General features: G+C 72.6%; 52 protein-coding genes and 1 tRNA gene. 20 read left to right on the forward strand and 33 right to left on the reverse strand.

The window, feature by feature from the left end:
• Positions 1 to 56: 56 nt before the first annotated feature.
• Positions 57 to 1373, reverse strand: a complete 1317-nt coding sequence (locus tag ACWEFJ_RS03420) for an extracellular catalytic domain type 1 short-chain-length polyhydroxyalkanoate depolymerase (RefSeq protein WP_449712801.1) — start codon at positions 1371 to 1373, stop codon at positions 57 to 59.
• On the reverse strand, positions 1370 to 2056 hold the full coding sequence (locus ACWEFJ_RS03425; protein WP_449712802.1) for a polysaccharide deacetylase family protein: 687 nt from the start codon (positions 2054 to 2056) through the stop codon (positions 1370 to 1372). The genes ACWEFJ_RS03420 and ACWEFJ_RS03425 overlap by 4 nt, the downstream gene beginning before the upstream one ends.
• 421 nt (positions 2057 to 2477) lie before the next feature.
• Here ACWEFJ_RS03425 and ACWEFJ_RS03430 point away from each other — a divergent pair, with 421 nt between their 5' ends.
• On the forward strand, positions 2478 to 3248 hold the full coding sequence (locus tag ACWEFJ_RS03430) for an MBL fold metallo-hydrolase (protein ID WP_449712803.1): 771 nt from the start codon (positions 2478 to 2480) through the stop codon (positions 3246 to 3248).
• Here ACWEFJ_RS03430 and ACWEFJ_RS03435 read toward each other — a convergent pair.
• Positions 3245 to 4090: an SMP-30/gluconolactonase/LRE family protein gene (locus tag ACWEFJ_RS03435; RefSeq protein WP_378092718.1), complete on the reverse strand. Its 846-nt coding sequence runs from the start codon at positions 4088 to 4090 to the stop codon at positions 3245 to 3247. The two genes, ACWEFJ_RS03430 and ACWEFJ_RS03435, sit on opposite strands and share 4 nt — an antisense overlap.
• A gap of 88 nt (positions 4091 to 4178) precedes the next feature.
• Here ACWEFJ_RS03435 and ACWEFJ_RS03440 point away from each other — a divergent pair, with 88 nt between their 5' ends.
• Genes ACWEFJ_RS03440 through ACWEFJ_RS03460 form a run of 5 tightly spaced genes read left to right on the forward strand, consistent with a single transcriptional unit; the run spans position 4179 to position 7376 of the window.
• Entirely contained in the window at positions 4179 to 4844 is a 666-nt protein-coding gene (locus ACWEFJ_RS03440) for a rhomboid family intramembrane serine protease (RefSeq protein ID WP_449712804.1), read from the forward strand.
• Positions 4841 to 5638 (forward strand): glutamate racemase, encoded by a 798-nt coding sequence (murI, locus tag ACWEFJ_RS03445; protein WP_378092713.1) that lies wholly within the window; start codon positions 4841 to 4843, stop codon positions 5636 to 5638. Before ACWEFJ_RS03440 ends, murI begins: the two co-directional genes overlap by 4 nt.
• A 17-nt stretch (positions 5639 to 5655) precedes the next feature.
• Positions 5656 to 6468: an MBL fold metallo-hydrolase gene (locus ACWEFJ_RS03450; RefSeq protein ID WP_378092711.1), complete on the forward strand. Its 813-nt coding sequence runs from the start codon at positions 5656 to 5658 to the stop codon at positions 6466 to 6468.
• Positions 6458 to 6961, forward strand: coding sequence for a hemerythrin domain-containing protein (locus ACWEFJ_RS03455; RefSeq protein ID WP_378092709.1), 504 nt, complete (start codon positions 6458 to 6460; stop codon positions 6959 to 6961). Before ACWEFJ_RS03450 ends, ACWEFJ_RS03455 begins: the two co-directional genes overlap by 11 nt.
• A gap of 10 nt (positions 6962 to 6971) precedes the next feature.
• On the forward strand, positions 6972 to 7376 hold the full coding sequence (locus ACWEFJ_RS03460) for an OsmC family protein (protein WP_378092707.1): 405 nt from the start codon (positions 6972 to 6974) through the stop codon (positions 7374 to 7376).
• Between the two features lie 205 nt (positions 7377 to 7581).
• Here the strand turns inward: ACWEFJ_RS03460 and ACWEFJ_RS03465 are convergent, their stop codons facing one another.
• A complete protein-coding gene (locus ACWEFJ_RS03465; protein WP_449712805.1) occupies positions 7582 to 8097 on the reverse strand; it encodes a DUF2231 domain-containing protein in 516 nt (171 codons plus the stop codon).
• A gap of 54 nt (positions 8098 to 8151) precedes the next feature.
• Here ACWEFJ_RS03465 and rph point away from each other — a divergent pair, with 54 nt between their 5' ends.
• Both rph and rdgB read left to right on the forward strand, forming a co-directional pair.
• Positions 8152 to 8916 carry a ribonuclease PH gene (gene rph, locus ACWEFJ_RS03470; RefSeq protein ID WP_378092703.1) on the forward strand — a complete coding sequence of 255 codons (765 nt, stop codon included), beginning with the start codon at positions 8152 to 8154 and terminating at the stop codon, positions 8914 to 8916.
• Complete coding sequence (gene rdgB, locus ACWEFJ_RS03475) at positions 8913 to 9515, forward strand: RdgB/HAM1 family non-canonical purine NTP pyrophosphatase (protein WP_378092701.1); 603 nt, start codon at positions 8913 to 8915, stop codon at positions 9513 to 9515. Before rph ends, rdgB begins: the two co-directional genes overlap by 4 nt.
• Positions 9516 to 9562: 47 nt before the next feature.
• Here rdgB and bcp read toward each other — a convergent pair whose 3' ends face one another.
• The 3 genes from bcp to ACWEFJ_RS03490 all read right to left on the reverse strand — a co-directional run bounded on the left by bcp (position 9563) and on the right by ACWEFJ_RS03490 (position 11916).
• Entirely contained in the window at positions 9563 to 10036 is a 474-nt protein-coding gene (gene bcp / locus ACWEFJ_RS03480) for a thioredoxin-dependent thiol peroxidase (RefSeq protein ID WP_378092699.1), read from the reverse strand.
• Positions 10037 to 10054: 18 nt separating this feature from the next.
• On the reverse strand, positions 10055 to 10588 hold the full coding sequence (locus ACWEFJ_RS03485; protein ID WP_378092697.1) for a hypothetical protein: 534 nt from the start codon (positions 10586 to 10588) through the stop codon (positions 10055 to 10057).
• A 284-nt stretch (positions 10589 to 10872) separates the two neighbouring features.
• On the reverse strand, positions 10873 to 11916 hold the full coding sequence (locus tag ACWEFJ_RS03490; RefSeq protein ID WP_449712806.1) for an LLM class flavin-dependent oxidoreductase: 1044 nt from the start codon (positions 11914 to 11916) through the stop codon (positions 10873 to 10875).
• A 94-nt stretch (positions 11917 to 12010) separates the two neighbouring features.
• On the opposite strand from ACWEFJ_RS03490, the gene ACWEFJ_RS03495 reads away from it, so the two are divergent.
• On the forward strand, positions 12011 to 13051 hold the full coding sequence (locus tag ACWEFJ_RS03495) for an FAD-dependent oxidoreductase (protein ID WP_449712807.1): 1041 nt from the start codon (positions 12011 to 12013) through the stop codon (positions 13049 to 13051).
• Here the strand turns inward: ACWEFJ_RS03495 and ACWEFJ_RS03500 are convergent.
• A complete protein-coding gene (locus ACWEFJ_RS03500) occupies positions 13017 to 14348 on the reverse strand; it encodes a styrene monooxygenase/indole monooxygenase family protein (RefSeq protein ID WP_378092692.1) in 1332 nt (443 codons plus the stop codon). The genes ACWEFJ_RS03495 and ACWEFJ_RS03500 overlap by 35 nt on opposite strands.
• A gap of 68 nt (positions 14349 to 14416) precedes the next feature.
• Between ACWEFJ_RS03500 and ACWEFJ_RS03505 the strand changes: the two genes are divergently transcribed.
• The gene (locus ACWEFJ_RS03505) at positions 14417 to 15490 is read left to right on the forward strand and encodes a sensor histidine kinase (RefSeq protein ID WP_378092689.1); all 1074 of its coding nucleotides are present in this window, start codon (positions 14417 to 14419) and stop codon (positions 15488 to 15490) included.
• A complete protein-coding gene (locus ACWEFJ_RS03510) occupies positions 15481 to 16119 on the forward strand; it encodes a response regulator transcription factor (RefSeq protein ID WP_449712808.1) in 639 nt (212 codons plus the stop codon). The genes ACWEFJ_RS03505 and ACWEFJ_RS03510 overlap by 10 nt, the downstream gene beginning before the upstream one ends.
• On the opposite strand, the gene ACWEFJ_RS03515 is transcribed toward ACWEFJ_RS03510, so the two are convergent.
• Both ACWEFJ_RS03515 and ACWEFJ_RS03520 read right to left on the reverse strand, forming a co-directional pair.
• Positions 16104 to 16739: a DedA family protein gene (locus ACWEFJ_RS03515; protein WP_378092684.1), complete on the reverse strand. Its 636-nt coding sequence runs from the start codon at positions 16737 to 16739 to the stop codon at positions 16104 to 16106. The two genes, ACWEFJ_RS03510 and ACWEFJ_RS03515, sit on opposite strands and share 16 nt — an antisense overlap.
• 82 nt (positions 16740 to 16821) lie before the next feature.
• Positions 16822 to 17250, reverse strand: coding sequence for an SRPBCC family protein (locus ACWEFJ_RS03520; RefSeq protein WP_378092682.1), 429 nt, complete (start codon positions 17248 to 17250; stop codon positions 16822 to 16824).
• A gap of 23 nt (positions 17251 to 17273) precedes the next feature.
• Here ACWEFJ_RS03520 and ACWEFJ_RS03525 point away from each other — a divergent pair, with 23 nt between their 5' ends.
• Positions 17274 to 17825, forward strand: coding sequence for a TetR/AcrR family transcriptional regulator (locus ACWEFJ_RS03525; protein ID WP_378092680.1), 552 nt, complete (start codon positions 17274 to 17276; stop codon positions 17823 to 17825).
• Positions 17826 to 18076: 251 nt separating this feature from the next.
• On the forward strand, positions 18077 to 19021 hold the full coding sequence (locus ACWEFJ_RS03530; protein WP_378092677.1) for a CobW family GTP-binding protein: 945 nt from the start codon (positions 18077 to 18079) through the stop codon (positions 19019 to 19021).
• A 42-nt stretch (positions 19022 to 19063) separates the two neighbouring features.
• Here ACWEFJ_RS03530 and ACWEFJ_RS03535 read toward each other — a convergent pair.
• Positions 19064 to 19137, reverse strand: a tRNA-Leu gene (locus ACWEFJ_RS03535).
• A gap of 206 nt (positions 19138 to 19343) precedes the next feature.
• Here ACWEFJ_RS03535 and ACWEFJ_RS03540 point away from each other — a divergent pair.
• Positions 19344 to 19565 carry a DUF3618 domain-containing protein gene (locus tag ACWEFJ_RS03540; protein ID WP_077008460.1) on the forward strand — a complete coding sequence of 74 codons (222 nt, stop codon included), beginning with the start codon at positions 19344 to 19346 and terminating at the stop codon, positions 19563 to 19565.
• Between the two features lie 6 nt (positions 19566 to 19571).
• Here ACWEFJ_RS03540 and ACWEFJ_RS03545 read toward each other — a convergent pair whose 3' ends face one another.
• Positions 19572 to 20186, reverse strand: coding sequence for a TetR/AcrR family transcriptional regulator (locus tag ACWEFJ_RS03545; protein ID WP_378092675.1), 615 nt, complete (start codon positions 20184 to 20186; stop codon positions 19572 to 19574).
• A gap of 94 nt (positions 20187 to 20280) precedes the next feature.
• Positions 20281 to 20541, reverse strand: a complete 261-nt coding sequence (locus tag ACWEFJ_RS03550) for a hypothetical protein (RefSeq protein ID WP_378092673.1) — start codon at positions 20539 to 20541, stop codon at positions 20281 to 20283.
• Between the two features lie 148 nt (positions 20542 to 20689).
• Between ACWEFJ_RS03550 and ACWEFJ_RS03555 the strand changes: the two genes are divergently transcribed.
• Positions 20690 to 21241: an LPXTG cell wall anchor domain-containing protein gene (locus tag ACWEFJ_RS03555; RefSeq protein ID WP_378092671.1), complete on the forward strand. Its 552-nt coding sequence runs from the start codon at positions 20690 to 20692 to the stop codon at positions 21239 to 21241.
• Positions 21242 to 21250: 9 nt separating this feature from the next.
• On the opposite strand, the gene ACWEFJ_RS03560 is transcribed toward ACWEFJ_RS03555, so the two are convergent.
• Positions 21251 to 21868, reverse strand: coding sequence for a TetR/AcrR family transcriptional regulator (locus ACWEFJ_RS03560; protein WP_378092669.1), 618 nt, complete (start codon positions 21866 to 21868; stop codon positions 21251 to 21253).
• 77 nt (positions 21869 to 21945) lie between these two features.
• Here ACWEFJ_RS03560 and ACWEFJ_RS03565 point away from each other — a divergent pair, with 77 nt between their 5' ends.
• Positions 21946 to 23433: a flavin-containing monooxygenase gene (locus ACWEFJ_RS03565; protein WP_449712809.1), complete on the forward strand. Its 1488-nt coding sequence runs from the start codon at positions 21946 to 21948 to the stop codon at positions 23431 to 23433.
• A 131-nt stretch (positions 23434 to 23564) separates the two neighbouring features.
• Here the strand turns inward: ACWEFJ_RS03565 and ACWEFJ_RS03570 are convergent, their stop codons facing one another.
• The 5 genes from ACWEFJ_RS03570 to ACWEFJ_RS03590 form a co-directional block, all read right to left on the reverse strand.
• A complete protein-coding gene (locus tag ACWEFJ_RS03570; protein ID WP_378092665.1) occupies positions 23565 to 24281 on the reverse strand; it encodes a type 1 glutamine amidotransferase in 717 nt (238 codons plus the stop codon).
• Entirely contained in the window at positions 24278 to 25456 is a 1179-nt protein-coding gene (locus ACWEFJ_RS03575; RefSeq protein ID WP_378092663.1) for a Mur ligase family protein, read from the reverse strand. Before ACWEFJ_RS03575 ends, ACWEFJ_RS03570 begins: the two co-directional genes overlap by 4 nt.
• A gap of 113 nt (positions 25457 to 25569) precedes the next feature.
• Complete coding sequence (locus tag ACWEFJ_RS03580) at positions 25570 to 26052, reverse strand: helix-turn-helix domain-containing protein (protein WP_378092661.1); 483 nt, start codon at positions 26050 to 26052, stop codon at positions 25570 to 25572.
• Between the two features lie 131 nt (positions 26053 to 26183).
• Positions 26184 to 26849 (reverse strand): SanA/YdcF family protein, encoded by a 666-nt coding sequence (locus ACWEFJ_RS03585; protein WP_378092659.1) that lies wholly within the window; start codon positions 26847 to 26849, stop codon positions 26184 to 26186.
• Between the two features lie 19 nt (positions 26850 to 26868).
• Entirely contained in the window at positions 26869 to 28899 is a 2031-nt protein-coding gene (locus ACWEFJ_RS03590) for an LCP family glycopolymer transferase (RefSeq protein WP_449712810.1), read from the reverse strand.
• 185 nt (positions 28900 to 29084) lie between these two features.
• Here ACWEFJ_RS03590 and ACWEFJ_RS03595 point away from each other — a divergent pair, with 185 nt between their 5' ends.
• Entirely contained in the window at positions 29085 to 32057 is a 2973-nt protein-coding gene (locus tag ACWEFJ_RS03595; protein ID WP_449712924.1) for a glycine--tRNA ligase, read from the forward strand.
• Positions 32058 to 32120: 63 nt separating this feature from the next.
• Here ACWEFJ_RS03595 and ACWEFJ_RS03600 read toward each other — a convergent pair whose 3' ends face one another.
• Positions 32121 to 32261, reverse strand: coding sequence for a hypothetical protein (locus ACWEFJ_RS03600; RefSeq protein WP_378092961.1), 141 nt, complete (start codon positions 32259 to 32261; stop codon positions 32121 to 32123).
• 318 nt (positions 32262 to 32579) lie between these two features.
• On the opposite strand from ACWEFJ_RS03600, the gene ACWEFJ_RS03605 reads away from it, so the two are divergent.
• Complete coding sequence (locus tag ACWEFJ_RS03605; protein ID WP_378092963.1) at positions 32580 to 33689, forward strand: sugar ABC transporter substrate-binding protein; 1110 nt, start codon at positions 32580 to 32582, stop codon at positions 33687 to 33689.
• Here ACWEFJ_RS03605 and ACWEFJ_RS03610 read toward each other — a convergent pair.
• A complete protein-coding gene (locus tag ACWEFJ_RS03610) occupies positions 33682 to 34146 on the reverse strand; it encodes a winged helix-turn-helix transcriptional regulator (protein WP_378092965.1) in 465 nt (154 codons plus the stop codon). The two genes, ACWEFJ_RS03605 and ACWEFJ_RS03610, sit on opposite strands and share 8 nt — an antisense overlap.
• A gap of 135 nt (positions 34147 to 34281) precedes the next feature.
• Here ACWEFJ_RS03610 and ACWEFJ_RS03615 point away from each other — a divergent pair, with 135 nt between their 5' ends.
• On the forward strand, positions 34282 to 34731 hold the full coding sequence (locus ACWEFJ_RS03615) for a pyridoxamine 5'-phosphate oxidase family protein (RefSeq protein WP_378092967.1): 450 nt from the start codon (positions 34282 to 34284) through the stop codon (positions 34729 to 34731).
• Here ACWEFJ_RS03615 and ACWEFJ_RS03620 read toward each other — a convergent pair.
• Both ACWEFJ_RS03620 and ACWEFJ_RS03625 read right to left on the reverse strand, forming a co-directional pair.
• Positions 34728 to 35450 carry a hypothetical protein gene (locus ACWEFJ_RS03620; protein ID WP_449712811.1) on the reverse strand — a complete coding sequence of 241 codons (723 nt, stop codon included), beginning with the start codon at positions 35448 to 35450 and terminating at the stop codon, positions 34728 to 34730. The genes ACWEFJ_RS03615 and ACWEFJ_RS03620 overlap by 4 nt on opposite strands.
• 23 nt (positions 35451 to 35473) lie before the next feature.
• Positions 35474 to 35806, reverse strand: coding sequence for a hypothetical protein (locus ACWEFJ_RS03625; RefSeq protein ID WP_378092971.1), 333 nt, complete (start codon positions 35804 to 35806; stop codon positions 35474 to 35476).
• 243 nt (positions 35807 to 36049) lie between these two features.
• On the opposite strand from ACWEFJ_RS03625, the gene cspE reads away from it, so the two are divergent.
• On the forward strand, positions 36050 to 36256 hold the full coding sequence (gene cspE / locus ACWEFJ_RS03630; protein ID WP_053717138.1) for a transcription antiterminator/RNA stability regulator CspE: 207 nt from the start codon (positions 36050 to 36052) through the stop codon (positions 36254 to 36256).
• Positions 36257 to 36337: 81 nt separating this feature from the next.
• Here cspE and ACWEFJ_RS03635 read toward each other — a convergent pair whose 3' ends face one another.
• The 10 genes from ACWEFJ_RS03635 to ACWEFJ_RS03680 all read right to left on the reverse strand — a co-directional run bounded on the left by ACWEFJ_RS03635 (position 36338) and on the right by ACWEFJ_RS03680 (position 46716).
• Positions 36338 to 36757: an ester cyclase gene (locus ACWEFJ_RS03635; protein ID WP_449712812.1), complete on the reverse strand. Its 420-nt coding sequence runs from the start codon at positions 36755 to 36757 to the stop codon at positions 36338 to 36340.
• A gap of 117 nt (positions 36758 to 36874) precedes the next feature.
• On the reverse strand, positions 36875 to 38602 hold the full coding sequence (locus ACWEFJ_RS03640; protein WP_449712813.1) for an acyl-CoA dehydrogenase: 1728 nt from the start codon (positions 38600 to 38602) through the stop codon (positions 36875 to 36877).
• 40 nt (positions 38603 to 38642) lie between these two features.
• Positions 38643 to 39425, reverse strand: a complete 783-nt coding sequence (locus ACWEFJ_RS03645) for an SWIM zinc finger family protein (RefSeq protein WP_449712814.1) — start codon at positions 39423 to 39425, stop codon at positions 38643 to 38645.
• Positions 39418 to 42324, reverse strand: coding sequence for a DEAD/DEAH box helicase (locus ACWEFJ_RS03650; protein ID WP_449712815.1), 2907 nt, complete (start codon positions 42322 to 42324; stop codon positions 39418 to 39420). The genes ACWEFJ_RS03645 and ACWEFJ_RS03650 overlap by 8 nt, the downstream gene beginning before the upstream one ends.
• Positions 42325 to 42436: 112 nt before the next feature.
• Positions 42437 to 43222, reverse strand: coding sequence for a hypothetical protein (locus tag ACWEFJ_RS03655; protein ID WP_449712816.1), 786 nt, complete (start codon positions 43220 to 43222; stop codon positions 42437 to 42439).
• Positions 43219 to 43710 carry a SigE family RNA polymerase sigma factor gene (locus ACWEFJ_RS03660; protein WP_378092983.1) on the reverse strand — a complete coding sequence of 164 codons (492 nt, stop codon included), beginning with the start codon at positions 43708 to 43710 and terminating at the stop codon, positions 43219 to 43221. The genes ACWEFJ_RS03655 and ACWEFJ_RS03660 overlap by 4 nt, the downstream gene beginning before the upstream one ends.
• Positions 43711 to 44270: 560 nt before the next feature.
• Positions 44271 to 44540, reverse strand: coding sequence for a GlsB/YeaQ/YmgE family stress response membrane protein (locus ACWEFJ_RS03665; RefSeq protein ID WP_449712817.1), 270 nt, complete (start codon positions 44538 to 44540; stop codon positions 44271 to 44273).
• Between the two features lie 39 nt (positions 44541 to 44579).
• Positions 44580 to 45110, reverse strand: coding sequence for a hypothetical protein (locus ACWEFJ_RS03670; RefSeq protein ID WP_378092987.1), 531 nt, complete (start codon positions 45108 to 45110; stop codon positions 44580 to 44582).
• 117 nt (positions 45111 to 45227) lie between these two features.
• Positions 45228 to 46316 (reverse strand): DNA cytosine methyltransferase, encoded by a 1089-nt coding sequence (locus ACWEFJ_RS03675; protein WP_378093007.1) that lies wholly within the window; start codon positions 46314 to 46316, stop codon positions 45228 to 45230.
• Positions 46317 to 46329: 13 nt separating this feature from the next.
• On the reverse strand, positions 46330 to 46716 hold the full coding sequence (locus ACWEFJ_RS03680) for a very short patch repair endonuclease (RefSeq protein WP_378093009.1): 387 nt from the start codon (positions 46714 to 46716) through the stop codon (positions 46330 to 46332).
• Between the last annotated feature and the right edge of the window lie 330 nt (positions 46717 to 47046).

The following is a 47046-nucleotide window of genomic DNA, read 5'->3' on the forward strand; positions in this document are numbered from 1 at the left end:
GTGGGCCTGTGGGGGGAGATGGGGCCTCGCGCGCGCGAGGCCCCTTCTTGCTGCGCTCAGCCGATCGTGCAGGCGAGGCCGTTCAGCGTGAACGACGACGGCTTGCCGGTGTCGCCGCTGTGCGTGGCCTGGAACCCGATCCCGGCCGACCCGCCGGGGTTGAGGGTGCCGTTGTAGGACACGTTGCGCGCCGTGACCGCGCCGCTGGTGGGCGAGTAGCTCGCGTTCCACCCGCTGGTGATGGTCTGCCCCCCGGGCAGGGTGAACGAGAGCTGCCAGCCGTTGATCGGGCTGGTCCCGGTGTTGGTGATGGTGACGCTCGCGGTCAGGCCGGTGTTCCAGCTGTTGACCGTGTAGTTGATCCGGCACGCGCCGACCGGCGGGTTGCTGGTCGTGGTCGTCGTGGTGGTGGTCGTAGTTGTCGTTGTCGTGGTGGTGGTCGTTGTGGTGCTGGTCGTCGTGTCGGGGTTGCGGTCGAGCCCGAAGAACTGGATGACGCGCAACGCCATGCCCGGGGCCAGCACGTTGTGACCGGTGCCCTGGAGCGAGTACGCCTCGACCTGGGTGCCGTACCGGGTGCGGGTCCAGCCGGACTGCGGGCTGTCGGTGGACGTCGGCGTGGTGGACAGGCCGTGCACGTTGGTCCACTGGTCGATCGTCTCGCCGAAGTTCGGGTACCGCAGCGTGTCGTCCGCGGTGCCGTGCCAGATCTGCACGCGCGGCCGGGGACCGCTGTAGCCCGGGTACATGCCGCGCGCGATGTTGCCCCACTCCTGCGGCGTCCGCAGCACCTGGCCGTTGGCGCACGCGCTGTTCCAGCTCGACCCGTCGGTGGTGGCGAAGCAGCCGGCGGGCACGCCCGCGAACGGCGCGCCCGCGGCGAACACGTCCGGGTAGTTGGCCAGCATGACGTTCGTGGTCATCGCGCCGGACGAGACGCCGGTGACGAACACCCGGCCGGTGTCGCCGTTGTAGCGCTGGAGCACGTACCGGACCATGGACATCAGGCCGACCGGGTCGCTGCCGCCGTCGCGGCGCAGCGCCTGCGGGCTCGACACGTCGAAGCACTGGCCGCTGCGGGTCGCCGACGGGTAGATCACGATGAAGCCATACTGGTCGGCGAGCCGGGCGTACTCCGTGCCGGAGTAGAACGCCGGGCCCGAGCCGGTGCAGTAGTGCACGGCCAGCAGCACACCGGGCCGGGGCTGGACGCGGTCCGGCACGTACAGGTGCATGCGCAGGTTGGTGGGGTTCGTGCCGAAGTTGGTGACCTCGGTGAGCGTCGCGGCCGACGCCGGCGGCGCGACCACGAAGGCCAGCGCGAAGGCCGCCGCCGCGGCCAGGGAGGTCACGATCGCGCCGAGGGCCTTCACGGCGCCACCACCCGTCCGCTGCTGTCGATGCGGCCGGGGCACAGGTTCTTGGCCGCCAGGCCCTGCACGATCCGCGGCACCGCGTTGACCGTGTTCTGGTAGCTCGCGTGCATGAGCACGATGCCGCCGGCGTTCGCGCCGGTCGCCGCGCGCACGATGGCGTCGGTCGACGCGCCGTTCCAGTCCTGCGTGTCGACCGACCAGATGACCTGGGTCAGGCCGAGCTTGCGGGCCTCGTTCTGCACCGTGGCGTTCGTGGCGCCGTAGGGCGGGCGGAACAGCGTGGGCGTCTGCCCGGTGGCGTTGCGGATCGCGTTCTGGGTGTCGGCCAGCTCCTTGGCCACGGCCGCCGCGCCCAGGTTCGTCAGGTAGGGGTGCGACCACGAGTGGTTGCCGACCCACATGCCCGCCTGCACGACCTCGCGGGTGAGCCCCGGCTGCTGCTGGACGCGCGAGCCGAGGTCGAAGAACGTGGCCCGCGCGCCCGCCGAGCGCAACGCGCTCAGCAACGGGCGGGTGAACTGCGCGTTGGGGCCGTCGTCGTAGGTCAACGCGACGTACCCGGTGCAGGCGAGCGCGACCGGGCCGGCTTTCGCGGCGGGCGCGGCGGCGTTCGCCGCGTGGGCGGACAGCAGCGGCGCGCACAGCAGCAGCGCCACCGCCAGCAGGGATCTCAAGACCATTTCCTCCTCCTTGAGGATCACGGCGAGAGTTGTCGTCACTATGTGTCGCCGGCCGGTCGCGGACAATGAGTTTCGCAAAAGTTGCGAGTCTCAAATGGCCGGATGAGCTGCGGCAACGCGCGATGCGCCCGTTTGGCGGCGTCCGCTTTGTCCGAAAACTTTCGATCCGCTGCGGCGGGGTGTCGCCGAAATCGTCGGGTCGGTTGTCCCAAGCAATTGTCCGCCGGGCTCGGGGAACTGTTTTCGGTCGCGCGCGGGAATTGTCGCGTTACCGAATTCGCTTCGGAGGTCCGCAGGAACGGGACAGGCTTGTCACCTCGGTTGACGCGTTCGAGTGAACCTGTGCGGCGGCCGAATTAAAGGGCCGGCGAGCGCGGTGTTCCGCATTTTTGCCGGCTCGGGTGCTGCTATCGTTCGGGCCATGCAATTGACGGTTCTGGGGTGTTCGGGCAGCGCGCCGGGGCCTGATCTGCCGACCTCCGGGTACCTGGTGGAGGCGGGCGGCGCCCGGATCCTGGTGGAGCTGGGCAGCGGCGTGTTCGGCCCGCTCACGCGGCACTGCGACCCGTTCGACCTCGACGCCGTGCTGCTGTCGCACCTGCACCTCGACCACTGCGCCGACTTCAGCTCGCTCACCGTCCACCGGCGCGAGCACCCCGAGCCGCCCTACGACGTCACCGAACGCCGGCTGCCGGTGTTCGCGCCGGCGCACGCGCCGTCCCGCCTCGCCGCCGCGCACGCCGCCGACCGGGCCGAGCTGGCCACGACCGACCTGACCGACACCTACGACTTCGTGCCGCTCGCGCCCGGCCGGTACGCGGTCGGGCCGGTGGAGGTGGAGGTCGCCGCCATGCGCCACATCTGCGAGGCGTACGGGTTCCGCCTCACCCACGACGGCGTGTCCCTGGTGTTCTCCGGCGACACGGTGCCGTGCCCGGAGCTGGTCCGCCTGGCCGACGGGGCGGACCTGCTGCTGGCCGACGCCGCGTGGCGGGAGCAGGCGGGCCGCGCCAACTACCTGCACATGAGCGGGCGGGAGGCGGGCGAGGTGGCCGCGTCCGCGGGCGTCGGCCGGCTGGTGCTGACCCACGTCCTGCCGTGGTCGGACCACGACGGCGTGCTCCGGGACGCGACCGAGTCGTTCTCGGGCCCCGTCACGCTGGCCGTGCCCGGCGCGGTCTACGCCCTCTAACCCGCGAACGCGGTGGCCGGCAGCCCTTCGCCCACGCCCGGCAGCACCAGCACCGACCCGGCCAGCTCGCTCACCGCGTCACCGCTGAGCCCGACGCGCGCGGTCGTCACGTACAGGTCGGTGAAGTCCGGGCCGCCGAAGCAGCACGACGTCGGCTGGCCCACCGGCAGCTCGACCTCGCGGTCCAGCACGCCGTCCGGCGTGTACCGGTGCAACGCCGCACCGCCCCACAGCGCGACCCAGACCGCGCCGGAGCTGTCCACGGTCAGGCCGTCGGGCAGCCCGCGCGTCACCTCCACCAGCGGACGCCGGTTCGTCGCCGCGCCGGTCTCGCGGTCGTAGTCCAGGACGTCGACGCGCCGGTCCGCCGAGTCGATGTAGTACATGAGCTTCGCGTCGGGGCTCCAGCCGACGCCGTTGCTCACGCTCACCTTGTCCAGCACGACCTTCGCGTCGCCGTTGGGCTCCACGCGCGCGAGCCAGCCGCCGGGCTCCTCGTCGTAGCGCATCGTGCCCGCCCACAGCCGCCCGGCCGGGTCGACCGCGGCGTCGTTGCCGCGCACGCCGTCCCGCGCCCAGTAGACGAGCCAGGTCTTGGTCCCGTCCCGGTCGATCAGCGCCACGCCGTCGCGCAGGTTGACCACGATGCCGCCGCCGGACCGGGGCTTGGCCGCGCCCACGTGCTGCGGCACCTCCAGGACGGCGTCGTCGTCGCGCGAGGGGTTGTACCGGTGCACCTCGCTGCCGAGGATGTCCACCCAGAGCAGCGTCCCGCTGGCGTGGTCCCACGTGGGGCCTTCGCCCAGCTGCGCCTCGGCCCGCACGGCCACTTCGATCGACACCGGCACAGCCTACGGTCACGCCCGCAACGCCGACCCGAGGACGGCGAAGTCGCCGCCCGCGCCCGTCGTGCGCGCGTAGCCTGGTGGCGTGGACCCCACCGGCCCCTTCACGCCGCCGACGCCCCGGTCGGTGGTCGCCGCGCCCAAACCGGCCAAGCCGCTGTCGAAGCGCGTCGTGCCGCCCCGGCCCGTGCTGTCGGCCGTCGTCGTGCTCGGCTTCGTCGGCCTGCTCTACGTCGTCGAGGCGGTCGACACCGCCCTCGGCGGGCGGCTGGACGACGACGGCGTGATCCCGCGCGACTTCGGCGAGTGGGACAACATCCTGTGGTTCCCGCTGCTGCACGGCGACTGGACCCACCTGACCGGCAACGCGGTGCCGCTGCTCGTGCTCGGCTACCTGGCCACCTCCGGCGGCATCAAGCAGTTCCTCCAGATCACCGCGGTCATCTGGCTCACCAGCGGCCTCGGAGTCTGGGTCTTCGGCTCGCCCGGCAGCCACATCGGCGCGTCCGGGCTCGTCTTCGGGTTCCTGGTGTTCCTGCTCGTGCGCGGCGTCTTCGCCCGCAGCGTGCTCCAGATCGCGCTGGCCGTGGTGGTCTTCGCGATCTACGGCGCGGCGCTGTGGGGCGTGCTGCCGGGCCAGCCGGGAATCTCCTGGGAAGGTCACCTGTTCGGCGCGCTGGGCGGCGTGCTGGCCGCGTGGGGCGTCGCCCGGGACGCCCGCCGGAACGCCCCGGCTACGCTCGGCGCGTGACCGTCACCGCCGATTCGCCCATCGCGATCTTCGACTCCGGCGTCGGCGGGCTGACCGTCGCGCGGGCGATCATGGACCAGCTGCCCGGCGAGCGGATCAGGTACGTCGGCGACACCGCGCACTGCCCGTACGGCCCGCTGCCCATCGCGCGGGCGCGCGAGTACGCGCTCGAGGTGATGGACCGGCTCGTCGCCGACGGGGCGAAGCTGCTGGTCATCGCGTGCAACACGGCGTCCGCGGCGTGCCTGCGGGACGCGCGCGAGCGCTACGACATCCCGGTGGTCGAGGTGGTGCTCCCGGCCGTGCGCCGCGCGGTCGCCACCACCCGCACCGGACGGGTGGGGGTGATCGGCACGGTGGGCACCATCGGGTCCGGCGCGTACCAGGACGCGTTCGCCGCCGCGCGCGACGTCCACGTCACGGCGGTCGCGTGCCCGAGGTTCGTGGACTTCGTGGAGCGCGGCACCACGTCCGGCCGCCAGGTGCTCGGCCTCGCGCAGGCGTACCTGGAGCCGCTGCAACGCGCCGAGGTGGACACGCTCGTCCTCGGCTGCACGCACTACCCGCTGCTCACCGGCGTGCTCCAGATCGTCATGGGCGACGGGGTGACGCTGGTCTCCAGCGCCGAGGAGACCGTGAAGGACGTCATGCGCGTGCTCACGGAACGTGATCTCTTCCGCGACGGCGACCCCGACCAGCGGTTCAGCTGCACCGGTCCGGTGGAACCGTTCGCCCGGCTCGCCCGCAGGTTTCTGCCCGGGTTGGAAAGGGCGTCCTTCCAAGCCCACGGCTGACCTGGCACGCTCCACGGGTGCTGTTGACCATCCTCGGCTGCTCGGGCAGCCTGCCGGGACCGCACGGACCCGCCTCCGGCTACCTCGTCGAGGCGGACGGCTGCCGCCTCGCGGTCGAACTGGGCAGCGGCGTGCTGGCGTCGCTGCAGGCGCGTCACGACGTGTTCTCGTTGGACGCACTGCTGTTCTCGCACCTGCACCCGGACCACTGCGCGGACTTCACCACGCTCGCCGTCATCCGCCGCTACCACACCCACCCGCCCCACGACACGCGCGCACGGCGGCTGCCCGTGCACGGACCGGCCGAGACGGCGGACCGGTTCGCCCGCGCGTACGCGGAGACGGCCGACGAACTGCTGACCACCGACCTGACCGACGTGTTCGAGTTCCACGCGTTCGTCGACCACGCGGTGACCCGGATCGGGCCGTTCGAGATCACCGCGGTGCGGGTGGACCACCCCGGCGAGGCGTACGGGTTCCGGATCGCCACGAGGACCGCGACGTTGGCCTACACGGGCGACACGGGGCCGTGCGACGCGTTACTCGACTTAGCGCGGGACGCGGACGTGCTGCTGTCCGAGGCGACGTGGACGCACTCCGAGGACCGGCCGGCGGGCAGGCACCTGTCGGGCGTGCAGGCGGGGCGGGTGGCGGCCGAGGCCGGGGTCGGGCGGTTGCTGCTCACGCACATCGCGCCGTGGACCGACCGGGACGCCGTGCTGGCCGAGGCCCGGGGGCAGTTCCGCGGTCCGGTGGACGCGGTCGCCCAGGGCGACGCGTACGTGGTTGACGAGTCGGACGTCCGGGTAATCGGCGGCCATGGCAACTGATGTCGTCGAGCTGATCCTGGCGGACCACCGCAAGTTCGAGGAGCTGTTCCGCGCGTTGCGCGACCGCGAGTCGGACCGGGCGACGTTGTTGAGCGAGCTGGCGGCGCTGCTCGTGGCGCACGCCGAGGCCGAGGAGTCCGAGGTGTACCCGGCGCTCAAGCGGTACAAGGAGGTCGACAACGACGAGGTCGACCACGGGGCCGAGGAGCACGCCGAGGGCCACCAGGCGCTGCTGGCGTTGATGGAGGTGGGCGACACCGCGTCCGAGGAGTGGGAGGACAAGCTGGAGGAGTTGGTCCAGGCGCTCAACCACCACGTGGACGAGGAGGAGCGCACGATCCTCAACGACGCGCGGTCGGAGGTGCCCGACGAGCGGCGGGAGGAGCTGGGTCGGCTGTTCGCCGAGATCCGGCAGAGCCGGTTGGACGACAACTGCGGCGACCTCGACTACGTGCGCAAGATCGCAGCGGCCACGGAGGATCGGATCGACTAACGTCGATCGGGTGTCGAACGTCGAGGTGCGTCGGGTCGGTCAGCACGAGTTCGTGGCCACGAACGACCGGGGCGCGTCGGTGCGCGTCGGCCGCAAGGGGGCCGAGGGGTCGTTCTCGCCGGTGGAGCTGCTGCTCGCGGCGGCGGCGGGGTGCGCGGTCGTGACGGCGGAGACGCTGATCACCCGCCGAGTGGACGGCGACCTGGTGGCGCGTGCGGACGACGTCCGTTCGGTGACGGGGCACGAGCTGACGAGCGTGCCGGTCACCGTGGACTACGACGTCTCGCAGCTGAGCGCCGAGGACCGCGCGGCCCTGGAAGCCGCCGTCCGCCGCGCGATCGACCAGCTGTGCACCGTGACCCGCACCCTGAAGTCCTTCCCCACCACCCCTCTCCACCTCCCCACCCCCTCGTGAGTCCAACCTCCAGGTCGCGTGTGTCCTACGTCCAGGTCGCGTGTGTCCTACGTCCAGAACGCGAGAGTCCAACGCTCAGAACACCCGAATTCAACGCTCAGAACAGTGGATCTTGTTCTGAACGCTCAACTCGGGGTGCCTGAACGTAGGACTCTCGCGTTCCGAACGTAGGACACACGCGTTCTGGAGGTAGGACACGCGGGGGTCAGGTGGCGATGCCGGTCCAGACGGCGGTGGAGCCGCTGTGGCCGATGCGGACGGTCTGGACGGTGGCGGCGGCGCCGGCGGCGATCACCAGGACCGCCACGACGACGGCGATCCGGCGCCACGTCCGCGGCACGGCGGGGTCGTCCGCGGCGGCGGCGCGTTCGCGGTCGGCGAGGCGGCCGGCGACCAGCAGCGCCACGACCACCACCCCGAACCCGAGCGCGAACGGCAGCAGGTCGTTGCCCAGGTCGGCGTGCCGCGCGATCAACGGGTTGTCCAGCGACGCCATCCGGGCGTACAGCTGGTCACCCGCCCACTGCGCCAACGGCACCGAGCCGACGCCCAGCAGCGTCACGCCCAGCAGCGGCCACGCGTACCGCTGCCGCCACCGCGGCACCACGGCGAGCGCCGCCGCGCCGACCGACGCCAGCGGCAGGAGCACCACCACCGCGTGGACCAGCAACGGGTGCGCGGGGAGACCGAAGATCGTCACCAGGTCGTTCGCGAGTGCCATGCCTCTCCCTACGCCGGTGGGTTGCCCCCGGGTTCAGCGACATAGGGTAGTGCCGTGCTGAGGACCGATGGCAGGAACGACGACGTACTGCGCGACATCCGGATCACCCGCGGCTTCCAGCAGTGGCCCGCCGGGTCGGTGCTGATCGAGTTCGGCAACACGCGGGTGCTGTGCGCGGCCAGCGTGACCGAGGGCGTGCCGCGGTGGCGGTCCGGCTCCGGTCTCGGCTGGGTGACCGCCGAATACGCGATGCTCCCCTCCGCCACCCACACCCGCAGTGACCGCGAGTCGGTGAAAGGCCGGATCGGCGGTCGCACGCACGAGATCAGCCGCCTGATCGGGCGATCCCTGCGCGCGTGCATCGACCTCGCCGCCCTCGGCGAGAACACGATCGTGATCGACTGCGACGTCATCCAGGCCGACGGCGGCACCCGCACCGCCGCCATCACCGGCGCGTACGTCGCCCTGGCCGACGCCGTCACCTGGCTGGGCGCGGCGAACCGCCTGGCCGACCCCCAGCCGCTGTCGTGCGCCGTGTCGGCGGTGTCGGTCGGCGTCGTGGACGGCCGCGTGCGCCTCGACCTCCCCTACGAGGAGGACTCGCGCGCCGAGGTCGACATGAACGTCGTCGCCACGGACGCCGGCACGCTCATCGAGGTGCAGGGCACCGGCGAGGGCGCGACCTTCGCCCGGTCGACGCTGGACAAGATGCTCGACCTGGCCCTGGAGGGCTGCGCCCAGCTCAACCGCATCCAGGCCGAGGCGCTGGCCCTGCCCTACCCCGGCGTCCTGCCCGAGCCGAAGGCGAGGAAGAAGTGAAGCTCCTGCTGGCCTCGCGCAACAAGAAGAAGCTCGGCGAACTGCGCCGCATCCTGCTGGCCGAAGGGCTGGAGGGCATCGAGGTCCTGGGCCTGGACGACGTGCCGCCGTTCCCGGAGGCCCCGGAGACCGACCCGACGTTCGAGGGCAACGCCCTGGCCAAGGCCCGTGACGCGTTCAACGCCACCGGCCTGCCCTCGGTCGCGGACGACTCCGGCATCGCCATCGACGCGCTCAACGGCATGCCGGGCGTGCTGTCGGCGCGGTGGTCCGGCCGGCACGGGGACGACCAGGCCAACCTGGACCTGGTGCTGGGCCAGCTCCGCGACGTCCCGGACGAGCGGCGCGGCGCGGCCTTCGTCTGCACGGCCGCGTTCGTGTCGGGCACGGCGGACGACGTCGTGGTGCGCGGCGAGTGGCGCGGCACGATCACCCGCGAGCCGGCCGGCGAGAACGGCTTCGGCTACGACCCGATCTTCCGACCGGAGGGCCACGAGGTCACCTCGGCCGAGCTGTCCCCGGACGAGAAGGACGCCCTCTCCCACCGCGGCCGGGCCCTGCGCCTGCTCCTGCCGCACCTGCGCCGACTGGCCGGCTGACCGACCCGGGCGGTGCCCTCCCGCCGCGGGAGGGCACCGGACCGTGATCAGGCGGGCAGCTCGCGCAGCAGCTTGGCCACGTGGCCGGTCGCGCGGACGTTGTACATGGCCTTCCTGATCCGGCCCTCGGGGTCGACCAGGAACGTCGAGCGGATCACGCCCAGCACCGTCCGGCCGTAGTTCTGCTTCTCCCCGTACGCGCCCCACTCGGCCAGCACCTTGCGGTCCACGTCCGACAGCAGCGGGAAGTTCAGGCCCTCGGCGGCGGCGAACTTCGCGAGCTTCTCCGGCTTGTCCGGCGAGATGCCGACCACGTCGTAGCCCGACGACGCGAGGTCGCCGAGGCTGTCGCGGAAGTCGCACGCCTGCTTGGTGCAGCCCGGCGTGCCCGCGGCCGGGTAGAAGTAGACGACCACGGAGCGGCCGAGGTAGTCGGAGAGCGAGACGGGCTTCCCCTCGCTGTCGGGCAGCGTGAACGCCGGGGCCTGATCGCCCGGTTCCAGGCGCTTCTGCTCGGTCATGGCGCAGACGCTACAAGGTCAGGCGACGCCCTCGAACGTCGCGCTGGGCTCCTGGTTCGCGCCGTTCGGCTCGACCACGAGCTGGAGCCGCACCGGGTCCGCGGGCACCGCGAACGCCATCGTGAGCACGGTCTCCGCGCCGGGCGCGACCTCCTCGACCGCGGCCCCGGCGCCGTTGAGGCCCTGCACGGAGTCGCGCACCTCGGCCACCGGCGCGCCGTCGACCAGCGCGTGCACGGACAGCTGGCTGGTGCGGTAGGCGGCCTTCGTGCCGTTGACCACGGTCAGCGTGAACACGGCGGCGCGGGGCGACTGCGGGAACGACGTGTCGCTCGGCTTGAGCGAGGACGGGGCCGACACGGTGACCGCCATGCCGTTGGCCCACACCCGCTGCGTGCCGAAGGGGGTGAACCCCGAGGACGACGGGGCGTCGTTGCGCTGATCGGCCACCGCGGAGGGCCCGGGAGGCGTGGTGGACATGTCCGGGTGGTCCGCACATCCCGCCATTGCCAGGCCGAGGCACACGCCGACGGCCAGTCTGGCGAACTTCACGAACCTCCCCTTCCCGCCCCGGCGGTGGGCTTGAGTGCGACTGCCACCACCATGACGGTGCGGAGGGGTGCCGGGTGACCGATCCAGGGCCTTGATTCGCACCTGGTGCCTGCCTGTGGCCAAGCCGTGATGACGCACGGCTGCCCGCGTGGGCGGCGCCACACCTGGCGGCGCCCACGCGGGTCGGCGGCGGCCGAGCCGGACGATCGCTCGTCCGGAGTTTGGGGAGCGCGTCGGGGGGCGTGCGCGCTCCACTACGATCATCGCGGGCCGTGGCGGAACCGCTACACCTCTACTTCAGTCTTCACCCGTTCGGATGAATCCCGACCGGTCGAACGCCCGGCGATGTCCGCCAGGAGTTCGTAAGACCTCAGCCGGTCCGCCTGCTCGGCGACCATCGTCGTCACCATCAGCTCATCGGCCAGCGTGTCCTCCAGCAGGCGCTCCAGCTGCGCTTCGACGGTCTTCGGCGAGCCGATGACCTGGGACGCGATCCGGTCCTCGAAGATCAGCCGTTCGAGGTCGTTGTAGTGGTAGTCGGCGGCCTCCTGGGTGGTGGGCACCGGGGCGGGCCGCCCGTTGCGCAGCTGCACCCACGCCAGCGCGCCCGGACCGGCGAGCCGCAGGGCCTCCTCGTCGGTGTCCGCCACGATCACCGACGCGCAGACCACCGCGTACGGCTCGGCCAGCCGCTCGGAGGGGCGGAACCGGTCGCGGTACAGCGCCAGCGCGGGCAGCGTGTTCTCCGCGCTGAAGTGGTGGGCGAACGCGAACGGCAGCCCGAGCAGACCCGCGACCTGCGCGCTGTACCCGCTCGACCCGAGCAGGAACACGTCCGGCTTGTTGCCCGGCGCGGGCATCGCGGTGAGCTGCTCGGTGCCGTCGAAGTAGCCGTTCAGCTCGCTGAGCTGCTGCGGGAAGTCGTCGACCGACAGCGGGCCGGTGGTCCGGCGCAACGCCTGCGCGGTGCGCGGGTCCGTGCCGGGCGCGCGGCCGATGCCGAGGTCGATCCGGCCGGGGTGCAGGGCGGACAGCGTGCCGAACTGCTCGGCCACGACCAGCGGCGGGTGGTTGGGCAGCATCACGCCGCCGGAGCCGACGCGCAGCGTGGTGGTGGCGTCGGCGACGTGGCCGATGAGGATCGCGGGGGAGGAGCTGGCGACACCGGGCATGTTGTGGTGCTCGGCCAGCCAGAACCGGGTGAAGCCGAGCCGTTCGACGTGCTGGGCCAGCTCGCGCGTGTGCTGCAGCGCGGTGCGCGTGTCGGTCGCCGTGGTGACCGTGGCGAGGTCGAGGGCGGACAGCGGCACGTCGTGGAGTCGACTCATGACTCCGACCAACGCCGAACGGCCCGTGCGCCTTCCGGGTGTGACCGTAACGACACCGGGAAGTGACCCGCGGCCCGCCGGCGTTGGTCGAGGTGTGGACGTCGTGGTGATCGGTGCGGGTCAGGCGGGGTTGTCCGCCGCCTACTTCCTCGGCCGCGCGGGCCTGGACCACGTCGTGCTGGACGCCGACGCCGGACCGGGCGGCGCGTGGCGGCACCGCTGGCCGACGCTGCGCATGGCGACCGTGCACGGCATCCACGACCTGCCGGGCATGCCGTTCGCCGAGCCGGACCCGGCCGCGCCCGCCAACGAGGTGCTGCCCGCCTACTTCGCCGACTTCGAGCGCCGCAACGGCATCGAGGTGCGCCGGCCCGTGCGCGTGCACGCCGTCCGCGACCTCGGCGACCTGCTGCGGGTCGAGACCGACCACGGCGCCTGGGAGGCGAACGCCCTGGTCAACGCCACCGGCACGTGGACGCGCCCGTTCTGGCCGCGCTACCCGGGCCAGGAGCTGTTCGCCGGCCGGCAACTGCACTCGTCGCAGTACCGGGGCCCGGAGGAGTTCGCCGGTCTGCGCGTGGTCGTCGTGGGCGGCGGCACGTCCGCCGTGCAGCAGTTGCTGGAGATCGCCCCGCACGCCGCCGCGACCACCTGGGTGACCCGCCGCGAGCCCGAGTTCTCCGACCGGCCGTTCACGCCGGAACTGGGCCGTGCCGCGGTGGCCAAGGTGGACGACCGCGTCCGCCGGGGCCTGCCGCCGCGCAGCGTGGTCAGCGTGACCGGGCTGAGCCTCACCCCGGCCGTGCGCGAAGGGCTCGCGACGGGCGCGCTCGCCCGCCGCCCGATGTTCGAGCGGCTCACCGAGGACGGCGTGACCTGGGCCGACGGCACGCACGAGCCCGCCGACGCCGTGCTGTGGGCGACGGGCTTCCGCGCCGCGCTCGACCACCTCGCCCCGCTGCGCCTGCGCGGACCGGGCGGCGGCATCCGGCTCGACGGCACCCGGGTCGTCGCCGACCCGCGCGTGCACCTGGTCGGCTACGGCCCCTCGGCCAGCACGGTCGGCGCCACCCGGGCCGGTCGGGCGGCGGCCCGGGAGATCAAGGCGTCGCTGTCCCGCCGACGGGCCGCCTGACCAGCCGCGACGCCTTCTGGAGGAGCAGGTTCGCGCCGACGCCCAGCTTGTACCGCAGCACGTCGAACCGGCCCACGTTGCGCCGGGCCAGGAAGTCCCGGGTGGCCTCCGCGTCGAAGAACCACGGGAACAGCGACGACGGGTCGTTGAACCCCTCCCAGAGCTGCTCGCCGATGTCCTCCCGGCGTGACGCGGCCAGCATGACCGTCTTCTGCTCGTCGGTCAGCGGCGCGAGCAGCCCGTTGGAGAACTCGCTGGTGTAGCAGCCGCGCTCCCACCACTCGTCGAACCGCTCGGTCAGCCACGCCGCGGTGAACGGGCCCTCGTGCGCGGCCAGCTCGTCGGCGAAGAACCGGGCCATCCGGGTGGCGTTGTTCGCGCCCTGCCCGGCCAGCGGGTCGTTGAGCACGACCGCGTCGCCCAGGCCCAGCACGTGCCGCCCGGACGGCAGCACGGCCACCGGCTTGCGCACCACGGGCACGATCTCGCCCTTGACCCAGGTCACGGGACTGGTGGCGCGGGCGGGCCGCAGGAACGCCGACTCGTGCGGGAACACGTCGTCCACCACGGCCTTGAGCACCTCCAGGCCCTCGTCGGCCGAGGTCACGTCGCCGAACAGGTCGGCGCGACCACCCCGCGCGGCCTCCACCACGACGCTGCGCGACTCGCCGACGTCCTTGTCGAAGAACGGGACCCAGAACACCTCCAGCGTGCCCGGCAGGTACGAGAACACCCCTTCCGCGTGCTCGGGCCGCGCGGCCAGGTCGTAGCCGTGGATGTTCAGCATGAACAGGCTGCGCTGCGGCTCGGAGTGCACCGACCGCGCCGGGTCCCGCTCGAACAGGCCGGCCAGGGACCTGTGCCCGGCCGTCACGACCACCAGGTCGTGCGTCGCGGCCAGCCGGTCCAGGTCGTCCACGCCGACCGCGCCGAGCACCACCGACGCGCCGCGCCGCTGCACCTCGCGCAGCCCGGCGGAGAACTTCAACCGCTGGTCCACCGCGAGCGCGGGCTTGCGCAGCGGCGCGTCCACGGAGAACGCGACCGCCCGGTCGTCCGTGAACAGGTCGAGGTGGATGCGGCGCATCCGGGGCGCCTCGGGCCAGAAGTCGAGGCCCAGCTCGGCCTCGTATTCGACCTGGTCGCCGAACAGGCACGCGGTCGGCCGGCCGCCGTCATCCAAGTGGTCGTCCGCCGACCGGTCGGAGTAGAGGGTGACCCGCCATCCGGCGCGCAGGAGCGCCGCCGACAACACCAGACCCGCCTGACCTGCGCCGATGACCGCTATTGTCGCCACGCTTCCGATCCTGGGCAGCAGGGTCTGCGATCGCCAATAGCACGATCGGGTCGTCTAGCCTCGATCAGGTGCACAGGGGGTTGCGCGTCGTTGCCGGACTGTTGCTCGGCTTCGGATCGGCGCTGGTTGATCTCTTCGCGGTGGTGTTCACCCGGAAGGCGGCGGTCGCCGTCGCCGGGCTGGAACGCCGCCGGCTGCGGGCGTTCCTCGGCATCGACAGCGCCGAGCCGACCCGCGGGCAGGCCGTGCGCTACCTCGCCGTGCGCGCGCCGGTCGGCCTGTTCGGCGGGTTCGTGCTGGCCTGGCTGTTCTACGGGCTCGCCATGGGCGTGATCGTGGTGTACCGGCTGATCGCGGGCGGCCCGACCAGCGGGCTGGACCGGTCCGACAACTGGACCGACTTCCTGCTGACCGGGCTGCTCGGCCTGGTCCTGCTCTACATCGAGGTCCAGGGCATCATCGGCGTGGTCGCGCTGGAGGGCAGGGTGGCCCGGCGCTGGCTCGGCCCGAGCGAGGCGGAGCTGCTGCGCCTGCGCATCGACGAGCTGGCCGCGAGCCGGGCGGGCATCGTGGCGGCGGTGGACGCCGAACGGCGGCGCATCGAGCGGGACCTGCACGACGGCGTGCAGCAGCGGTTGGTCGCGCTCGGCATGCTGCTCGGCCGGGCCCGCCGCCACCCCGACCACGCCCACGACCTGCTCGCCCAGGCGCACGAGGAGTCCCGGCACGTGCTGGAGGACCTGCGCGAGGTGGCGTGGCGGGTGTACCCGGCGGCGCTGGACTCGCTGGGCCTGGCCGAGGCGTTGGAGGCGGTGGCCGACCGCTCCGCCATCCCGGTGCGGATCCGCTGCGCGCCCCTGGACGCCGCGCCGGCGGTGGAGACCGCGGTGTACTTCGTGGTGTGCGAGGCGGTGACCAACGCGGCCAAGCACTCGGGTGCGAGCATGATCGGCGTGGACATCACCGAGGAGGCGGGCGCGGTGCGCGTGCGGGTCGAGGACGACGGCGTCGGGGGCGCGGACCCGGCGGGCGGCGGGCTGGCCGGCCTGTCCCGGCGGGTGCTCGCGCTGGACGGGACGTTCGACGTGACCAGCCCCGCCGGCGGTCCGACGGTGATCACCGCGGAGGTCCCGTGCGGGTGATCCTGGCCGAGGACTCGACGCTGCTGCGCGAGGGCCTGGTGCGGCTGCTGGTCGAGGAGGGCCACGAGGTGGTGGCCGCCGTAGGTGACGCGGAAGCGCTGGTCAGCTCGGTGGCGGCGCACCGGCCGGACGTCGTGGTGACCGACGTGCGGATGCCGCCGACGCACTCCGACGAGGGCCTCAAGGCGGCGCTGGAGATCCGCCGGAGGTTCCCCGGCGTCGGCGTGCTGGTGCTGTCGCAGTACGTCGAGCAGCGCTACGCCGTCGACCTGCTCACCGAGCACGCCGACGGCGTGGGCTACCTGCTCAAGGACCGCGTGGTCCAGGTGGAGGAGTTCCTGGACGCGCTGCGCCGGGTCGGCGCGGGCGACGTGGCGTTCGACCCGGAGGTGGTGCGGCGGCTGCTGGCGCGCAGCGCCCACCCGCTGGACGTGCTCACCGAACGGGAGCGCCAGGTGCTGGCGCACATGGCCGAGGGCCACACGAACACCGCGATCGCGTCCCGCCTGCACGTCTCGCGCAGCGCGGTGGAGAAGCACATCAACTCGATCTTCGACAAGCTCGGGCTGTCCGACGTGGACGGCTACAGCAGGCGGGTGCTGGCGATCCTGCGCTACCTGCGGGCCTGATCGGGCTCCCGGTCGTCGGACTTCTTCCGCTGCGACACGCGGGACACCACGAACCACACCACGACCAGCGCCACCAGCCCGAGCACGACCTTCGTCACGATGCCCATGTACTGCTCGACCAGGTGGTAGTTCGCGCCCAGCACGTACCCGGCGATGATCAGCGCGGAGTTCCAGATCAGGCTGCCCGCCGCCGTGAGCAGCAGGAACCCGGGCAGCGGCATGCGCTCGACGCCCGCCGGGATGGAGATCAGGCTGCGGAAGATCGGCACCATCCGGCCGAAGAAGACGGTGGCCCGGCCGTGCCGGGCGAACCACTCCTCGGTCTTGTCCACATCGGACACCTTGACCAGCGGCATCCGCTGCGCGATGGCCCGGATCCGGTCACGGCCGAGCAGCGCGCCCAGGTAGTACAGGGCGAGCGCGCCGGCGACCGAACCCGTGGTGGTCCACAGGATCGCGGCGACCAGGCTCATCTTGCCCTGGCTGGCGGTGAAGCCCGCCATCGGCAGGAACAGCTCGCTGGGCAGGGGAGGGAACAGGTTCTCCAGCGCGATCGCGATCCCGGCGCCCGGTGCGCCGAGCGTTTCCATCAGGTCCGTTACCCACGAGACGACATCCATGATCTCCAAGTTACGAACGCGCCGGTGGCGCCACCATGAAGCCGACCTCACAACGGGGTGGGGAAAACCCCAGTGCGGCGGGTCAGCGCGCGGCGTGCGCGGCCAGGCCGCGGGCGTACCGCGTGATCACGGCCTGGAGCACCAGGCGGTAGAGCCACCCCGTGCCCGGGGCCTTCGGCCGGAACGACGAGTGCCAGTGGATCGCCGTCCCGGCGCCGTCCGGCGCGAGGTCGACGAACGCCTGGTAGTCGCGAATGGCGAGGCCCGACAGCAGGACGTAGCCCACCCGCCGGTTCGGCGTCAGTTCGACGACCTCCTCCCTCGTGAGGGCCTTGCGGCCTTTGTTCTCGAATACCCGGATCTCGCCGACGCCATACGCGTCACCCGCGCGCTCCCGTTCGTACCGCACGACCGGCGACCAGTCCGGCCACGTCGAGCTGTCCGCGAGCAGGCGGTAAACGCGATCCGGGGGCGCGGAGCTGCGCACCTTGACGTCCACTCTCTGTACCATGTGGTACATGTACCATTCGGTACATGACGGGACAAGGGGAGGCCCGGGAGCGCCTGCTCGCGGCCGTGGTGGAGCACCTGGCCGCGCACGGGCTGGGTGACGCGAGCCTGCGCCGGCTGGCCGAGGCGGTGGGCACAAGCCACCGGATGCTGATCTACCACTTCGGCTCGATGGAGGGGCTGCTGGTGGAGGTGGTGCGGGCGGTGGAGGCGCGGCAGCGCGCCGTGCTCGCGTCCCTGCCGGCCGACGACCCGGCCGAGGCCGCGCGGGCGTTCTGGCGGACGCTCGTGGACCCGTCCCTGCGCGCGCACGAGCGGCTGTTCTTCGAGCTGTACGGCCAGGCCGTCCAGGGCCGTCCCGGCACCACGCACCTGCTGGACGGCATCGTCACCGACTGGCTGGAGCCGGTGGCCGCCCTGGAACGCGCCCGCGGCCACGCGCCCGAAGTCGCCGCCGCCCGCGCCCGCCTGGGCCTGGCCGTGACCAGGGGCCTGCTGCTGGACCTGGTGGCGACCGGCGACGAAGCCGCCGTGACCGCCGCCATGGACCACTTCATCACCCTGATGACCACCTGACCCTCCCGCGCCCACCCCCCAACCCGCGCGTGTCCTACCTCCAGAACGCGCGTGTCCTACCTTCACGTCGCGTGTGTCCTACGTTCGCGTCGCGTGAGTCCTACGTTCGGAACACCCGAGTTCAACGTTCAGGACACCGCCGCTCGTCCTGAGCGTTCAACTCGGGGTGCCTGAACGTTGGACTCTCGCGTTCTCAACGTTGGACACGCGCGTTCTGGAGGTAGGACACGCGGGAAGTAGGGTGCGGTGGTGTGAAGCGGGTTCCGGTGATCGTGGTGGCGGGGTTCCTCGGGTCCGGCAAGACGACGTTGCTCAACCACCTGCTCGGCGGCAGCCGCGGCACCCGGATCGGTGTGGTCGTCAACGACTTCGGCGCGATCGGCATCGACGCGATGAGCGTGGCCGGGCAGGTCGACTCGACCGTCTCGCTGAGCAACGGCTGCCTGTGCTGCGCGGTCGACGTGAGCGAACTCGACGCGATGCTGGCCAAACTGGACTCCCAGGTCGACGTCATCGTGATCGAGGCGAGCGGCCTGGCCGAGCCGCAGGCCATGGCACGGATGGTGCTCGCGAGCGAGAACCCGCGCCTGACCTACGGCGGCCTGGTGCTGCTGGTCGACGCGGCCGAGTTCCCGGACGACCTGGCCCGGCACCTGCGCGTGGCGGACCTCGTGGTGCTGAACAAGGTGGACCGCGTCGGCGACCCCGAGGCGCCGGCCGCCGAGATCGACCGCCTCAAGCCCGGCGTGCCGGTCGTCCGGTCGTCGTTCGGCCGCGTCGACCCGGCCCTCCTCTTCGACCCGCGGCCACGCGAGCGGCACGGCCAACTGTCCTTCGAGGACCTGCTGGACGAAGAGCACGACCACGTGCGCTACGACAGCGTGGAGTTCACCGGCGGGGCGATGGACCCGGTGCGGCTCATGGCGTTCCTCGACGCACGCCCCAAGGGCCTGTACCGGATCAAGGGCTTCGTGCGGTTCGACGTGCCCGGCCACCGGCAGCGGTTCGGCCTGCACACGGTGGGCGCGTTCCTCCGGTTCGAACGCTCCGCGTGGCCCGGCCCGCGCCGCACCGAGCTGGTGCTCATCGGCACGGGCCTGGACGTCGCGGCGATCCGCGCCGACCTCGCCGCCTGCGAGCAGTCGTCCGCAGTGGACCCACAGTCGATGCTCGAAGTCCTGCGCTACACGGCCTGACCGGAGCGCCCTCGGCGAGGACGCCGAGGGCCACCGGTGACGTGGGCCCGGAGAGACTCGAACTCTCACTGGCACGGACCTAAACCGTGTGCCTCTGCCAATTGGGCTACGAGCCCGTCACCGCCAGCTTATCGGCAGGGCTCGCCGTCCCCGATCCGAGGGACGCCCACGCCCGCCGTGACGGGCGACGGGGCCGGACGGTGGCCCCGGGACTCGCCCAACCGGACCGGAACAGTGTTATAAAAGCGGTCACGGCCGGTCTCGTCAACGCGGCCGCGGCCGCTCATCTACGGTTGTGGCCAAGGTGCAGCAAGGAGGAGATGTGGCTCGCGATCCCGACACCATCCAGCGTGAGATCGAGCAGGCTCGCGACGCGCTGGCCGCGACGCTCGACGAGCTGGGGACGAGGGCGAATCCCCAGCGCTTCGTCGAGTCGGGCAAGGAAAGCGTGCGCGCGAAGCTCGACGAACCCAAGATCCGGTACTCGCTCATCGCGGTGGCCGTGCTCGTCGGGTTCGCCTTGCTGCGCAAGCTGTTCCGCTGAGGTCGCCTACTGCCCCTTGGCGACGAGGGGCAGCAGGACCTGCTCCACCACGCGGTCGACGAACGGCAGGTCGATCGGGTCACCGGTGAGCATCAACCGGTAGATCAGGGCCGCGCCCGCGAGTTCGACGGCCATCCCGCGCGGCGCGTCGTCACGCAGCTCGCCGCGCTCGTCGGCGCGCTCCAGGATGCGGCGCAGCACGTCGCGCTGGGCGGTCAGGAACGTCTCGCGGAAGGCGGCGGCCAGCTCGGGCTCGTGCGGCAGCTCGCCGACGAGCGCCTGCGCCGCCTTGCCGATCGGGCCGGACAGGAACGCGGCGAACGCGCTCAGGAACTCCCTCAGGTCGCCGGCGAGCGAACCGGTGTCCGGCTCGGCCAGGTTCTGCTGCGCCAGCTGCGTGCACGTGTCGATCACCAGGTCGAGCTTCGACTCCCACCGCCGGTAGATGGTCGCCTTGCCCGCACGGGCGCGCGCCGCGACGGCGTCCATCGTCAGCGCGCGGTAGCCGACTTCGGCCATCACCTCCAACGCCGCCTGCCGCAACGCGTCGTCCCGGCTGGCGTCTCTCGGTCTGCCCCGCTGCGGGGTCCTGGTCGCCCCGCTGTACACCGGTGTGGCCATCTCGCGCTCCTGTCGCCTTTGGCCGGACATCCTAGGCCGGTGTCGCCGGGAATCCGGCTTCCATCAACGGCCGATGCGTGGTGCTGCTTCGGTTTCACCCCGTCGGTGGTGGTGCGAGGCCCGCACGGGTGTGCAGGTAGGCGACCGAGAAGGCGAGCGCGTCGCCGTCCAGCAGGTGCACGACGGCGCGGTCGCGCCGACCGGGCGCGATCTCGTCCACGAGTTGGTCGGCCGCGAGCCGCGCGGCGATGAGGCCCGGTGCGGTCGCGTCCAGTTCCTTGCCGCCCGCGCGCACGGTGACCGCCCAGTCGTCACCGTCGCGTCGGTAGTTCGCGGTTATGGGAAGTGTGGTCATGCCTCGGCCTTCCGTCGGGCGACCGCCGGCGCGTCACCCGAATGGCGCAACCTCGCAATCATGCACGCACCGTACACGTTCGGTAACGCCATGCTGTAGGCGGGCGATAGGCCGTTCGGAGCAATACTTTCGACCAGGAGGCCCCTACATGAGTCGTCGGATGAGCGTCGCGCTGTGCATGCTGCTCGGGTTGGTGGTGGTGCCGGGCGTCGCGGCGGCCGACCCGCCGTGGCGCGCGCCGGACGTGCCCGGCGTGGACCACGTCCGGGGCGACGTGTGCCCGGACCGGGGTGACGTCCCGTGCCACGGCACGACGTCCAACACCACGACCAAGACCACCGCCATCACCACGACCACGTCCGTCGGTCAGACCACGTCCACCGGGGCGACCACGACGACGACCGACGTCGCGGGCACGTCCGCGACCTCGACGACGTCCACCACGACGAACGTGGCCGGCACGTCGGCGACCTCGCGGACGTCGTCCGCGGTCACGTCGACCACCGGCGTGGGCGTCACGACCGGCACCGCGGCGTTGACGGTCACCGCGCCCGCCGACGCGCCGCCCCTGGTGTCCGCGTCCGCCGACCGCGCGTTGGCCGAGACGGGGGCCGCGCCCCTGTGGACGGGCGTCGGCGGGTTGGCCGTGCTGCTCGCGGGGGCGGTGCTGCTGCTGGTCGGCCGACGCCGTCGTGCGTGACGGGACCGCTCAGGTCGTGGTGGTGGTGAGCCGGCTGGCCACGCCCCGCCACACGACGTCCATCACGTAGGCCGTCGCGAGCGCGGGTCCCACCTCGGGCCTGCGCTCGCACCACAACGCCAGCCGTTCGGTCGAGCCCACCACGATCTCCGCGAACGCCTCGGCCTCGACCTCGTCCACGTCGGACTCGAAGCTCCCGATCACCGCCGCGATCAGGTCCGTCTGCTGCCGCCGGATCCCCTCGACCTCCTCCACGGCCGACGGCACGGTGATCGCCGCCTCCTGCCGCAGGAGCGCCCACGACTGCTTGTGCTCGGCGATGAACTCGAAGAACGCCAGGAGCCCGCGCCGCAGCACCTCCTCCGGGCCGTCCGCGCCCGTGATCGCCTGCTGCGTGCGGTCGAGCAGCTCCGTACGTGCCCGGTGGATGCAGCCGATGAGCAGGCCCTCCTTGGAGCCGAAGTACTCGTAGAGCATCGGCTTGGAGACCCCGACGCGTTCCGCGATCTCGTCCATCGACGCGGCCAGGTACCCCCGCTCGGCGAAGACGCCCTCGGCGATGTCGAGCATCTGCGCCTTGCGCTGGGCCTTGGGCATCCGCCTGCGGCGCGGCTCGGTCGTGGTCACAAGTCGAGACTACCGGAGGTAACTTACTTCGAGTAACCTACTCGGCGGTATGTACGGTGGACCGGGAGGAGACGGGCATGCACCGCGAGGTCAAGGTCCTGGTCGTCGGCACGGGTTTCTCCGGCCTGGGCATGGCGATCGAGCTGAAGCGCACCGGCGAGCGCGACTTCGTCGTGCTGGAGAAGGCGGACGACCTCGGCGGCACCTGGCGGGACAACTCCTACCCCGGCTGCGCGTGCGACGTCCCGTCCCACATGTACTCGTTCTCGTTCGAGCTGAACCCGCGCTGGTCGCGCATGTTCGCCCGGCAGCCGGAGATCTGGGACTACCTCAAGCGGGTGGCCGACAAGTACCGGCTGCGCGAGCACATCCGGTTCAACAGCAAGGTCGCCGGCGCGCGGTGGGACGAGGACGACAAGGTCTGGCACGTCACCGTGGAGAACGGCGACACGTACACGGCCAAGGCCGTGGTGGCGGGCGTGGGCGCGTTGCACATCCCGAACGTGCCGGTCCTGCCCGGCATCGAGGACTTCCGCGGCAAGGCGTTCCACTCGGCGCAGTGGGACCACGACTACGACCTGCGCGGCAAGAAGGTCGCGGTGGTGGGCACGGGCGCGTCCGCGATCCAGTTCGTGCCGCGGATCGCCGACGACGTGGAGCGGCTGACGGTGTTCCAGCGGACGCCGCCGTGGGTCATGCCCAAGATGGACCGGTCCATCGCCACGTGGGAGCAGAAGCTGTTCCGGGCGCTGCCGTTCACCCAGCGCCTGTACCGCGACTTCGTGTACTGGACGCGGGAGTCGAGCGCGCTCGGGTTCGCGGTGAACCCGAAGATCATGGAGTTCGCGCAGAACATCGCGCGGCGGCACATGCGCGCCCAGGTGCCGGACCCGGAGCTGCGGGCCAAGCTGACCCCCGACTACACGATGGGGTGCAAGCGGGTGCTGATCAGCAACGACTACTACCCGGCGCTGACCAAGCCGAACGTGGACCTGGTGACCGACGGCATCGCCGAGGTGCGGGCGAACTCCGTCGTCGACCGCGCGGGCGTCGAGCACGAGGTGGACGTGATCATCTACGGCACGGGGTTCCACGTGGTCGACTCGTTCGACTACCTGGACATCGCTGGCAAGGGTGGCGTCGACCTGGCCAAGCAGTGGCGGGAGCGGGGGATCGAGACCTACTACGGCATCACCGTCTCGGGCTTCCCGAACCTGTTCTTCCTGCTCGGCCCGAACACCGGCCTGGGGCACAACTCGGTGGTGTTCATGATCGAGTCGCAGATCCGGTACGTCCGGCAGTGCCTGGAGCTGCTCGACCGCCACGGCGCGGACGAGCTGGACGTGCGGCCGGACGTGCAGGCGCGGTTCAACCGGCAGTTGCGGCGCAAGCTGTCCAAGGGCGTGTGGACGGAAGGCGGGTGCAAGAGCTGGTACCTCGACGCGCAGGGCGTCAACCGCACCGTCTGGCCGGGCTTCACCTGGCGCTACTGGATGCGCACCAAGTCCGTCCGCGCCGAGGACTACACCCTCGCCCGGGCGCGCCGCACCCGCGTCCCGGCCTGACCCGAACGCTCAACTCGGGTGTCCCGAACGTAGGACACGCCTGTTCCGGACGTAGGACACGCTTGGACTCTCGCGTGTGTCCTACGTTCGGAACGCGTGTGTCCTACGTTCGGAACGGGTGAGTTGAGCGTTCAGAGCGGGACGCCGGCGGCCTTGGCGCGTTCGGCGCGCAGGCGGGTCACGTCGGGCAGCTCCAGCGGGGCGGGCTTGACGCCCGTGGCCCACTCGATCAGCAGGTCGGCGATCTGCGGGTTGCGCGGCAGCACGGGACCGTGCAGGTACGTGCACAGGATCCGGCCCTGCACCGCGCCCTCCACCGAACCGTCGTTGCCCGTGCCCACCTTCACGTGCGCCAACGGCCGCGCCGACGGTCCGAGCACGGTCCGGCCCTGGTGGTTCTCGAACCCGGTCAGCAGGCCCTCGAACAGCCCGTCGGCGGGCGTGGCGATGACCTCGCCGATGGCGCGGCTGCCACCGGCGTGCGAGGTCGAGTCGATCAGCCCGAGACCGGGGTGCGTCACCTGGTCGGCCCGGGTGAACGACTCGCCGAAGATCTGGATCCCCGCGCACACGCCGAGGATCACCGCGCCGCGCGCCGCCGCCCGCTGCATGCCGGGGTGGTCGCGCAGGTGCCGCACGGCCAGCGTCTGCGCCGTGTCCTCGCCGCCGCCGACCACGTAGATGTCGCACGACTCGGGCACCGGCTCGCCGAACCGGATGTTGACGATCTCGGCGGAGATGCCCCGCCACGTCATCCGCTTCTCCAGCACGACGGCGTTGCCGAAGTCGCCGTACGTGCCCAGCAGGTCGGGCAGCACGAGCGCGATCTGGACCTTGCTGGTGCTCACTGGGCGGCCCTCGCGTTCAGGTCGCGGAATGCGGTGTAGTTGGCGATCACCTCGACCGGTCCCGGCGGCATGGCGTCGATCGCCTGCAGCGGGTCCGGCACGATCGTGTGCTCGACCTCGGCGTACGTCAGCCGCACGGCCAGGTCCGTCGCCCGCTCGCCGGACGCGATCACCTGCCGCCCGCGCAGCCGCTCGAACGGCACGTCCCACAGCCACGACAGGTCGCGCCCGTCGGCCTCCTGCGCGTTGATCACCAGCACGGCGGGGTGGTCGGCCTCGCGCACCACGGTCAGCGTCTCGCTCCACCCGGCCGGGTTCTTCGACAGCAGCAGCCGGGCCCGGTGCCCGGACCGCTGGATCGTCCGGTAGCGACCGGCCACGTTGGACACCGCGCGCAACCGCTGCACGGCCTCCTCCACCGGCACGCCCAGCGCCACCGCGGCGGCCGTGGCCATGACCGCGTTGGCCTGGTTGAACTTGCCGGGCAGCCGCAGCGACAGCTCCAGCTTCACGCCGTTCGGCGTGACCAGGTACCCGTCGCCGGTCACCCACTGCGGCCGCGGCCGGGCCAGGTCGCACCCGGTGCAGTGCCAGTGCTCGCCCTCCCAGCGGATGGGGTCGCCGCAGCGCGGGCACGAGGCCGCGTCGTTGTGCCAGCCCGTGCCGGTGGCCACCCACACCACGTTCGCCGAGTCGCGGGCCGCGGACGTCACCATGATGTCGTCGCAGTTGGCCACCACGACCCCGGTCACCGACGCCAGCGCCGTGCGCAGCGACCTCTCGATGGTGCGCACCTCGCCGACCCGGTCGAGCTGGTCGCGGCTGAGGTTGAGCAGCACCGCCACGGCGGGCGACGCGGCGCGCACGACCTCGGGGAAGTACCCCTCGTCGACCTCCAGCACCGCGTACGGCGCGTCGGGCTGCTTGGACAGCGCGGTCACGTGCCCGTCGGGCATGTTCGCGCCACCGTGGTTGGTGGCGACCTCGCCGAGGAACGACGTGGCGCGGCTGAGCATCATCGTGCTGGTCGTCTTGCCGTTGGTGCCGGTCACGAGCGCGACCGAACGGTTGGACGTCAAGTGCGCCAGCGCCTGCGGGTCGAGCTTCAGCGCGACCCGGCCGCCGATCATGCCGCCGGCGCCGAGACCCATCTTCTGCGACAGCTTGGAACTCATGTTGCCCAGTCGCACGGCCGCGGCGGTGCGCAGCGGCAGGCGGGCTGGGTCTGCACCTGGAGTGTTCGGCAACCGACTTCCCGGATCTGTCAGGGGAGGGGGATCCCCCGATGCTACCGGGGGCCGTGGTGCTCCAGTTCCCGCAGGGTCCGGATCAGGTCCACCGTGCTGAGCTGGCACAACTGGGCCATGTACTCCAGCGCGGGCAGGTCGAGGTGCACCTCGGGCGGCTGGCCGGGCACCAGGTGCGCGAGCCTGCCCTGCGCCCACCGGCGCAGCGGCATGAGCTGCGGTCGCGTGTCGGCGACGACCGTGGCCAGGTCCACCGAGAGGTGCCCGGCGGGGGCGTCGCCGAACACGCGTTCGTGCACCCGCGCCAGCACCTGGTGCGCGGGCACGCCGAGGGCGAGGCAGATCTCCACCAACCTGACCACCGAGCACTGGCGGGTGCCCAACTCGTACGTGGCCAACGTCTGCAGCGAGATGTCGCTCTGCAGCCGGCGGTTGAGCTCCTTGCGGGTCCATCCGCGCTGCTTGCGAAGGCTGCGGAGCTCATCACCGAGCACGCGCTGGTACGCCGCTGTGTCGATCTGCACCGTCGATCCTCCAGTCCGCCGGGGCCCCGACAGACCCCACGGAGATGGAAAGCGCGACGGGCCGATCGCTTACGCGGGTTGTCCGAATTATCGCCCGATCGGGCGAACCTAGTAGTACTTAGAGTAGAGTTTCATCGCTCCAAAGCGCTGGTGACACCGTTCTCCCGGGGGCCCAGGAAACGCGGGTCGGGCTTGGCGACGAGGCCGTCCCACATCGCCTTGGCCGCCGCGAAGCCCTCCCGGAAGTACCCGTAGGCGGTCGTGCTCGCCCATTGGGAGGTGTCGTGGCCGACCCCGGACGCGTCGATGCCCGCCGAACGGCACAGCGCCACCGCCCGGGGCAGGTGGAACTCCTGCGTCACGACGGTCGCCCGCTCCACGCCGAAGATCCGCTTCGCCCGCGTGCACGAGTCCCACGTGTCGAACCCCGCGTAATCGGCCACCACCACGTCCGCGGGCACGCCTCGGCCGATCAGGTACGTGCGCATCGCGGTCGGCTCGTCGTAGTCCGTCGTGCTGTTGTCCCCGCTGACCAGGAGCACCTGGACCTTGCCCCGCCGGTACAGGTCGGCCGCCACGTCCAGTCGGCCCGCGAGGAACGGCGTCGGCGTGCCCGCCCCGGTCAGGCCCGCGCCGAGCACGAGCGCGACCGGGGCGTCGGGCACGTCCGCCGCGTCGTGGCGGTAGGGCGCGCTGGCCGCCTGCACCCACACCGACGGCACGGCCGCCAGCACGGCCAGCGCGCCGAGCGCGACCAGCACCCGCTTCCAGCGCACCCGCTTGATGAAACTGCCCACGGCTCCCCCCGAGACGGTGTCAGTTGACGCAGCGCACCCCGTCCGCGGTGATGGGCGGCTCCGTCGTCGTCGTGCCGGCGCCCTGCTGCTGCCGCGCGCCGTCCAGGCCGACCAGCGGCGGTCCGGCGAGGGTCTGCGTGCCGGGGCCGGAGTAGTCCGCGCCCACGAACACGCGGACGTGCCCGGTCGGGATGGCGTCGTCCTGCTCGATCTCCAGCCCGCCCAGGGCGTCGGCGACCGCCTCCGCGCCGGCCTCGCCGCCGACGCCGTAGCGGACCACGGACGCGTCCATGGGCGAGGCGTTGTCCGCGCCGCCGTCGACGAACCTCTCGGCCACGAGCGCCTGGAGCACCCGGCCGGCCAGGCCCGGCGAGCCGGAGGCGTTGCGCACCTCGACGGTCACCGTCGCGTTGTCGATCGTCGGGGTGGTCGTGCCGGCCTGGGTCGGGTCGGCGCCGAGGTTCTTGAAGAACTTCTTCACCTCGCGCTCGTTGATCTCGATCGCGGTGCCGTCCTCGGGCGTCTGCAGCTCCGGGTTGCCGGTCGGGATCGTCTCGAACTTGAGGTTGCCGCCGGTCAGGTCCTTCATCTGGGTGGCGAACCGGAGCACGTTCCAGTCCTTGTCCAGCACGATGGACTTGGTCAGCGCGTCGATCAGGGAGCTGAGCTTGCCGGGGTCCGACAGCGTGCCGGCGGACAGGATCTGCTTGGCCAGGCCCGCCATGAACACCTGCTGGCGCACGATCCGGTCGAGGTCGCCGCGCAGCAGCCCGTACCGCTGCCGGACGAACGCGAGCGCCTCGCGGCCCTGGACCTTCTGCGGCCCGGCGGCGAAGTTCGCGCCCGACATGTCGTCGCGGGTGGCCTGGTTGAGGCACACGTCCACGCCGCCGACGGCCTTGGTGATCTCGTAGAACCCGACCAGGTTGATCTCGGCGTAGCGGTCGATGGTCACGCCGGTGAGGTTCTCGATGGTCTCGATGAGGTTGCGCGCGCCCGCCTGGCGCGACTGGACCTCCAGCTGGGCCGGGTCCTTGACGCCCTCGCGCTCCAGCTTCGCGATCGCGGCGTTCTTGCCGTACCCGTACGCCGAGTTGATCTTGTGCCGGCCGTAGCCGCCCGCGATCTGCACGTAGGAGTCGCGCGGGAACGAGACCGCGACGGCCTTGCCGCCGTCGTTGGGCACGTGCATCAGGATCAGCGTGTCGGTGTTCAGGCCGCCGTCGTTCTCGTTGCCCGCGTGCAGCTCGTTCAGGATCTCCTGGGGCAGCGGGTTGCCCTTCGAGTCGGTGCGGCTGTCCATGCCGACCATGAGGATGTCGACCGAGCCGTCGGCCGGCTTCTCGCCGCCGCCCTCGTCGCTGATCACGTCGGTGGTGGCGATGTCGTCGAGCAGCGTGTTGAGGTTCGCCCACGCGTAGCCGGTGCCCAGCAGCACGGCGGCCGAGAACAGCGCCAGGAGCGCGCGGCCGAAGATCGCGCCGCCGGTCGTCGGGCGCTCCGGCGGGCGGCGGCGCGGCGGGCCGGTGCGGCCGGCGGCAGGGCGCGGGCGCTGCCCGGCGGGCCGTGGCGACGCGGCGGCACGGCGCGCGTCGGCCGGTTGCCGGTCCCGGGGCGAGCGGCGGTCGTCGGGGGAGCGGCGGTCGTCGGGGGAGCGGCGCGGGTCGGCGGCGCGGCGGGGGTCGGGGGAGCGGCGCGGGTCGGCCCGGCCGTCCTCGGGCGGGCGGCGGCCGGCGGGGGGACGCGGGCCGTCCGCGCCCGGCCTCGGCCGGCCGACGGGCTCGTTGCCCGCCCTCGGCGCGCGCGGCCGGTCCGCGGACCCGGGGTCGTTGCCGGGGCGGCGCTCCCCGGGCGCGCGTCGTTCGCCCGTCGGGCGCTCGGGACCGCGGCGCGGCGGCTCGACCCGGCCACCCGGTTCGGGTCGGCCACCCGGTTCGGGTCGTCCGGGCGGCTGGGCGCGCGGCGGTTGGCCCGCGGAGGGGTGCCGAGGGGGAACGGGTCGCCGGCGGAACCCGTCGGGCTCGCCTGGCCTCGGCGGCCGGTTGTCCACTCCCACTCCTCCCATGTACCCGGGTACGCCCCGTTGGACGCGTGACGAGCCGCCCGGGTTGCCACCAGCGTCGCACAGCCACCGCGCCGGACGTGGTGATACCGGTCGGAGGCCGGCCTGACCAGGCCGGTTACCCGATTGTGAGGTCGGGGTGCCCGCGTTCGTAGACTGCCACCGTGCTGACCATGCAGGATGCGCTGCTCGCGCTGACCCGGTACTGGACCGAACGGGGCTGCGTCGTCGTGCAGCCGTACAACACGGAGGTCGGCGCAGGCACGTTGAACCCCGCCACCGTGCTGCGGGTGCTCGGCCCCGAGCCGTGGCGCGTGTCGTACGTCGAGCCCAGCGTGCGGCCCGACGACGCGCGGTACGGCGAGAACCCCAACCGGCTCCAGACCCACACCCAGTTCCAGGTGATCCTCAAGCCCGACCCGGGCGACCCGCAGGAGCTGTACCTCGGCAGCCTGGAGGCGCTGGGCATCGACGTCCGGGCGCACGACGTGCGGTTCGTCGAGGACAACTGGGCCTCGCCCGCGCTCGGCGCGTGGGGCCTGGGCTGGGAGGTGTGGCTGGACGGGCTGGAGATCACCCAGTTCACCTACTTCCAGCAGGCGGGCGGCATGTCGCTCGACCCGGTGTCGGTGGAGATCACCTACGGCATCGAGCGCATCATGATGGCGCTGCAGGGCGTGGACCACTTCAAGGACATCGCCTACGCGCCCGGCATCTCCTACGGCGAGGCGTTCGGCCAGGCCGAGTACGAGATGAGCCGCTACTACCTCGACGACGCCGACGTGGAGGCCAACAAGCGGCTGTTCGAGGAGTACGCGGCCGAGGCGCGCCGGATGCTCGACGCCCGCCTGCCCGTGCCGGCGCACAACTACGTGCTCAAGTGCTCGCACACGTTCAACGTGCTGGACGCGCGAGGCGCGATCAGCACCACCGAGCGGGCCCGCGCGTTCGGGCGGATGCGCGGCCTGGCCCGCGAGGTCGCCCAGCTCTGGGCGGCCCGCCGCGAGGAGCTGGGCCACCCGCTCGGCCTCGCGCAGGCCCCCGCCCCGGCCGCGCTGCCCGCGACGTTCGCCGAGGTCGCGGACGCGAGCACGCTGCTGTTCGAGATCGGCACCGAGGAGCTGCCGCCCGCCGAGGTCACCCGCACCGTGCAGGCGGTCCGGCAGGCCGTGGCGGACAAGCTGGGCGCGACCAGGCTGGCCCACGGCGCGGTCGAGGTGCACGGCACGCCCCGGCGCGTCGTCGTGCTGGTGCCCGACGTGGCCCCGCGCGAGCCGGACGCGGAGAAGACCGTGCGCGGTCCCCGCGTGTCCGCCGCGTTCGACGCCGACGGCACCCCGACCAAGGCCGCCCAGGGGTTCGCCCGCGGCCAGGGCGTGGACGTCGCCGCGCTGGGCCGGGTCACCGAGAACGGCGTCGAGCACGTCGCCCTGGTCCGCACCGACCCCGGTCGCGGCGCGGTGGAGGTGCTCAGCGGGCTGCTCGGCGAGGTGGTCGCGGAGCTGCGCGCCGAGAAGAACATGAAGTGGAACGACCCGAAGCTGTCGTTCACCCGCCCGATCCGCTGGCTGCTGGCCCTGCTGGGCACGACGCCGGTGCCGGTCGCGGTGTCCTCCCTGGCCGCCGAGCCGAAGACCCGCGTGCACCGCACCGCCGCCACGCCGGTGGTGGAGGTCCCCACGGCGGACGGCTACCTGGAGTTCCTGGCCGGGCACGGCATCGACGCCTCGGCGGAACGGCGGCGCGACGCGATCGTGGCCCGCGCCGAGGAGCTGGCCGCCTCCGTGGGCGGCGTCGTGGACTTCGAGGGCGTGCTGGACGAGGTCACCAACCTGGTCGAGCGGCCCACGCCGATCCTGGGCTCGTTCGACGAGCGCTACCTGGAGCTGCCCGCGCAGATCCTCACCACGGTGATGCGCAAGCACCAGCGCTACCTGCCGGTGCGCGCCCGGGACGGCGCGCTGCTGCCGCACTTCGTCGCGGTCGCCAACGGCGAGGTGGACGCGGACCTGGTCCGCGCGGGCAACGAGGCCGTGCTGCGCGCCCGGTACGAGGACGCGGCGTTCTTCTGGCGGGCCGACCTGCGCACGCCGCTGGAGGACATGAAGGCCGGCCTGGAGAAGCTGACCTTCGCCGACAAGCTGGGCTCGATGGCCGACCGGGCGGCCCGGATCGCGGCGCTGGCGCGGCGGCTCGCGGAGGAGGTCGGCGCGGCCGACGACACGCTGGCGCGGGCGGGCGAGCTGGCCAAGTTCGACCTGGGCTCGCAGATGGTGATCGAGCTGTCCAGCCTGGCCGGCGTGATGGCCCGCGAGTACGCCGAGCGGGCCGGGGAGACCCCCGAGGTCGCCCGCGCGCTGTACGAGATGGAGCTGCCGCGCTCGGCGGGCGACGCGCTGCCGTCGTCCACGCCCGGCGCGTTGCTGTCCCTGGCCGACCGGTTCGACCTGCTGGCCGGGCTGTTCGGCATCGGGGCCAACCCGACCGGCAGCTCCGACCCGTTCGGGCTGCGGCGGGCGGCGCTGGGCGCGGTGAGCGTGCTGCGGGCGTTCCCGGACCTCAAGGGCATCACGCTGACCAAGGCGTTGGCGCTGGCCGCGCAGGAGGTCGAGGAGCAGCGGCGGGACGAGTCGCCGACCATCCCGGCCGCGGCGCTGGACGCCGCGCGCGAGTTCGCCGTGCGGCGGTACGAGCAGCAGTTGCTCGACGCCGGGCACGACCACCGGTTCGTCAACGCGGTGCTGCCGCTGGCCGACGCGCCGGCGGTGGCCGACACGACGTTGGCCGAGCTGACCGCGCTGGCGGGCGACCCGGACTTCGCCGCGCTGGTCGCCGCGTTGCAGCGGGTGCGGCGGATCGTGCCCGCGGACACCGTCGGCGAGTACGACCCTCAGGTGTTGGCCGAACCGGCCGAGGTGGCGCTGCACAAGGCGCTGGCGGACGTGCCGGCGGGCGTCACGGGGTTGGCGGCGTTCGCCGCCGCGGCGACCGGGCTGACCGGGCCGGTGAACACGTTCTTCGACGAGGTGCTGGTGATGGCCGAGGACGCCGACGTGCGGCGGGCCCGGCTGGGGCTGCTGGCCGCGATCCGCGACCTGGCCGCGCCGGTGCTGGACTGGCAGGCCCTGGGCGCCGCCCTGGGCTGAGGCGCGCCAGTGGTATCCCCGCCCCCCGGTGCGCCGGCGGGCGGGGACCGCGCCGTCTTGCGGCTACATGTCGCGGTTGTCGTCCAGGTTGGCGCTGGCGACGGCGACGGTGTGGTCCGGCGTGACCTGTTCGGCGGCGGCGGACCCGGCGCCCAAGGCGAGCAACGCCGCGGCGGCCACGGCCACCAGCGCTGCGGGGATCATTCTCACGCTGCTACTCCTCACACACCCGGCCAGGGTTCGGCAGGCGACACCATCGCACAGAAATCGCCCGAACGGGAAGTCCCCCTTTCGTAGCTGCCGAATCCGTGACCATTCGGCTGCGGAGCGTGATTAGTAGCGCGCTGTAACGGTTCGACCAGCGGTTTCGATGGTCGGGGGAGGTCGATCCGGCGTTTGACGCAGACCATTCGGAGCTGCGGCGTTGCTACGTCTTGACGAACCCGCACCCGGAGAGATGGAATTCCGCGACATTCCGTATTTCGGCTGTCCACGTCGATGTGCCGCGCAAGGGGTTGGCGAATGCGAAGGCTTGCCCGAGCCGTGTCCTGCGGTCTCCTCGTCCTGTTCGTCGCCGCCTGTGGGGGCGCCGTCGACCCGCTCGCGCCGCCCACGGGCAGCCGCGCGCCGAGACCGGTCGTGGGCGTGATCCTGCCGGACCGCTCGTCGTCGGACCGGTGGGAGGACCAGGACCGGCCGCTGCTGCTCCAGGCGATGAACTTCGCGGGCGTCGAGGGCGTGATCGAGAACGCGGACGGCGACGAGGCGAAGTTCGCGAGCATCGCCGACGCCATGATCGCGCGCGGGGTCAAGGTGCTGATGACGACGCCGCTGAGCCCCGAGGGCGGCGCGGCGGTCGAGCGCAAGGCGAAGGACGCGGGCATCCCGGTCATCAACTACGACCGGATCAGCCTGGGCGGCCAGGCCGAGTACTACGTCTCGTTCGACAACTTCAACGTGGGCGAGCTGCAGGCCGAGGGCCTGCTCCAGTGCCTCGGCGACAAGCCCGGCGCCCGGATCATCGAGCTGCAGGGCGCGCCGACGGACAACAACGCGACCATGTTCTTCGACGGGCAGCGCCGCAAGCTCGGCCCGAAGTACGACAGCGGCGCGCTGCGGCTGGTCGACAGCAAGCCCGTCGACCGCTGGGACCCGGTGATCGGCAAGGCCACCTTCGAGCAGGTGCTCGGGGCCAACGGCGGCTCGGTGGACGGCGTGGTGGCGGCCAACGACGGGCTGGCGGGCGCGGCGATCGAGGTGCTCAGGGCCAAGGGCCTGGCCGGTCGGGTGCCCGTGACGGGCCAGGACGCCACGGTCGAGGGCCTGCGCGCGATCCTGCGCGGCGAGCAGTGCATGACGGTCTACAAGCCGATCCGCGACGAGGCCGAGGCGGCGGCTCGGCTCGCCATCGCGGTGGCGCGCGGCGACCTGAGCGGCGCGGACGACCTGGCCACCGGCAACACCCGCGACCTGGTGGCGAAGCGGGACGTGAAGTCGGTGCTGCTGGGCGCGGACCTGATCACCCGGGAGAACGTGCGGACGCTCGTGGCCGAGAGCGTGGTCAAGCCCGCGGAGCTGTGCGCGGGCGACACCGCGGACGACTGCGCCGAGCTGGGCATCCTGGTCAACTAGCGGGCACGGCGGCACCGGGGCCGGGCAGGACGTCCACGTCCTCCGGCCCCATCGGCGCGCCGCACTCCGAGCAGCGCAGCTCCACGTGCGCGACCCGGCCGCAGGCGCGGTGCCGGTAGAGCGCGGGCGGTCCCGCCCCGCCCGCCGTCCAGCGGTCGCCCCAGCGCACCATCACCATCAGCAGCTCGACCAGCTCGACGCCCTTGCGGGTGAGCGCGTACTCGTGGCGCACCGGCCGGGCCGAGTACTCGCGCCGCTCCAGCACGTCCTGCTCGACCAGCCACCTCAGCCGCTCGGCGAGCACCTTGCGGGAGATGCCGAGGTCTTCCTGGATCTGGTCGAAGCGGGCGATGCCCACGTAGACGTCGCGCAGGATCAGCGGCGACCACGGTTCGCCGATGACGTCCAGGGTGCGCGCGATCGAGCACGCCATGTCGCCGAACCTCGTCCGTTGCACGGGACCAGTCTACCGCTGTGGGTTCCCTCAGGGAACGCTGTGGGCTAGGGTCAGTTCCCTCAGGGAACTTGGAGGTTCGCCCATGGCCCGCCCGACCGCGCCCCGCACCGCCCGCACGCCCCGCGACGGGAGGGCGTGACCGTGCCCAGGACCATGACCGACGCCGAGCGCGACGCGTTCCTCGACCTGCCGCACGTGGCCGTGCTGAGCGTCGCCGCCGCCGACCGCCCGCCGCTCACCGTGCCGGTGTTCTACGCCCACCGGGACGGCCGGATCCGGTTCTTCACCGGCACGCAGGGCCGCACGGCGCGCAAGACCCGGCTGCTGGAGCGGGCCGGCGCGTTCAGCCTGTGCGTGCAGCGGCCGACGTACCCGTACCGGTACGTCACCGCCGAGTGCGTCGTGGAACGCGCCGAACGCGCGCCGTCGACCGAAGACGTCCTGGCCGTGACGGGCAGGTACCTGCCGGAGGCCGACGCCCGCGCGTTCGCCGAGGCCGAGACCGCCGACCCGTCGGGCACGTTCGTCCTGTTCACCGGTCGTCCGGTGCGGTGGCTGACCAGCGACTTCGGCGAGCCGGACTAGCCGTCCTCGTCGTGCCTGCCGGAGATGAACTCCTGCACGCGGATCTTCCACCGGATCAGCGGCTGGCGGACGCGGGCCTCCCGGCGGTACGCCCGGCGCAGCTTGCGCGAGCCCTCGGGGTAGCGCCAGCGGGCCCACGGCGAGCCGGGACGGGCCAGCCGCACCGCGCCGATCTCCGGCAGCACGGGCACCAGCAGGCCGAGCAGCCCCGTCCAGACCTTGCCCTTGAGCAGCGTCACGATCACGAACCCGAGGTTGACCAGGACGATGAGCACCCGCAGGGCCACGCCCTCGCCGTAGAACTCGTCGTACCCCAGCGGCCGCGCGCCCGCCAGCAGCAGGCCCGTCATGCCGATGGCCAGGAACACGGCGTCCACCGACAGCCGGCCGTCCTTGGTCCAGTACACGTCCCGCAGGTGCAGCAGCAGCGCGAACTCGTCCAGCACGAGGGCCGCGCCGACGCCGAGCAGCGCGGCCGCGGCCACCCGCACGCCGTGCATGTCGTCCGGGACGGCCAGCCCGGTCACGCCGCCGAGCAGCATGAACACCGTGCCGAACACGACGTGGTGGATGTGCGTGCCGCCGGGTGTGATGTTGCCCGGCCACCAGCGCACCTCCGCCCGGATCAACCGGACGCTGATCCGGATGAGGACGAAGGTGACCACCAGGCCGAGGAAGAAGAACAGCAGCCGGGCCTGGGGCAGGTGGAGCGCGTACACCACCCCATCTTCACCCGGCCGGATCAGTTGAAGCTCACACCGCCCTGGATGTCGCCCGCTTGCAGGACGTTGCCGTGGACCGTGCCGGAGATCTGGTTGGTGACCCTGCCGGTCTGGGTCACGGCATGGTGCGCGCGCAGCTCGGCGCCGAACGCGGGATCGGCCCGCACGGTGCGCTCCAGGGCCTCGCTCAGCGCCTTGACCTGCGGGGAGTCCTCCGCCGCGCCCTCGGCCGCGGTGAGCGCCGCGGTCGCCGCCGGGTCGTCCGCGAACTTCGCCCGGACCAGTTCGTACAGCCCCGCGACGGCGCGCGAGGCGAGCGACGCGGCGATGGTGACCAGCATCGGTTCAGGCATCGGGACCCCCTGTGATCGCTGCCCTGCCCACGGTAGCAGTGCGACTCGCGCGTTCTTCCGCTCGACTGCCGGTGGGATGTCGTGGTTGACTGTCCTCGGTCGTACCTTTCTGTGTTCGTGTTCCACCACGCTCGCGGAACGGAGTTGCGGGCGCCGAACTTTCCTCGCCAGGAGGGGCCGGGGCCCTAGCTGACCCGGTGGTCGCAAGCGCGATCCGGCACCTGTTAGAGGAGAAGTAGCAAGATGGCAGTTCAGGGCACCGTCAAGTGGTTCAACGCGGAGAAGGGCTTCGGCTTCATCTCCCCGGACAACGGTGGCGCCGACGTGTTCGTGCACTACTCGGAGATCCAGAGCAACGGCTACCGCACCCTGGAAGAGAACCAGCGGGTGGAGTTCGAGATCGGCCAGGGCCAGAAGGGCCCGCAGGCGCAGACGGTTCGACCGCTCTGACCTAATCCGGGTCACCACCAGGACCTGGATCTTTTCGGGCCGCCACTCCCGTTCGCGGGGGTGGCGGCCCGAATCGTGCGCTCACCTGCTCAGGGCGGGCGCGTGGCCGACCTGGTCGCCGTAGACCCGCTTGCCGACCAGCCGCGCGTCGTCGAACACGAAGAACGCCGTCGCGCGCACCCGGTAGGCCCGCCCGGTCGGCTCCTCGCCGCCGAGGCTGCCCAGGTGGGTGCCCCGCAGCTCCAGCTCCACGATCACCGCGTCGTCGGCGTGGTGCAGCTCCACCAGCGTGCTGCGCCGGTCGGGGAACGCGTCGCCGACCCGGGCGTAGTACCCGGCGACCTCGGCCCGGCCGTCGAACACCTGCCCGGTCGCCACGATCTCGCAGCGCGGGTGGTCGAAGGCGCCCACGGCGGTGTCGAACTCGCGTTCGTTCTCCGACTCCAGGTGCTCCAGGACGATCGCCTCCCGCAGGGCCCGCAGTGCCTTGGACGCGGTCATGCGTGCGCACCCCTCCGGTTCGTCGGTAGCTGACGACGAAACACGGACGGGTGGTCACCAGTCAAGACAGTGGCCGGGTCGTTGGTACGCGATGACGCGGCCATTCACCCGTTCGGTTCAGGGGCGCATCTCGTACGTGCCGGACAGCGCCGCGACCCGCGCCCACACCCGCTCGAAGCGGTCCCGGTCGACCACGGGCCTGCGGACCTGCTCGACCGCCCAGCGCTGCTGCGCCTCCGTGGATGACGCCTTGCCGTGCAGCCCGACCGCGTAGGCCGAGAAGTCCCGCACCAGGACGTCGAACACCTGGTCCAGCACGTCGGTGTCCAGGTCGGTGATCCGGGCCTGCTCCAGCACCAACTGGCCGTAGACGACCAGCGTGAACAGGTGACCGAGAGTGAGCAGGAAGTCCAGGTCCCGCTGCTGCTCCTCGTCCGGCGCGGCCGTGGCGAGCAGGGTGCGCAGCGCCCGGGCCTGCTCGTGGAAGAGGGCCGCGTTCGGCACGTGGGCGTGCTCGCGGTAGGCGGTCTCCCAGTCGTGGAACCTGACCCGCCCGAGGCCGCGCGCCGGGCCCTGCCGCCAGAAGAACGCGTCGTCGGCCGGGTCGTGCCTGGTCGGGACGTCGGGGTACGCGGCGGGGTGGAACAGGTGGTTGGGCATGAACTTGAGCACCAGGGCGAGGTTCACGTGGACCGTGCCCTCCAGCTTCGGCAGCGCGCGGATGTCGCGGGCGGCCATCGAGAAGTACGTGTCCTTCTCGAAGCCCTTCGCCGCGATCACGTCCCAGAGCAGGTCCAGGACCCGTTCGCCCTCACTGGTGACCTTCATCTTGGTGATGGGGTTGAACAGCAGGTAGCGACGGTCGTCGGGGGAGGCGCTGCGGAAGTAGTCCACCGCGCGGTCGGAGAACAGCTTCATGGCGACCAGGCGGGCGTAGGCGTCCACGAAGCTCTGCCGGACGTGCGGGAAGTCGGTGACCCGCTTGCCGTACAGGACGCGGTTGTGGGCGTGCGTGACGGCCTCGTGGAACGCGTGCTCGTCGATGCCGATCGAGGCCGTGCACAGGTTGAACTTGCCGACGTTGACGGTGTTGAGGGCGGCGCTGAACGCGTCCGAGCCCGTGTGCAGGATGTCGTCCGCGGTGACCGGGTAGTCGTCCAGGCGGAACTCGCTGACGAACATCTGCGCGTCCACGATGTTCTTGACCAGCGTGAACTTCTCGTGCTGGGAGTCCACGGCGAAGAAGACGTACCCGTCGGGGCCCTCGACGTCCGCGCGGCGGCCGAAGACCGACACCATGCCCGCCACGTTGCCGTTGCCGATGTAGTACTTGCCGCCGGTCGCGGTGAAGCCGTCGGCGGTGGGCGTGAGGACCATGTCGGTGGAGTAGACGTCCGCGCCGTGCTCCTTCTCCGACAGCCCGAACGCGAAGACCGCGCCCCGGTCGAGGAGTTCGGCGGCCTTCTTCCGGGCCGCGGCGTTGTCGCTCATCCAGATCGGCCCGAGGCCGAGCACGGTGACCTGCCACGCGTACCAGTACTGCAGGCCGTAGAACGCGAGGACCTCGCTCAGGGCGGCGTTGCGGGCGGCGTCCCAGCGCTTGTGCGGGTCGCCGCCGGCCTCGGCCGCGGGCGTGCAGAAGGTCGCGAACAGCTTCTCGCGCGCGACGAAGTCCAGGAACTCGGCGTACCAGACCTTCGCCTGGTCGTCGGCGATGAGGCGGCGCTTGCCCCGCTGCTCGAACCAGTCGATGGTCGCGCGCAGCAGTCGGCGGCTCTCGGCGTCGAGGTGGGCGGGGTCGTAGGTGTTCGGGTCGAACAGCACCGGGGGTTCTCCCTTCGTCACCGCCGGACGCTACCAGTCGGTAACTTGCGGGGCCCGGTGGCTACCGCGCCAGCCGCCGGTAGAGCGGGCGCAGGTCGTCGGTCACCGAGCGGCCGTCCACCACGAGCGGGTCGAGCCGGTCGAGCAGCACGTCCGGGCGGGTGGTCGGCTCGGGGACCTCCGGCGCGACCCCGGCGACCTCCGGCCGCGCCCAGAAGCCCTCGAAGGACTCCGCCGGGGTCGCCTCGGCCGCCGGCGCGGGCGGCGCGGGGGCCACGGGGGCCCGCAGGTCGCGCAGCCGGTCGAGCAGGTCCTCCCGCGACCGCCCGCGCCAGGCCAGGATCTCGAACGGGTCGGTGTCGAACGACCCGGCGAGCAGGTGGCAGGTGGCGGCGAGGTGCTCGCACGGCACCTCCCAGTCCGGGCACGTGCAGTCCATGGACAGCTCGCGCATCGTGCGCGGGAACAGGGTCAGGCCGAGGTCGGCCAGCACGTCCTCGATCTCCGGCGGCATCTCGCCCGCCAGCAGCTTCGCCGCGAAGACCGCCCGGTCGGCCAGCGCGTGCTCGATGCGCCGCCACTCGTCGTCGGTGAACTTGCGCACGCCGATCCGCGCCCGGTACGGCTCCGGGCGGGCGCCCGTGACCAGCGCCACGACCAGGCTGGTCGACAGCGACAGGCTCATCACCTGGCCCGTGCGCGCGTACCTCCGGCCGCGGCCGAGCCGGTCCGCCATGCCGAACGACTCCAGCACCTCCAGGAACCGGCGCGACCACCACGTCCGCGCCCCGTCGCCCCGACTGCCGCGCGTCGGGCCGCCCCGCTCCCCGGTCCGGTCAGTCACCGACCGCCTCCCCGGACAGGGCGAACAGCTCGCGCAGCTCCCCGGTCGACAACCCGGTCAGCCAGTCCTCGCCCGCGCCCACCACGAGCTGCGCCAACCCGCGCTTCTCCTCGATCATCCGGTCGATCCGCTCCTCCAGCGTGCCGACGCAGACGAACTTGCGCACCTGCACGTGGGCCCGCTGGCCGATCCGGAACGCCCGGTCGGTGGCCTGGTCCTCGACCGCCGGGTTCCACCACCGGTCGAGGTGGATGACGTGGTTCGCGGCCGTGAGGTTCAGCCCCGTGCCGCCCGCCTTCAGCGACAGCACGAAGAGCGACGGGCCGTCCGCCTCCTGGAACCGCCGCACCATCTCGTCGCGCCGCCGCTTCGGCGTGCCGCCGTGCAGGTACAGGACCTCGGTGTCGAACCGGGCGGCCAGGTGCGGCACGACCAGCGAGCCGAAGGCGGTGAACTGGGTGAAGCACAGCGCCTTGTCGCCGTCGGCCAGCGCCTCCTCGAGGATCTCCTCCAGCCGGGCGAGCTTGCCGGAGCGGCCGGCGACGCGGGAGCCGTCGCCGAGGAGCTGCGCCGGGTGGTTGCAGACCTGCTTGAGGCGCGACATCGTGGCCAGCACCAGGCCCTTGCGCCGGACTCCCTCCGCCTCGGCGATCTTGGCCAGCATGTCGTCCACCACCGCCTGGTAGAGCGTGGCCTGCTCGGCGGTCAGCGTGCAGAGCTGCTTGACCTCGATCTTGTCCGGCAGGTCGGTGATGACCCGGGGGTCGGTCTTGAGCCGCCGCAGCACGAACGGGCCGGTGATGCGGCGCAGGCGGACGGCGGCGTCCTCGTCGTGGTGGCGTTCGACGGGCACGGCGAAGCGGGCGCGGAAGGTGTTGATCGTGCCGAGGATGCCCGGGTTGACGAAATCCATGATCGACCACAGCTCCGCCAGCCGGTTCTCCACCGGGGTGCCGGTCAGGGCCACCCGGTGCCGGGCGGGCAGGGCGCGCGCCGCCTTCGACTGCCGGGTCGAGCTGTTCTTGATGTTCTGCGCCTCGTCCAGCACGACCCGGTCCCAGGTCACGCCGGTCAGCCGGGCCACGTCCCGGGCGAGCACCGCGTAGGTGGTGATGACCAGGTCGCAGTCGGTGTCCAGGACGCGGTCCGCGCCGTGGTGGACGCGGACCTCCAGGTCGGGGGTGAAGCGGGCGGCCTCCCGCTGCCAGTTGCCGACGACCGACATCGGGCACACCAGCAACGTCGGCAGCCGCTTGCCGTGCTGCCGGTTGTGCGCCTCCAGGGCGAGCAGTTGGACGGTCTTGCCGAGCCCCATGTCGTCGGCCAGGCACGCGCCCAGGCCCAGCCGGTCGAGGAACGCGAGCCACGCCAGGCCCCGCTGCTGGTAGGGGCGCAGTTCGGCGAGCAGTCCGCGCGGTCGCGGCACCGGTTCGAGGTGGTGTTCCACCTGGCCGGACAGCAGGTCGCCCAGCCAGCCCGTCGCGCCGACCCCGTTCAGGGGGAGCGGCAGGTCGGCGTCCTCGGGGTGCAGGCCGGAGTGCAGCAGCACCTGCGCGGCGGTCATCTGCCCACCACCGCGCTCGAGGAACGCGAGGCCCGCGGCGAGGCGCTTCGGGTCGACGTGCACCCACTGGCCGCGCACGCGCACCAACGGCACCTTGGCCCCGGCGAGCGACCGCAGCTCCGCCTCGGTGAGCGGCTCGTCGCCCACCGCCAGCTCCCAGCGGTAGTCGACCAGCACCTTCAGGCCGAGTTCGCTCTCCTTGGCCACCTGCCCCGCCGTGCCGCGGCTGGTGGCCGTGAGCCGGAGACCCAGCCGGTGGGGTTGACGCCACCACGCGGGCAGCATCACGCCGAACCCGGCCTCCGCCAGCAACGCCGCGTGCCGCAGGAAGTCGTAGGCGCCCGCCACGTCCAGGGCCAGCTCCACCGGCCGCCGGGCGGCGAGCGCCCGGTCGAGGGCCGGGTAGAGCCGCCCGGCCCGGCCGAGGTCGCCCAGCAGCACGTCCTCGGGCCGGTCGACCCACCGGCGCAGCACCGCGTCCTGCCGGTGCCACACCTGCTCGGCCGTCACCACGACGCTCGGCTCGTCCACGGCCTGGAGCAGGAACTCGACCCGCCACCCGTCCTGGTCCGGGCCGCCCTGGTCGGGCGAGCCGAGCCGGAAGCAGGTCCGGACGGGACTCTGCCGAAGCCCGCCGTGCCAGGCCGCGACCCGGGCCCGCAACGCGGTGACGTCACCGTCGATCCGGGAGTCGCCGACCAGGGCCGCCAGCCACCGCCCGACCTCCCCGTCCGCGGTCGCGCCCCCACCGCCCACCAAGGCCCGCACCCGGCGGTCGACCGCACGGTCGAGCACGTCCGGCACCACGTCCCCGGCCCCGGCCGCCAGGAACGACGGCGGCACACCCGCCCGCAACGCCGCCCCGCGCGACGAGTCCACCCCGACCAGCACCGCCCGCCACCGCGCGTGCCCGTCGGCGTCGATCCCCGGCAGCACCCGCCCCCGCCGGACCAGTTCGCCGGCGAACTCCAGCAGCTCGGTCAGGAACTTCCCGGAAGCCCCGACCCGGCAGTCGGGGAGCCCTTCGGGAACACCGTCCAGCCACACGACGGGCACCACCCACTCCCGCCACCGGACGGCCCCGCGCCGACCGCCGGCCGTGACCTCCCGGACGAGTTCGGGCGACGCCACCGGCCCGCTCGCGTACGACGGCAGCCGCACCGGGACAGCGCCTGCTCCACCGCCCCCGAGCACGGCGGCGAGGTCGTCCCCGTCCACCGCGAACGGGTGGGGCACCGCGGCACGGGGCAGCCGCGCCGAGACCCGGGCCGGCAGCCGGGAATCCTCGGCCCAGACCCCGACCCGGCCCCCGCTCAGGCCCAAGGCGTGCAACACCCACACCCCCGCACTATGCGCCCCGTGTCCCACCACCTCCCCACCCACCCCGTCCCCCGGACCGCCCGCCCCCGGTCGGATCGCCTCTCTGCGGCCGGCCGGCCGCAGCGCGTCACCACTTGTCGGAGGTGACGATCGCCTTCAGCTGGTCGAGGCTCAGGGGCGGCTGCGGCGAGTGGATCGCGCCGCCCGGCGAGTTGACCACAGCGCCGAGGGGGTCCTCCTGGTTGCTGACGTTCAGGACCACCAACGTCCCGTCGGGCCGCCTGAGGGCCGCCATGTACGACACCGCGCCGGCATCCGGCCGCCCGGTCCCGGTCGCCAGCACGGAGCCGTCGGGCAGCGTGCTGACGTCGCAGTCGTCCGTGCGGGAGAAGGCGCACCACTCGTCGGGCCCGGAATCGGTGCGGCGGATCATCAGGGCGAAGCCCCCGGTGGACCCCGCGGACATCAGGGTCCCGCCGACCAGCGCGCTGTTGTTCGGGTCGCCCGGCTCCGGCGTCACCACCGACATCTCCGGCTGCTGGTGCTGCGACGGGGCGGTCCTCGGCACGATCGTCTTCATGGTCACCTCGAACGTCGCGGTGCCGCCGAGCACCGCCCTGAACCGGGTGATCAGGTCGTCCGGCGAGGTCGGGACCGGGCTGCGCGCCGCGGACGTGGTCGGTGCGGGCGACGAGGAGGTGGTCTGCGGGTCGGCGACGTGCGTGCCGGAGTCGCCCGGCGCCAGCCACACCGAACCCGCGACCAGGACCGCCACCGCGGCGACGGTGGCCGCGACGGGCGCCGGCCGCACGGTTCGGCGCGGCCGCGCGACGGGGGCCGTGGTCGAGGCGGCGGCGTCCGCGCGCCGCTCCAGCTCGGCGAAGGCATCGTGGAGGGTGCGGAGGTCGCTCATGAGGTCTCCTGGAAGTGGGGGACGCCGGCGGTGAGGTCGATGCGCAGGGCCTTGAGCGCGCGGTGGATCTGGCTGCGGACGGTCGGTTCCCGACACCCCAGCTGTGTGGCGATCTCGCTGTCGGACAGGCCCGCGTAGTAGCGCAGCACCACGGCCGCCCGCTGCTTCCTGGGCAGGCCGGCGAGGCGGCGGATCATCGCGTCCCGCTCGGCCCGCTCGTCCGCGCCGTCGGAGACCACCGTCGGCTCGACCTCGGCGCGCGGGGACGTGCGGGTCAACCTCCTGCGCCAGGACAGGTACTCGTTGACGACCATCCGCCGCACGTAGGCGTTCGGCTCGGCCATGGTCGAGATCCGGTCCCAGCGCTCGAAGGCCCGGCCCAACACGTCGCTCACCAGGTCCTCGGCCAGCCACGTCCGGCAGGTGAGGACCGTGGCGAACCGCATCAGCGCGGGACGCTGCCTTGCCACGTACTCGGCAAACTCCATCGGCCACTCCCGATCGTCGACTGTGCCTCGTGCCTCGTTCCCACCCCTAATGCCGAAGTGCCCCCTTTCGTTGCATCCGGATTCCGACCGACCGCCCGGCACCCCCGCGCCCGATCGCCACGGAGCATGGAAGACGGTCCACAACCGACCGATCCCACCGGCGCACGGATCCTGCGCCGGGCACACCGAGTCAGCCGATCACGCCACCGGCCATGATCGACCTCGCCGCCCGCTCCTCCGACTTGGGGACGCGCCTTGGCGGGCCGCTCCCGCCGGGAGCCCACCAGGTCGCCCGACCAGGACATCCCGGCCGGGCTCCCCACCCCGGGTCCCTCGCGCCGCCCAGCCCGGTCGCTCCGGCGGAGCCCTCGCCCCACACGCGGCCGCTCCGATCAGGCGTCTCCGACCGGCTGCCCGGCCGCGCCGAGCCGTAGCGAGCCGCGTCGGAAGGCCCGACCTCCGCGCCGCCTGCGCACCAGCCCGGATCCCGGCCATGGTCCGGTCCGGCGTGGTGGTCGTGGCAGGCGGCGCGAGGTCGGGTGGGTCGTGTCGGTGGGGTGTCAGGCGTGCTGGCGGGACCTCTTGCGGGACAGGGTGGCCACTCCCGCGCCGGCCAGGCCGACCTGGAGGGCCAGTTCGATCCAGTCGACGCCCGAGGTGTTCGCGACGCCGAGGAGCGACGCGACGAGCGTGCCCACGAAAGCCGCCGCGACGCCCACCAGGAGCGTCACCACCATCGAGATCTGCTGCCTGCCCGGCACGACCAGCCGGCCGAGGCCGCCGATGACCAGACCGATGACCAGCGCCGAGATGAGCCCGGTGATCTCCACAAGAGGTCCTTTCCTCGCCCTGAGCGTCCACCTCGAGCATCACCGCCCCTCCTCCCCGCCCGAATCGGGTTTGCCCCTGACCCGCCCCTGATCCCGACCCTGAACCCGGAACACCTCCGCCGCCTCCGCCGACAGCGCCCGGCCCGGCACGTCCGGATCGCAGCCCACCCTGGCCAGCCGGGACCGGATCGAGGTGGGCGAGCGCTCCAGCCGGGCGGCGAGCGAGCGGATCAGCTCGACGGTCGGCGTGTCCCCGGTCGCGGCCAGCCAGTCGGCCCGCAGGGCGTCGTCCAGGTCCGCCGTCCACGGCTGGTTGGCGTTCGCCGGACGGTCCCGCGCCGAGCCGGACGCGGGACCGCTGAGCCTGCCCAACGCCTCCAGCACCTGGGCCAGCAACTTGCCGATCTTCGCGCCGGCCGCCGCGGGCAGGCGGAGGTTGCCCTCGGCCACCAGCGCGCCCGAGCTGTCGACGCCGGCGAGGTCCACCGACAGCTCCGGGTCGGCCGTGGCCACCACCTGGTAGGTCGTGGAGCCGACGCGGACCGAGTTCTCATACGTGGTTGTCGTCATGGTGATGACGCTAGCGGAGGGGTCCGACAATTCCGGGCCGGCTGATGGACGAGCTGCCGGATGAACCCGACCGGGCGAGCGACAGCACCATCGCCGCGCGAGCCGGCGGCGGTCGGCTCAGCGGCAGAGCGGGCAGCCCGGGGCGGCCGGCTCGGACCCCGTCAGGTACGGCTTGAGGTGCTCGGCGATGGCCCTCGCCAGCGACGGCGGCACGGCGTTGCCGATCTGCCGCGCCACCTCGATCTTCGTGCCGCACCACTCGAAGGTGTCCGGGAACGACTGCAGGCGCGCCGCCTCCAGGTGCGTGATCGGCCGGTCCACCCGGTGCCCGCCCTCGCCCGGCTCCCACTGCGGGTGCAGGTAGCGGCCCTTCTCCGGCTTGTAGAACTCGGTGCGGATGGTCAGCGACGGCTCGTCCCACCGCATCCGGCCCATCACGTCGGTCGTGCCGGTCTTCTTCTCCCGCCAGCACCGCGGCAGCAGCTCGGGCGGCAGGTCGAACCGGCCGCCGCCCGGCGGGATGTGGCGGTAGCGCTCCAACGACATCGGGGTCGGGTTGCGGCCGATGTGCAGTTCCGGGCTCTTGAACGGCCCCGGCAGCTCCCGGCCGAAGAACTCCACCACGGAGTTCGGCAGCGCGGTCGTCACCGGCCGCTCCGGCAGCCCGCGCAGCACGTCGCCGACGGTGTGCCAGCGCTCGCGCGGGTGCGTCGGGGCGGGCAGCGGGATCCGGCCGATCCGCGAGCCGATCACGATCGCCCGCCGACGCCGTTGCGGCACGCCGAAGTCCGCCGCGTGCAGGATGCCCGCGCTCAGCTCGTAGCCCTCGGTCTCGGCCCGGAGCAGCGCGAACTCGGTCGACGCCAGGAACCGGTCGACGTTCTCGATCACGAACACCGAGGGCCGGGCCCGCCGCACGAACCGCAGGTACTCGCGCCACAGGGAGTTGCGCGGGTCGTTGACGTCCTTCGAGCCGAGGTTCGAGAACCCCTGGCACGGCGGCCCGCCCACGATGACGTCCACCTCGGGGATCGCGCTGTCCGGCACGGCCGCGATGTCCGACCAGCGGATGTGGTCCTCGCCGAAGTTCGCCGCGTACGTGGCCGCCGCGTGCAGGTCCCACTCGACCGCCATGACCGGCCGGTAGCCGCCCGCCGCGGCGAACCCGGAGGTCATGCCGCCGCACCCGGCGAACAGGTCGATCATCGACAGCACGGGCTCAGGCTAGCCGACCACGCCGCCGCAGCACGGTGGTCCGGACCCGACTCGCCGCGTCGGCCGGGTCCTCGTGCTCCCACACCCGCACCGCGAGCCACCCCGCCTCCGCGAGCGCCTGGTCGGTGTTGGCGTCCCGCGCCTGGTTGCCCTCGATCTTGGAGCGCCAGAACTCGCCGTTGCGCTTCGGCCACGTGCCGTGCTCCGGGCAGCCGTGCCAGAAGCACCCGTCCACGAACACCGCCACCTTCGCGGGCCCGAACACCACGTCCGCCTCGCGCCGGACCCCGCGCACCGGCCGCTGGTGCACCCGGTAGCGCAGCCCCATCCGGTGCAGCTCGCGCCGCAACGCCACCTCGATGCCCGTGTCACGGGACCGCTGCTTGCTCATCCGGGCCCGGACGTCGTCCGTCGTTTCCAGGTTCGGCACCCGGCCATGATGGCCCACGCCCGCACCGCGCCGACGCCGGCACCACACGCCACCGCGCGCACTACGGCCACCGCCGGCACCGCGGCCACCGCGCGCACTACGGCCACCGCCGGCACCGCGGCCACCGCCCGCACCGCGCCGACGCCGGCACCGCGCCCACTGCCCGCACCGCGCCGACGCCGGCACCGCGCCCACCGCCCGCACCGCGCCGACGCCGGCACCGCGCCCACTGCCCGCACCGCGCCCACTGCCCGCACCGCGCCGACGCCGGCACCGCGCCCACTGCCCGCA

The organism is Actinosynnema sp. NPDC004786 (assembly GCF_053601135.1).

Coding starts and splice junctions, on each gene's coding strand:
- ACWEFJ_RS03425 (WP_449712802.1), bottom strand. CDS start 2,056: ATGGTCTTGAGATCCCTGCTGGCGGTGGCGCTGCTGCTGTGCGCGCCG.
- ACWEFJ_RS03430 (WP_449712803.1), top strand. CDS start 2,478: ATGCAATTGACGGTTCTGGGGTGTTCGGGCAGCGCGCCGGGGCCTGAT.
- ACWEFJ_RS03455 (WP_378092709.1), top strand. CDS start 6,458: ATGGCAACTGATGTCGTCGAGCTGATCCTGGCGGACCACCGCAAGTTC.
- ACWEFJ_RS03465 (WP_449712805.1), bottom strand. CDS start 8,097: ATGGCACTCGCGAACGACCTGGTGACGATCTTCGGTCTCCCCGCGCAC.
- bcp (WP_378092699.1), bottom strand. CDS start 10,036: ATGACCGAGCAGAAGCGCCTGGAACCGGGCGATCAGGCCCCGGCGTTC.
- ACWEFJ_RS03490 (WP_449712806.1), bottom strand. CDS start 11,916: ATGAGTCGACTCCACGACGTGCCGCTGTCCGCCCTCGACCTCGCCACG.
- ACWEFJ_RS03515 (WP_378092684.1), bottom strand. CDS start 16,739: ATGGATGTCGTCTCGTGGGTAACGGACCTGATGGAAACGCTCGGCGCA.
- ACWEFJ_RS03520 (WP_378092682.1), bottom strand. CDS start 17,250: ATGGTACAGAGAGTGGACGTCAAGGTGCGCAGCTCCGCGCCCCCGGAT.
- ACWEFJ_RS03525 (WP_378092680.1), top strand. CDS start 17,274: ATGACGGGACAAGGGGAGGCCCGGGAGCGCCTGCTCGCGGCCGTGGTG.
- ACWEFJ_RS03545 (WP_378092675.1), bottom strand. CDS start 20,186: ATGGCCACACCGGTGTACAGCGGGGCGACCAGGACCCCGCAGCGGGGC.
- ACWEFJ_RS03550 (WP_378092673.1), bottom strand. CDS start 20,541: ATGACCACACTTCCCATAACCGCGAACTACCGACGCGACGGTGACGAC.
- ACWEFJ_RS03555 (WP_378092671.1), top strand. CDS start 20,690: ATGAGTCGTCGGATGAGCGTCGCGCTGTGCATGCTGCTCGGGTTGGTG.
- ACWEFJ_RS03565 (WP_449712809.1), top strand. CDS start 21,946: ATGCACCGCGAGGTCAAGGTCCTGGTCGTCGGCACGGGTTTCTCCGGC.
- ACWEFJ_RS03575 (WP_378092663.1), bottom strand. CDS start 25,456: ATGAGTTCCAAGCTGTCGCAGAAGATGGGTCTCGGCGCCGGCGGCATG.
- ACWEFJ_RS03595 (WP_449712924.1), top strand. CDS start 29,085: ATGCAGGATGCGCTGCTCGCGCTGACCCGGTACTGGACCGAACGGGGC.
- ACWEFJ_RS03600 (WP_378092961.1), bottom strand. CDS start 32,261: ATGATCCCCGCAGCGCTGGTGGCCGTGGCCGCCGCGGCGTTGCTCGCC.
- ACWEFJ_RS03605 (WP_378092963.1), top strand. CDS start 32,580: ATGCGAAGGCTTGCCCGAGCCGTGTCCTGCGGTCTCCTCGTCCTGTTC.
- ACWEFJ_RS03625 (WP_378092971.1), bottom strand. CDS start 35,806: ATGCCTGAACCGATGCTGGTCACCATCGCCGCGTCGCTCGCCTCGCGC.
- cspE (WP_053717138.1), top strand. CDS start 36,050: ATGGCAGTTCAGGGCACCGTCAAGTGGTTCAACGCGGAGAAGGGCTTC.
- ACWEFJ_RS03635 (WP_449712812.1), bottom strand. CDS start 36,757: ATGACCGCGTCCAAGGCACTGCGGGCCCTGCGGGAGGCGATCGTCCTG.
- ACWEFJ_RS03655 (WP_449712816.1), bottom strand. CDS start 43,222: ATGAGCGACCTCCGCACCCTCCACGATGCCTTCGCCGAGCTGGAGCGG.
- ACWEFJ_RS03660 (WP_378092983.1), bottom strand. CDS start 43,710: ATGGAGTTTGCCGAGTACGTGGCAAGGCAGCGTCCCGCGCTGATGCGG.
- ACWEFJ_RS03670 (WP_378092987.1), bottom strand. CDS start 45,110: ATGACGACAACCACGTATGAGAACTCGGTCCGCGTCGGCTCCACGACC.
- ACWEFJ_RS03675 (WP_378093007.1), bottom strand. CDS start 46,316: ATGATCGACCTGTTCGCCGGGTGCGGCGGCATGACCTCCGGGTTCGCC.
- ACWEFJ_RS03680 (WP_378093009.1), bottom strand. CDS start 46,716: ATGAGCAAGCAGCGGTCCCGTGACACGGGCATCGAGGTGGCGTTGCGG.